The organism is Mycobacterium sp. 1164985.4 (assembly GCF_001668575.1).
In the GTDB taxonomy this organism is placed as follows: Bacteria; Actinomycetota; Actinomycetes; order Mycobacteriales; family Mycobacteriaceae; genus Mycobacterium.
Genome location: NZ_LZMD01000005.1, coordinates 1 through 42,783, shown reverse-complemented (window position 1 = coordinate 42,783; position 42,783 = coordinate 1). Strand labels below are relative to the sequence as shown.

Annotated in this window: 43 protein-coding genes, 4 tRNA genes and 1 pseudogene; 24 read left to right on the top strand and 24 right to left on the bottom strand. The window is 64.4% G+C overall.

What is annotated here, in order from left to right:
- Window positions 1–209 (bottom strand): crossover junction endodeoxyribonuclease RuvC (locus A5650_RS00430; protein WP_197501757.1); only part of this gene is annotated, 209 nt, incomplete at its 3' end.
- Window positions 210–522: 313 nt separating this feature from the next.
- Between A5650_RS00430 and A5650_RS00425 the strand changes: the two genes are divergently transcribed.
- Window positions 523–1,752 (top strand): mechanosensitive ion channel family protein, encoded by a 1,230-nt coding sequence (locus A5650_RS00425; protein WP_067285189.1) that lies wholly within the window; start codon window positions 523–525, stop codon window positions 1,750–1,752.
- Between the two features lie 7 nt (window positions 1,753–1,759).
- Here A5650_RS00425 and A5650_RS00420 read toward each other — a convergent pair whose 3' ends face one another.
- The gene (locus tag A5650_RS00420; protein WP_067285186.1) at window positions 1,760–2,083 is read right to left on the bottom strand and encodes a hypothetical protein; all 324 of its coding nucleotides are present in this window, start codon (window positions 2,081–2,083) and stop codon (window positions 1,760–1,762) included.
- Between the two features lie 43 nt (window positions 2,084–2,126).
- Here A5650_RS00420 and A5650_RS00415 point away from each other — a divergent pair, with 43 nt between their 5' ends.
- Window positions 2,127–2,528, top strand: coding sequence for a YybH family protein (locus tag A5650_RS00415; protein WP_067285184.1), 402 nt, complete (start codon window positions 2,127–2,129; stop codon window positions 2,526–2,528).
- Window positions 2,529–2,537: 9 nt separating this feature from the next.
- Here the strand turns inward: A5650_RS00415 and A5650_RS00410 are convergent, their stop codons facing one another.
- Together A5650_RS00410 and A5650_RS27235 are read right to left on the bottom strand one after the other, a co-directional pair.
- Window positions 2,538–3,296 carry a YebC/PmpR family DNA-binding transcriptional regulator gene (locus A5650_RS00410; RefSeq protein ID WP_067285182.1) on the bottom strand — a complete coding sequence of 253 codons (759 nt, stop codon included), beginning with the start codon at window positions 3,294–3,296 and terminating at the stop codon, window positions 2,538–2,540.
- Window positions 3,297–3,379: 83 nt separating this feature from the next.
- Complete coding sequence (locus A5650_RS27235) at window positions 3,380–3,598, bottom strand: hypothetical protein (RefSeq protein WP_067285179.1); 219 nt, start codon at window positions 3,596–3,598, stop codon at window positions 3,380–3,382.
- A 201-nt stretch (window positions 3,599–3,799) separates the two neighbouring features.
- Between A5650_RS27235 and A5650_RS00400 the strand changes: the two genes are divergently transcribed.
- A complete protein-coding gene (locus tag A5650_RS00400) occupies window positions 3,800–5,011 on the top strand; it encodes an acyl-CoA dehydrogenase family protein (RefSeq protein WP_067285177.1) in 1,212 nt (403 codons plus the stop codon).
- A 68-nt stretch (window positions 5,012–5,079) separates the two neighbouring features.
- On the opposite strand, the gene pdxT is transcribed toward A5650_RS00400, so the two are convergent.
- The 12 genes and pseudogenes from pdxT to A5650_RS00340 form a co-directional block, all read right to left on the bottom strand.
- Window positions 5,080–5,664 carry a pyridoxal 5'-phosphate synthase glutaminase subunit PdxT gene (gene pdxT / locus A5650_RS00395; protein ID WP_067285174.1) on the bottom strand — a complete coding sequence of 195 codons (585 nt, stop codon included), beginning with the start codon at window positions 5,662–5,664 and terminating at the stop codon, window positions 5,080–5,082.
- The gene (gene tesB / locus A5650_RS00390; RefSeq protein ID WP_067285172.1) at window positions 5,661–6,500 is read right to left on the bottom strand and encodes an acyl-CoA thioesterase II; all 840 of its coding nucleotides are present in this window, start codon (window positions 6,498–6,500) and stop codon (window positions 5,661–5,663) included. The genes pdxT and tesB overlap by 4 nt, the downstream gene beginning before the upstream one ends.
- Window positions 6,501–6,509: 9 nt before the next feature.
- The gene (gene pdxS / locus A5650_RS00385; protein WP_059164661.1) at window positions 6,510–7,418 is read right to left on the bottom strand and encodes a pyridoxal 5'-phosphate synthase lyase subunit PdxS; all 909 of its coding nucleotides are present in this window, start codon (window positions 7,416–7,418) and stop codon (window positions 6,510–6,512) included.
- Window positions 7,419–7,484: 66 nt separating this feature from the next.
- Window positions 7,485–8,512: pseudogene (locus A5650_RS00380) on the bottom strand (NUDIX hydrolase).
- Complete coding sequence (locus A5650_RS00375) at window positions 8,512–9,705, bottom strand: glycosyltransferase family 4 protein (RefSeq protein WP_067285170.1); 1,194 nt, start codon at window positions 9,703–9,705, stop codon at window positions 8,512–8,514. Before A5650_RS00375 ends, A5650_RS00380 begins: the two are co-directional and overlap by 1 nt.
- Complete coding sequence (locus A5650_RS00370) at window positions 9,702–10,640, bottom strand: phosphatidylinositol mannoside acyltransferase (RefSeq protein WP_067285168.1); 939 nt, start codon at window positions 10,638–10,640, stop codon at window positions 9,702–9,704. Before A5650_RS00370 ends, A5650_RS00375 begins: the two co-directional genes overlap by 4 nt.
- Window positions 10,637–11,314: a phosphatidylinositol phosphate synthase gene (gene pgsA, locus A5650_RS00365; protein ID WP_067285166.1), complete on the bottom strand. Its 678-nt coding sequence runs from the start codon at window positions 11,312–11,314 to the stop codon at window positions 10,637–10,639. Before pgsA ends, A5650_RS00370 begins: the two co-directional genes overlap by 4 nt.
- Window positions 11,311–11,901: an ATP adenylyltransferase gene (locus A5650_RS00360; protein ID WP_067285164.1), complete on the bottom strand. Its 591-nt coding sequence runs from the start codon at window positions 11,899–11,901 to the stop codon at window positions 11,311–11,313. Before A5650_RS00360 ends, pgsA begins: the two co-directional genes overlap by 4 nt.
- On the bottom strand, window positions 11,898–13,952 hold the full coding sequence (thrS, locus tag A5650_RS00355; RefSeq protein ID WP_067285162.1) for a threonine--tRNA ligase: 2,055 nt from the start codon (window positions 13,950–13,952) through the stop codon (window positions 11,898–11,900). Before thrS ends, A5650_RS00360 begins: the two co-directional genes overlap by 4 nt.
- Window positions 13,953–14,028: 76 nt before the next feature.
- On the bottom strand, window positions 14,029–14,448 hold the full coding sequence (locus A5650_RS00350; protein ID WP_067285160.1) for a TIGR02611 family protein: 420 nt from the start codon (window positions 14,446–14,448) through the stop codon (window positions 14,029–14,031).
- Window positions 14,445–15,062, bottom strand: coding sequence for a PaaI family thioesterase (locus tag A5650_RS00345; RefSeq protein WP_067285157.1), 618 nt, complete (start codon window positions 15,060–15,062; stop codon window positions 14,445–14,447). The genes A5650_RS00350 and A5650_RS00345 overlap by 4 nt, the downstream gene beginning before the upstream one ends.
- A gap of 21 nt (window positions 15,063–15,083) precedes the next feature.
- On the bottom strand, window positions 15,084–15,950 hold the full coding sequence (locus A5650_RS00340) for an aldo/keto reductase (RefSeq protein WP_067285155.1): 867 nt from the start codon (window positions 15,948–15,950) through the stop codon (window positions 15,084–15,086).
- A gap of 37 nt (window positions 15,951–15,987) precedes the next feature.
- On the opposite strand from A5650_RS00340, the gene A5650_RS00335 reads away from it, so the two are divergent.
- Window positions 15,988–16,485, top strand: a complete 498-nt coding sequence (locus A5650_RS00335; protein WP_067285194.1) for a DUF1990 domain-containing protein — start codon at window positions 15,988–15,990, stop codon at window positions 16,483–16,485.
- Window positions 16,486–16,615: 130 nt separating this feature from the next.
- The gene (locus A5650_RS00330) at window positions 16,616–17,311 is read left to right on the top strand and encodes a GAF and ANTAR domain-containing protein (protein WP_197501754.1); all 696 of its coding nucleotides are present in this window, start codon (window positions 16,616–16,618) and stop codon (window positions 17,309–17,311) included.
- Between the two features lie 2 nt (window positions 17,312–17,313).
- On the opposite strand, the gene A5650_RS00325 is transcribed toward A5650_RS00330, so the two are convergent.
- Window positions 17,314–18,180 carry a L,D-transpeptidase gene (locus A5650_RS00325; RefSeq protein WP_067285153.1) on the bottom strand — a complete coding sequence of 289 codons (867 nt, stop codon included), beginning with the start codon at window positions 18,178–18,180 and terminating at the stop codon, window positions 17,314–17,316.
- 219 nt (window positions 18,181–18,399) lie between these two features.
- Window positions 18,400–18,849, bottom strand: coding sequence for a hypothetical protein (locus A5650_RS26210; protein WP_231992423.1), 450 nt, complete (start codon window positions 18,847–18,849; stop codon window positions 18,400–18,402).
- A gap of 417 nt (window positions 18,850–19,266) precedes the next feature.
- On the opposite strand from A5650_RS26210, the gene A5650_RS00320 reads away from it, so the two are divergent.
- Window positions 19,267–19,668, top strand: coding sequence for a phage holin family protein (locus A5650_RS00320; RefSeq protein WP_197501755.1), 402 nt, complete (start codon window positions 19,267–19,269; stop codon window positions 19,666–19,668).
- Window positions 19,665–19,994 (top strand): DUF3618 domain-containing protein, encoded by a 330-nt coding sequence (locus A5650_RS00315; RefSeq protein WP_067285148.1) that lies wholly within the window; start codon window positions 19,665–19,667, stop codon window positions 19,992–19,994. Before A5650_RS00320 ends, A5650_RS00315 begins: the two co-directional genes overlap by 4 nt.
- Here A5650_RS00315 and A5650_RS00310 read toward each other — a convergent pair.
- Both A5650_RS00310 and A5650_RS00305 read right to left on the bottom strand, forming a co-directional pair.
- Window positions 19,991–20,407 (bottom strand): pyridoxamine 5'-phosphate oxidase family protein, encoded by a 417-nt coding sequence (locus A5650_RS00310; protein WP_067285146.1) that lies wholly within the window; start codon window positions 20,405–20,407, stop codon window positions 19,991–19,993. The genes A5650_RS00315 and A5650_RS00310 overlap by 4 nt on opposite strands.
- 84 nt (window positions 20,408–20,491) lie before the next feature.
- A tRNA-Val gene (locus A5650_RS00305) sits at window positions 20,492–20,563 on the bottom strand.
- Window positions 20,564–20,855: 292 nt separating this feature from the next.
- Between A5650_RS00305 and A5650_RS00300 the strand changes: the two genes are divergently transcribed.
- The 14 genes from A5650_RS00300 to A5650_RS00235 all read left to right on the top strand — a co-directional run bounded on the left by A5650_RS00300 (window position 20,856) and on the right by A5650_RS00235 (window position 31,984).
- Window positions 20,856–20,928 (top strand) — tRNA-Gly (locus A5650_RS00300).
- A 27-nt stretch (window positions 20,929–20,955) separates the two neighbouring features.
- Window positions 20,956–21,026 (top strand) — tRNA-Cys (locus A5650_RS00295).
- A 13-nt stretch (window positions 21,027–21,039) separates the two neighbouring features.
- A tRNA-Val gene (locus A5650_RS00290) sits at window positions 21,040–21,114 on the top strand.
- Window positions 21,115–21,422: 308 nt separating this feature from the next.
- The gene (locus A5650_RS00285) at window positions 21,423–21,644 is read left to right on the top strand and encodes an excisionase family DNA-binding protein (protein ID WP_067285144.1); all 222 of its coding nucleotides are present in this window, start codon (window positions 21,423–21,425) and stop codon (window positions 21,642–21,644) included.
- Entirely contained in the window at window positions 21,641–21,766 is a 126-nt protein-coding gene (locus A5650_RS27480) for a hypothetical protein (protein ID WP_286150350.1), read from the top strand. Before A5650_RS00285 ends, A5650_RS27480 begins: the two co-directional genes overlap by 4 nt.
- Window positions 21,767–21,958: 192 nt before the next feature.
- Window positions 21,959–22,174 (top strand): helix-turn-helix transcriptional regulator, encoded by a 216-nt coding sequence (locus tag A5650_RS00280; RefSeq protein ID WP_067285142.1) that lies wholly within the window; start codon window positions 21,959–21,961, stop codon window positions 22,172–22,174.
- Window positions 22,174–22,317 (top strand): hypothetical protein, encoded by a 144-nt coding sequence (locus A5650_RS26635; protein ID WP_156743953.1) that lies wholly within the window; start codon window positions 22,174–22,176, stop codon window positions 22,315–22,317. Before A5650_RS00280 ends, A5650_RS26635 begins: the two co-directional genes overlap by 1 nt.
- The gene (locus A5650_RS00275; protein ID WP_067285139.1) at window positions 22,314–23,876 is read left to right on the top strand and encodes a hypothetical protein; all 1,563 of its coding nucleotides are present in this window, start codon (window positions 22,314–22,316) and stop codon (window positions 23,874–23,876) included. The genes A5650_RS26635 and A5650_RS00275 overlap by 4 nt, the downstream gene beginning before the upstream one ends.
- A 1,072-nt stretch (window positions 23,877–24,948) precedes the next feature.
- On the top strand, window positions 24,949–25,494 hold the full coding sequence (locus A5650_RS26630; RefSeq protein ID WP_156743952.1) for a hypothetical protein: 546 nt from the start codon (window positions 24,949–24,951) through the stop codon (window positions 25,492–25,494).
- A 521-nt stretch (window positions 25,495–26,015) separates the two neighbouring features.
- The gene (locus tag A5650_RS26625) at window positions 26,016–26,711 is read left to right on the top strand and encodes a hypothetical protein (protein ID WP_156743951.1); all 696 of its coding nucleotides are present in this window, start codon (window positions 26,016–26,018) and stop codon (window positions 26,709–26,711) included.
- Window positions 26,712–27,382: 671 nt separating this feature from the next.
- A complete protein-coding gene (locus A5650_RS00250) occupies window positions 27,383–27,781 on the top strand; it encodes a DUF732 domain-containing protein (protein ID WP_067285127.1) in 399 nt (132 codons plus the stop codon).
- An 82-nt stretch (window positions 27,782–27,863) separates the two neighbouring features.
- Complete coding sequence (locus A5650_RS00245) at window positions 27,864–29,699, top strand: serine/threonine-protein kinase (RefSeq protein ID WP_353615177.1); 1,836 nt, start codon at window positions 27,864–27,866, stop codon at window positions 29,697–29,699.
- 354 nt (window positions 29,700–30,053) lie between these two features.
- Window positions 30,054–31,112, top strand: coding sequence for an EcsC family protein (locus tag A5650_RS00240; protein ID WP_231992419.1), 1,059 nt, complete (start codon window positions 30,054–30,056; stop codon window positions 31,110–31,112).
- Between the two features lie 152 nt (window positions 31,113–31,264).
- A complete protein-coding gene (locus A5650_RS00235) occupies window positions 31,265–31,984 on the top strand; it encodes a recombinase family protein (protein ID WP_082950529.1) in 720 nt (239 codons plus the stop codon).
- On the opposite strand, the gene A5650_RS00230 is transcribed toward A5650_RS00235, so the two are convergent.
- Window positions 31,973–32,617 (bottom strand): DUF7255 family protein, encoded by a 645-nt coding sequence (locus A5650_RS00230; protein WP_067285120.1) that lies wholly within the window; start codon window positions 32,615–32,617, stop codon window positions 31,973–31,975. The genes A5650_RS00235 and A5650_RS00230 overlap by 12 nt on opposite strands.
- 121 nt (window positions 32,618–32,738) lie before the next feature.
- On the opposite strand from A5650_RS00230, the gene A5650_RS00225 reads away from it, so the two are divergent.
- From A5650_RS00225 to A5650_RS00215, 3 genes are read left to right on the top strand one after another with little or no spacing between them, the layout of a single operon-like run.
- Window positions 32,739–34,715, top strand: a complete 1,977-nt coding sequence (locus tag A5650_RS00225) for a type I restriction-modification system subunit M (RefSeq protein WP_067285118.1) — start codon at window positions 32,739–32,741, stop codon at window positions 34,713–34,715.
- On the top strand, window positions 34,712–36,025 hold the full coding sequence (locus A5650_RS00220; RefSeq protein WP_067285116.1) for a restriction endonuclease subunit S: 1,314 nt from the start codon (window positions 34,712–34,714) through the stop codon (window positions 36,023–36,025). The genes A5650_RS00225 and A5650_RS00220 overlap by 4 nt, the downstream gene beginning before the upstream one ends.
- A gap of 2 nt (window positions 36,026–36,027) precedes the next feature.
- The gene (locus A5650_RS00215; RefSeq protein WP_067285114.1) at window positions 36,028–39,156 is read left to right on the top strand and encodes a type I restriction endonuclease subunit R; all 3,129 of its coding nucleotides are present in this window, start codon (window positions 36,028–36,030) and stop codon (window positions 39,154–39,156) included.
- Between the two features lie 718 nt (window positions 39,157–39,874).
- On the opposite strand, the gene A5650_RS00210 is transcribed toward A5650_RS00215, so the two are convergent.
- From A5650_RS00210 to A5650_RS00200, 3 genes are all read right to left on the bottom strand, one after another.
- Window positions 39,875–40,300, bottom strand: a complete 426-nt coding sequence (locus A5650_RS00210; protein WP_197501753.1) for an ImmA/IrrE family metallo-endopeptidase — start codon at window positions 40,298–40,300, stop codon at window positions 39,875–39,877.
- Window positions 40,301–40,530: 230 nt separating this feature from the next.
- Complete coding sequence (locus tag A5650_RS00205) at window positions 40,531–41,697, bottom strand: tyrosine-type recombinase/integrase (RefSeq protein ID WP_067285110.1); 1,167 nt, start codon at window positions 41,695–41,697, stop codon at window positions 40,531–40,533.
- Window positions 41,698–42,057: 360 nt separating this feature from the next.
- Window positions 42,058–42,450 (bottom strand): limonene-1,2-epoxide hydrolase family protein, encoded by a 393-nt coding sequence (locus A5650_RS00200; protein ID WP_067285108.1) that lies wholly within the window; start codon window positions 42,448–42,450, stop codon window positions 42,058–42,060.
- Between the last annotated feature and the right edge of the window lie 333 nt (window positions 42,451–42,783).

The following is a 42,783-nucleotide window of genomic DNA, read 5'->3' as shown; positions in this document are numbered from 1 at the left end:
ACCCGCTCGATCGCGATCACATCGGGCTTGTGGGTGTCCATCCAGTATTCGACGACGTCACTGATCACCAGCAGGCGCCGGTGCAGCGGATCGCCCGACGGGGTGCGGACCACGTCAACGTCGAGCGCGATGACCTGGCGACCCGCGCCGCCCTCGATGAGCGACAGTCCGCAGCGCGTCAACCCGGGGTCGACTCCCATCACCCGCACGTCCGGCCCTTCTGTGAACACCTGTTCGAGAGCTTAGCCGCCCGACGGGCCCGAATCCGACAGGACACGCGCGCTCAGATCACGAACTGACCGCCGCACCCGCCCGCGGCGATCCGCACCGCGGAAACGGCCACCACCGCCTGCTGATCTGCCACTCGGTGCCGCCTGTGTCCCGTACCACTGCCACGCGCCAATTGTGCTTGTGGGACGGCAGAATCCGCGTCCGACGCCCCGAAACCGATGTTTCCCTCGGAAGCAACGCGGCTACGCGACAGAGGACCCTGATCCCGATTCGTGGAGTGATCCCATCCCCATGCCGGACGAGACCGAACTGCAGACCGCAACCAATATCGCCGTCACCATCGCGTGGGCGGCCGGGGCCATCGCCGCCGTATACGTGTTCGGGGTGGTCGTGACCTGGTTGATGGCGCGCATCAGTCGCCGCAGCGCACTGCTCAAGGACATCGAGGTGCTCACCCGTAAGCCGGTGCGCATGCTGCTGATGGTCATCGCGGCGACGGTCGCGGTCCGACGGACGTCGGACACGGCGGACTCGTGGCGCGACTGGGTCGACCACTGGCTGCTCATCCTGATGATCGTGTCGATCACCTGGCTGGTCACCGGGCTGGTCCGCGTCGCCGAGAGGCGCATGATCGCGCGCTACGGCGGTGGCGGCGAGGAGATATCGGACGCCGACCGGCTGTGGCGGCGGGTGCGCACGCAGGTCACGGTGCTGCGCAGGCTCGCGATCGCGATCGTCGTCGTCCTCGGCGGCGCCGCGATCCTGATGACGTTCCCGTCGTTCTCCGACATCGGCACCACAGTGTTCGCCTCCGCCGGTGTGTTGTCGGTGGTCGCCGGTCTGGCCGCGCAGACGTCACTGGGCGCGGTCTTCGCCGGTATGCAGATCGCGTTCTCCGGCGCGATCCGCGTCGGCGACATCGTCCAGCTCGAGAACGGGCAGTGGTGGGGCCGGATCGAGGAGATCACGCTGACCTACGTCGTCGTGCGAATCTGGGACGAGCGCCGCCTAGTGCTGCCGTCGACGTACTTCACGACCGAGCCGTTCGAGAACTGGACCCGAAGCGCCACCGAGATCATGGGCGCGGTCGAGTTCGACGTCGACTTCAACGTCCCGTTCAACGACATGCGCGCCGAGCTGGACCGGCTGCTGGCCGAAAGCGAGCTGTGGGACGGCCGCCGCGGCGTGCTGCAGGTGACCGACGCGGTCGGCGGCGTGGTGCGAGTGCGGATCGTCGTCAGTGCTCGCAACGCCGGCGCGCTCTTCGACCTGCAGTGCGCCGTCCGCGAAGGACTGGTCGCCTGGGTGCAGCGCACCGGCGGAGTGGTGCCGATCAAGCGCATCGAACCGGCGGCGCCCGCTCCCGAGGCGCAGACCGATCGCGAGATCGCGGGCGAGACCAAACGCGTCGCTGCGGGGATGTTCTCGGGCAGCCCGGAGGCCGAGGAACGCGCGAAGGCGTTCGATCACACCATCGAGTGCGAGGACGACGAGCTGGTGCGGAGCAACGGCCGGGGCTGAGCGTTCGTCAGGAAGCGGCTGGCTCCTCGACCGGGTACGTGCCGGCCTGCACCGCCGCCGCGATCTCGTAAACGCGTTCGCCGGAGCGGCGCCAACCGCGCACGCGTTCGCGGCCGATCCGCTCGCCGCCGCGTTCGATCACGACGGTCCACGACACGCCCAGCCACTTCAGCAGCAGCCAGACCGGCCACATCACCATGAACGGCAGCATCAGCAGGAAGAAGACCGCGTCGAGGGTCTCGAATCCGGTCTGCCACGGCAGGGTTCGCCACCACCAGCGCCGCACCGTCACCGTCTCCCCCTCCGGATCGGTCACTGTCACCCTGGCCATGCTGCGGTCTCCGCTCTCTCGTGGTCGTCCCGATAATGGGCCAATGACGTTCGTCGGGCCGGCCGAAGACAGACAGCTCATCCGTGAGCGCCTCGAAATCTACAGCGACGCGGTCACCCGCAAGGACCTCGACGCGTACCTGGCGTGCTGGACCGAGGACGGCCGCAGGACGGGCTCGGGCGGCGAGTGTCACGGCAGGAGCGAACTGCGCGACCACTGGCACGGCATCTTCACGGCCATCGAGCAGATGGCGTTCTTCACCCAGATGGCGTCGGTGACCGTGCGCGGCGACCGCGCGGACGCGCGCTCCTACTGTCTGGAGTTCGTGCGCGTGCGCGACCAGCCGGTGCGCCAACTGGTCGGCGAGTATGTCGACGAGCTCGTACGCGTCGACGGGAATTGGCTTTTCGCCTCCCGCCACTACCGTGTGGCGCTGACGATTTAACCTGGCCCTCTAGTCCTCGTTGTCGAGTTCGGCTGCGACCTCGTCGGAGATGTCGATGTTGGTGTAGACGTCCTGGACGTCGTCGAGGTCTTCGAGCGCGTCGACCAATTTCATGATCTTGCGCGCGCCGTCGGCGTCCAGTGGTACCGACACCGACGGCTCGAACCCGGCCTCGGCCGACTCGTAGTCGATGCCGGCGTCCTGCAGCGCGGTGCGCACCGCGACGAGATCGGTTGGCTCGCAAAGAATCTCGAAGGAGTCGCCGAGATCGTTGACGTCCTCGGCGCCGGCCTCGAGCACCGCCATCAACACGTCGTCCTCGGTGAGGCCGTTCTTGTCGAGGGTGATCACGCCCTTGCGTGAGAAGAGGTAGGACACCGAACCGGGGTCGGCCATATTGCCGCCGTTGCGGGTCATCGCGACGCGGACCTCGCCGGCCGCGCGGTTGCGGTTGTCCGTCAGGCATTCGATCAGCACCGCGACACCGTTGGGGCCATAGCCCTCGTAGGTGATGTTCTGATACTCGGCGCCGCCGGCTTCCTCACCGCTGCCGCGCTTGCGGGCCCGCTCGATGTTGTCGTTGGGCACCGACGACTTCTTGGCCTTCTGGATCGCGTCGTACAGCGTCGGGTTGCCCGCCGGGTCGCCGCCGCCGGTCCGCGCGGCGACCTCGATGTTCTTGATCAATTTGGCGAACATCTTGCCGCGGCGGGCGTCGATGACCGCTTTCTTGTGCTTGGTGGTGGCCCACTTGGAATGGCCGCTCATGCAGGTAGTACCTCTCCTTGCGCTTTCGTGCGCCAAGTTCGTGCGCTGAGTCCGCCCGACGAGTCTACGTGGATGTTTGCGCCCTACCGAACCGCGTCGGGCGACGTCAGCGCGATGACGCGGTAGCCGACGGCGGCCGGCCAGCCGATGTGGCCGTGCACGTGCACCTGCACCCACGTCGGCGCGCCGGTCGGGTCGTCGTGAACGTAGCGGCGCCGTCGACGACCGCGCCCGTCTCGCCGGAAGTCGGCGTCCTCACGCCCTTCGGTGCACTCGGCTTTCTGCACAGCGACTTCGGACATAGTGGTTTGCCGCCAAGCCGGGTGGTGCCGATGCACTTGGTTCGGCGCGCGGTCACCAAGAGTGTGGGAGCTTGACCAGCGGGTCGGTGCTGGGTGGGGGTTCGACTTCGACCAACATCACGGCGGAATCCCCGTATTGCCTGCCCTGTTATGTTTGCCACATTGCTTCGCGGCTTCTTACTCAGCAGTAAGATAGTGTCCATGTCCTTCTCGCTTGAGTTGTCGCCTGATCTCATTCACATCCGGGACTGGGTGCACGAGTTCGCGGCCGACGTCGTCCGCCCCGCAGCTGCGGAGTGGGATGAACGTGAAGAAACGCCCTGGCCGATCATTCAGGAGGCCGCGAAGGTCGGTCTGTACTCGATGGAGTTCTTCGCCGAGCAAGCCGCAGAAGCGTCCGGTCTGGGCATGCTCGTCACGTTCGAAGAGATGTTTTGGGGCGACGCGGGTATTGCGCTGTCGATCCTGGGCACCGGCTTGGCCGCGGCGTCGCTGGCCGCCAACGGCACCCCTGAGCAGGCGGGCGAATGGCTGCCGCAGATGTTCGGCACCGTCAACGAACCGAAAGTCGCGTCGTTCTGCTCATCGGAGCCCGGCGCCGGCTCTGACGTCGGCGCCATTCGAACTCGCGCCCACTACGACGAGGTCAGGGACGAATGGGTGCTCAACGGTGTCAAGACCTGGGCCACCAACGGGGGGATCGCCGAGGTGCACATCGTGGTCGCATCGGTGTACCCGGAACTGGGCACGCGCGGACAGGCTACGTTCATCATTCCGCCGAACACTCCCGGGTTCCGACAGGGGCAGAAGTTCCTCAAGCACGGCATCCGCGCCTCGCACACCGCCGAGGTCGTGCTGGAGGACGTGCGGATCCCCGGACGTTTGATTGTCGGCGGCAGGGAAAAATTCGAGGAGCGGGTCGCGCGGATCCGCGAGGGCAAGAAATCCAAGAGTCAAGCCGCGTTGGCGACGTTCGAGCGCACGCGACCCAGCGTGGGCGCCATGGCGGTCGGCGTGGCCCGTGCTGCATATGAGTACGCGCTCGAGTACGCCGGCCAGCGCGAGCAGTTCGGTAAGAAGATTGGCGAATTCCAGGCCATCGCATTCAAGTTGGCCGACATGAAGGCCCGCATCGACGCCGCCAGGATGCTGGTTTGGCGGGCCGGTTGGATGGCGCGCAACGGCAAGCCGTTCGACAACGCTGAGGGGTCGATGGCCAAGCTGGTCGCGAGCGAGACTGCGGTGTACGTCACCGACGAGGCGATTCAAATCCTCGGCGGCAACGGCTACACCCGCGAGTATCCCGTCGAGCGTATGCACCGCGACGCCAAGATCTTCACGATCTTCGAGGGCACCAGCGAGATTCAGCGTCTAGTGATCGGCCGCGCGGTCACCGGCCTCGAAATCCGCTAGCCTTGTCTGCGACTTGTGAGTGAAAACGTTCGCCTAGCGATCGAAATCACTCACAAATCGCTCGGGAACTAGAGCATGTCGACGAACAGTTTGTGGATGCGACGATCGCCGGTCATCTCCGGATGGAAGGCCGTCGCGAGCCGCTTACCCTGGCGCACCGCGACGATATGACCCGCGGCTTGGGCCAGCACCTCGACATCGGGCCCGACGCGTTCGGCCCACGGCGCGCGGATGAACACGGCGTGCACCGGGCCGTCGACGCCGCCGAAAGCCAGGTCGTCTTCGAACGAGTTGACCTGACGACCAAAGGCATTGCGCCGCACCGTCATATCGATCGCCTTCAGCGGTGTCGCCTCGCGTCCGGCCGCGCCGGCATCCAGGATCTCCGAGGCCAGCAGGATCATGCCCGCGCATGAGCCGTATGCCGGCATGCCGTCGGCCAGCCGCGACCGCAGCGGTTCGAGCAGGTCGAGCTCGCGCAGCAGATGGCTCATCGCGGTGGACTCCCCGCCGGGGATCACCAGCGCGTCGACGGCCTCGAGTTCGCGGACCCGCCGCACCGTTGAGGCCTCCGCCCCGGCCTCACGCAACGCAGCCAGGTGCTCGCGCGTATCGCCTTGCAGCGCAAGGACACCGACGTGTGGAGTACTCACGGTTTGTAGTCGCGCTTGAAGCGGGTCAGTCCCTCTTGCATGACCGCCGCCACCATCTCGCCGTACTGGTTGAAGATCTTGCCCTGGCACAGCGACCGGCCACCGGAGGCCGAAGGCGAGGACTGGTCGTAGAGCAGCCACTCGTCCGCGCGGAATGGACGCATGAACCACATCGCGTGGTCGAGGGAGGCGACCTGCAGGTGTTTGCGCTCCTGCGGGTAGTTCACCTGCGCCGAGCCCAACAGGGTCAGGTCGCTCATGTAGGCCAGCGCGCAGATGTGCAGCACGGGGTCGTCGGGCAGGGGGTCGCGGTGCCTGAACCACACCTGCTGCTGAGATGCCTTGCCCGGCAGCTTGTTCAACGTCTCGCGGGGAATGATCCGCACGTCCCACTCGTCGAACTGGCGGAAGCTGGCGTCGTCGAACACCTCGCTGACCGACGCGTAGTTCGGAATCTCATCGGGTGATGCGGCGACGGGCATCGCGTCCTGGTGCTCGATGCCGCTCTGGTCGGTCTGAAACGACGCCGACATCGAGAAGATGGTCTCGCCGTGCTGGATCGCATTCACCCGACGCGTCACGAACGACCCGCCGTCGCGCAGGCGCTCCACGATGTACACCGTCGGCGCCTTGGCGTCGCCGGGTCGAAGGAAGTAGCCGTGCAGCGAGTGCACCTCGAACTTCGGATCGACCGTGCGCACCGCCGAAACCAGTGACTGCCCCGCGACGTGCCCGCCGAAAGTGCGCTGCAGGAAACCGGATTCGGGGCTGAATACGCTGCCCCGATAGATGTTGACCTCGAGCTGCTCCAGGTCGAGGATCTTCTCGATCGCCATCCGGTTCGCTTACCAGCCGCGTTCGGCGAGCCGGTGAGGTGCCGCGACGTCCTCCACGTTGATGCCGACCATCGGCTCACCCAACCCGCGCGACACCTTCGCCAGCACGTCGGGATCGTCGTAGAACGTCGTGGCCTTCACGATCGCCGCGGCACGCGCCGCGGGATCGCCGGATTTGAAGATGCCCGACCCGACGAACACGCCCTCGGCGCCGAGCTGCATCATCATCGCCGCGTCGGCCGGGGTCGCGATGCCGCCGGCGGTGAACAGCGTCACGGGCAGCTTGCCGGCCCTGGCCACCTCGACCACCAGATCGTAGGGCGCCTGCAGTTCCTTGGCGGCGACATAGAGTTCGTCCTCCGACAGTGACGTGAGCCGTCGGATCTCACCGCCGATCTGACGCATGTGGGTGGTGGCGTTGGACACGTCGCCGGTGCCGGCTTCGCCCTTCGAGCGGATCATCGCCGCGCCCTCGGTGATGCGGCGCAGCGCCTCGCCGAGGTTGGTCGCACCGCACACGAACGGCACGGTGAACTTCCACTTGTCGATGTGGTGGGTGTAGTCGGCGGGGGTCAGCACCTCGGACTCGTCGATGTAGTCGACGCCGAGGCTCTGCAGGATCTGCGCCTCCACGAAGTGGCCGATGCGGACCTTGGCCATCACCGGGATCGTGACCGCCGAGATGATGCCCTCGATGAGATCGGGATCACTCATACGAGCGACACCACCCTGGGCGCGGATGTCGGCGGGCACCCGTTCGAGCGCCATGACCGCCACCGCACCGGCGCCCTCGGCGATCCTGGCCTGCTCGGGCGTGACGACGTCCATGATCACGCCGCCCTTGAGCATCTCGGCCATGCCGCGCTTGACCCGGGCTGTTCCGGTTTGGGTCACCGACCCGTTCGGTGCGGTATCCACTGCTATCTCCTCCGAATCGCTACTGATCCAGTCTAAACGCGGCCGCAAATGTGTTGATTCCGCACTTCAGCGGATCGATTGCAACTGCTGATGCGCACCGCCCCCGCGCGCGTCGGCGACCGCATTGGCCTGTTCCAGCAACTCGCCGAGTTGCAGCGGGTAGACGGTTTCGCCATTGGCGACCAGCTCTTGGATCATTGTCTCATCACACCAGCGATAGCCGTGAATCGTGCGTCGCTCGAGGGCCGTGTGACCGCCGACCGACGGTTCGAACCGCGTCGTGCGGTACACGAAAAAGAGCTCTTCGCTGCGGATCTCCGCACCGTCGAACTCGAACACCGCCTGACGCCGCCACAGCGGTCCGACCAGGTCGGCCGCGGCCACATGCAGACCGGTCTCCTCGCCGATCTCCCGCGCCGCGGCGTCCGCCAGCTCCTCCCCCGGTTCCACCGCACCGCCGACGGTGAACCACCATCGCGGCGCGTCGGCCAGTCCGGGGTCCGAGCCGCGGAACAGCAGCACGGCGCCGGCCTCGTCGAGAAGAACCACTCGCGCCGACGTGCGCCAACTCACCTGCGACCGACCTCCGGTACCGTCTCGGGGCGCTCGACGATCTCGAAATACGTTGGCAGGGCAGCGGTTCCGCCGAGCCGCAGCAGTCGCACCACCGGCCGTTCGCGCAGCGCGAGGGTGTCGCGCACGGCGTCGTTGTGAAAGCGGCGGGCCAGCACGACTCGCGCTTCGGCGTCGGACAGTTCGGTGACCAGAGGCGGCGGCAACGTCGCCAGGTCCACCTGGGCCAGCGCGGCCGACAGGTCGTTCTCCGCGCCCTCACGCCCCGGCCGAGGTGACCGTTCGGCGGCGTCGGCCAGCGCGGCCAGCCGGGCGGCGTCCGGACCCTCGCCGTAGGCGTCGACGGCGACCGCACGGGCGACGACCGCGCGGCGGGCCAATGCGCCGTCGAGCGCCTGCCAGGACAGGTCGTATCGCACGTGCAGGCGGTCCAGCCGGTTGGCCGTTTGCACGGCCCATCCGCCGACCGCCAGGATCAGCACCACCAGCACCGCCAGCGTGATCACGACGATCCAGGTGATCACCGAACGCCTCCGGCCGCCTTCCTGGTCCTCGCTGTTCTCGCGGTCCTGGCCCGGCCGCCGCCGTCACCGCCGGAGACCGTGACCGTGGTGCCCGAGCCCGATACGGTCTCGTACACACGCATGATCTGGCGGGCCACCACCGACCAGTCGTAGCGCCGCACCGCGTGGGTCGCCGCCGCGACGTAACGCTCGCGCACCGCTTCGTCGGCGAGCACCTCGATCAGCCCGTCGGCCAGGGCCGGTGCGTCGTCGACGGGGACCAGGCGGCCCGCCGCCCCGTCGTCGAGCACCTGACGGAACGCGTCGAGGTCGCTGGCCACCACCGCGGTGCCGGCCGCCATCGCCTCGACGAGCACGATGCCGAAGCTTTCGCCGCCGGTGTGCGGTGCGCAGTACACGTCGGCGCTGCGCATCGCCGAGGCCTTGTCCGCGTCGTCGACCTGTCCGAGGAAGCGCAGACGTGAGGCGAGTTCGCCGGCGTCGTCGCGCAATTCGTCCTCGTCGCCGCGGCCGACCACGAGGATCTCGACGTCGGGGAACCGCTCGACCAGCTTCGGCAGCGCGCGCAGCAGCACCGCCATGCCCTTGCGGGGTTCGTCGTAGCGCCCCAGGAACAGCACCGATTTCCCCGCTCGGGGGTAGCCGTCGAGCAGCGGCGCCGACGCGAACGCCGCCACGTCGACACCGTTGGGAATCACCACCGCATCGCTGCCCAAGGCCTCCATCTGCCAGCGACGAGCAAGGTCGGACACCGCGATGCGGCCGACGATCTTCTCGTGCATCGGCCGCAGGATCGGCTCGAAAACGGTGAGCGTCAACGACTTCGTGGTCGAGGTGTGAAATGTCGCGACGATCGGCCCCTCGGCGATGTTGAGCGCCAGCATCGACAGGCTGGGGGCGTTGGGCTCGTGCAGATGCAGCACGTCGAAGTCGCCTTCGGCGAGCCAGCGCTTCACCAGCCGGTGCGTCGCGGGTCCGAACCGCAGGCGCGCGACGGATCCGTTGTAGGGAATCGGCACGGCCTTGCCGCCCGAGACGACGTAGTCGGGCAGCTGGGCACCCGGCGACGACGGTGCGAGCACGCTGACGTGGTGGCCCAGACCGTCCATGACGTCGGCCAGCTGCAGCACGTGTGACTGGACCCCACCGGGCACGTCGAACGAGTACGGGCAGACCATGCCGATTCTCACGGGCTGGCCTCCAGCTTCGCGCGCCGCTCGGCCGACAGGTCGGCCAGCCACTGCGGTTGCATCATGTGCCAGTCGGCGGGATGGGCGGCGATGTTGCGGGCGAACCGGTCGGCCAACGCCTGGGTGATGGCGGGGACGTCGCGCGAGGACGTGTCGATCTCGGGATAGACCCGCATGCCCCAACCATCGCCTTCGAACCAGCAGTGCACCGGGAGCAGCGCCGCCCCGGTCTCGATCGCGAGTTTGGCCGAGCCGGCGGGCATGCGTGTGGGTTCGCCGAAGAAATCCACCTCGACTCCGTTGCGGCTCAGGTCGCGCTCAGCCATCAGGCAGACCGGCCGATTGTCACGTAGCCGTTCGGCGAGGACCTCGAAGGGCGGACGGTCACCGCCGGTCAGGGGGACGACCTCGAAGCCGAGGCCCTCTCGGTATTCGACGAAGCGGTTGTACAGCGACTCGGGTTTGAGCCGTTCGGCGACCGTGGTGAACGTGCCGTAGTTCTGCACCAGCCAGACTCCGGCCATGTCCCAGTTGCCGCTGTGCGGCAGGGACAGCACCGCGCCGCGGCCGGCGTCCAGCGCGGCCCAGACTCGGTCGATGTCGTCCACGACCAACTCCCGGCCGAGCACCTCATGGTCCATCGTCGGCAACCGGAATGCCTCTCGCCAGTATCGGGCGTAGGAGGCCAGCGAAGCACGAATAAGGCCGTCGGGCACCTGCTCGGGCGCCACGCCGACGACCCGCGCCAGGTTCTTGCGCAGCTGTTCGGGCCCGCCGCCACGGGCAGCGAAGTGCGCGCCGGCGTCGAAAGTGTTGCGGGCGAAGAACTCCGGCATCGCGCGCACCACCCGCCAGCCGGCGGCATACCCCCAGTCCGCCAACCGGCCACCCAGAGGGTTGGCACTGGCCGTCGGTCCCGAGGGGGTGGTCGTCACGGCTCACCCGCCTCCGGTTTGTCCCCGCCCGCGGCGGTGGAGTCGGGTTTGGCGATGCGGTCCATCGCCCCGGGAGAGGTGCGCACGCTGTGCACGCGCTGCCCGAGGGTCACCAGGCTGGTCACCGCCAGCACCCACATCGCGATGTGCAGCAGCAACACCACTCCGAAGAGGCCGGATAGACCCGCGCCGACCAGCACGATGATCAGCCGTTCCGGGCGCTCGATCAGGCCGCCCTCCGCCGACAGACCGCTGGCTTCGGCGCGGGCTTTGATGTAGGAGATCACCTGCGACGTCACCAGGCAGATCGCCGTCGCGACGACCAGCGAGGTGCTGTGCATTCCGAACGCGGCCCACCACAGCAGCCCGCAGAAGATGGCGCCGTCGCTGATCCGGTCGCAGGTCGCGTCCAGCACCGCGCCGAAACGGGTGCCGCCACCGCGCTGGCGGGCCATCGCCCCATCGAGCATGTCGGCGAGCACGAAGATCCACACCGCGACCGAACCCCACCACAACTGACCGATCGGGTACAGCGTCAACGCGCTCAACACGGACCCGGCGGTGCCCAGAATCGTGATGCTGTCGGGGGTGAAGCCCGCGCGCAGCGCGCCCTTGGCGATCGGCGTGCTGATCTTTTCGTACGCCGCCCGGGTCATCAGGTAGAAGTTGCTCACTGCTGTCTCGCCCACTCTTTGGCCAGCAGTTCACGGGTCTCACGCAGCAACTGGGGCACCGCCTTCGAGCCGCCGATGATCGTGATGAAGTTCGCGTCTCCGCTCCAGCGCGGCACCACGTGCATGTGCAGGTGGTCGGCCAGCGAACCACCCGCCGACTGACCGAGGTTGAGCCCCACGTTGAACCCGTGCGGGTGCGACACCGCTTTGATCACTCGGATCAGCCTCTGCGTGAACGTGATCAGTTCGAGGCTCTCCTCGGGTGTGAGGTCCTCCAGTTCGGACACTCGACGGTAGGGCACCACCATCGAATGCCCGGGGTTATACGGGTACAGGTTGAGCACGATGTAGACCGACTCGCCGCGGGCGACGACGAGACCCTCCTCGTCGGGCATCGTGGGGATGTCGGTGAACGGCTGACGCGACTTAGCCGAACCCGCCGATCCGCCCTTCATCGGCGCCTCGGCGATGTAACTCATGCGGTGCGGGGTCCACAGCCGCTGCAGATGGTCGGGCTCACCGGCACCGCGGTCGACCACCGTGTGCTCGTTGTCGACGCCGCGGTCGGCGTGCTCTTCGGCGCTCACTTGGCTGTGTCCACCTCGAGCAGTTCGGCTGTGGGAGTGGCGTTCTGCCGGCCCGCGATCCATTCGGTGATCGCCGCAACGGCCTTGTCGCGCGGTACTCCGTTGATCTGGGTGCGGTCCCCGAAGCGGAAGCTGACCGCGCCGGCCTCCACGTCGCGGTCCCCCGCCACCAACATGAAGGGCACCTTCTGGTTGGTGTGGTTGACGATCTTCTTCGCCATGCGGTCGTCGCTGGCGTCCACCTCGGCGCGGATGCCCCTCATCTTCAGTTGCGTCGCAAGGCCGTTCAAGTACGGAATGTGGTCGTCGGCGACCGGAATGCCGACCACTTGGACCGGTGCCAGCCACGCCGGGAACGCGCCCGCGTAGTGCTCGGTGAGGATGCCGAAGAACCGCTCGATCGACCCGAACAGCGCGCGGTGGATCATCACGGGCCGTTGGCGCGAGCCGTCGGCGGCGGTGTACTCCAGCTCGAAACGTTCCGGGAAGTTGAAGTCCAGCTGGATGGTCGACATCTGCCAGCTGCGGCCGAGCGCGTCCTTGACCTGCACCGAGATCTTCGGGCCGTAGAAGGCCGCACCGCCGGGGTCAGGCACGAGGTCGAGCCCGGACGCGGCGCCCACCTCGGCCAGCACATTGGTTGCCTCTTCCCACAGCTCGTCGGAACCGACGAACTTGTCGGGATCCTTGGTCGACAGCTCGAGGTAGAAGTCGGTCAGCCCGTAGTCGGCGAGCAGGTCGAGGATGAACCGCAGCAACGAGGTCAGCTCGTCACGCATCTGGTCGCGGGTGCAGTAGATGTGCGAGTCGTCCATCGTCAGCCCGCGCACTCGCGTCAGACCGTGCACGACGCCGGACAGCTCGTAGCGGTACACCGTGCCGAATTCGAAGAGCCGCAACGGAAGTTCGCGATACGAACGCCCACGCGACCGGAAGATCAGGCAGTGCATGGGGCAGTTCATCGGCTTGAGGTAGTAGTCCTGCCCCGGCTTGCGCACCGTGCCGTCGGGGTTGAGCTCGGCGTCGAGGTGCATCGGCGGGAACATGCCGTCGGAATACCAGTCGAGGTGTCCGGAGATCTTGAACAGCTCGGCCTTGGTGATGTGCGGAGTGTTGACGAACTGGTAGCCGGCCTCGATGTGCTTGCGTCGTGAGTAGTCCTCGAGCTCGCGCCGGATGATTCCGCCTTTGGGGTGGAAAACCGCTAGGCCCGAACCGATTTCGTCGGGGAAACTGAACAGGTCGAGCTCGGCGCCGAGCTTGCGATGGTCGCGGCGCTGAGCCTCCTCGATGAACTCGAGGTACTTGTCGAGGGCTTCCTGCGATTCCCACGCCGTGCCGTAGATGCGTTGCAGGCTGGCGTTGTCCTGGCTGCCCCGCCAGTAGGCGGCCGAGCTGCGGGTCAGCTTGAACGCCGGGATGTACTTCGTCGTCGGGATGTGCGGCCCACGGCAGAGGTCGCCCCATTCCCGTTCGCGGGTACGGGGATTGAGGTTGTCGTAGGCGGTCAACTCGTCACCGCCGACCTCCATCACGTCGGGGTCGCCGGACTTGTCATCGACCAGCTCGAGCTTGTAGGGCTCGTTCGCGAGTTCTTCGCGCGCTTGGTCTTTCGACTCGAAGACGCGGCGGGAGAACAGCTGGCCCTCTTTGACGATCTGACGCATGCGCTTTTCCAGCGCGGCGAGATCTTCGGGGGTGAAGGCCCGCTCGACGTCGAAGTCGTAGTAGAAGCCGTCGGTGATCGGCGGACCGATACCGAGCTTGGCCTCCGGGAAGAGGTCCTGCACGGCTTGCGCCAGGACGTGTGCGGTCGAGTGCCGGATGACGCTGCGACCGTCGTCGGTGTCCGCTGCCACGGGCGTCACCTCGACGTCGGCGTCGGGCGCCCAGGACAGGTCGCGGAGCCGTCCCCCGGCGTCGCGCACGACGACGATCGCATCGGGCGCACCCCTGCTCGGGAGGCCCGCCTCGCGCACCGCCTCCCCCGCGGTCGTCCCGGCAGCGACCCGGATCGGGGCTGCTGAGGTGCGGTTGGGGGCGGCGCTCATCGGTGACTCTCCAGTTCATTGTCAACAGACTCGAGGACGCGACCATGCTATCGGTGCCCGTCGGCGACTTGTGCCGTCAGGACCCGATGCCGAGAGGGCTCTGTAGCAGCTTGTGCTCCAGCCCGACGAGATTGGCGGCGAAGCTGACCGCGCCCAGCAGCCACAGCGTCGCGAACACCACCAGTGCGGTGAACACCCCGCCCATGATCTGCACGGCGGCGTGCTGACGGTGAAACCACTCCATCGCCTTGTCGTAGCGCTCCTTGGCGTACGTGAGCAGCCGTCGCGCCCACTCGAACTCCGTGGCCAGGATTCCGAGGCCGACGAAGACGATGGCCCAGCCCGGCCCCGGATACGGGATCGCGACGATGCCCAGGGCCAGGACCGCGGCACCGACGACGCCGACCGCGATCCGGTAGCCGAAGTTGACCGTTCGCCGTTCGCGCACCCGCTCGCGCCACCGTCCGAGGCGTTGTTTGACGTCGGAGGTGTTCACGGCTGGCCAGGTTTCAACTTGACGAACAACGCGTGCGCCTCGGCGAGCACGATCTCGCCGTCGAGCAACCGCCCGGAGACGAAAATCTTGCGGCCCTCGAGGCGGTCGATGCCCGCCTCCACCTCGAACTCCCTCTCGACGTGCGCGATCTTGCGGTAATCGACATGCAGGAACGCGGTGCGCTGAGCCCTGCTGCCGCTCAGCGTGAACGCGGTGAACCCCAGCAGGGCGTCGAAAAGCTGCGCGACGCTGCCGCCGTGCGCCGCGCCGTTGCGGCCGAGGTGGAAGCGACGGAACTGGGCGGTGCCCTCGATGCGCTGGTCCTCGGTGATGCGCACGTCGAGGGGTATCGCCAAGATGTTGCCGCGGCCGGGCAGGTCCATCCGGCGACCGGACGGTGAGGACCACTCGTCGGCGTAGTACGGGGCGAGCAGCTGCGACACCTTCTCGATCTGGTCGGCCGCCTCGCTGATCACGTCGTCTGGGGCGTCGGCGGCGCGGGCGTGGTCCTGCAGCGTTCGGACGGCGTCGATGAAACGTCCGTAGTCGGGTCCGCCGCGATCGGTGGCGACCGGCGGGTTGAAGCCACCGCCGGAGTGCTGCTCAGAGCTCACCCGTCCACCGTATTGCCTCGGTCAGTCTTCGGACGCTCCGGCTTTGCTCAACGTGTCGAACTCGTCGTCGGTCAGCTCGATCTCGGCGGCGGCCACATTCTCCTCCAGGTGGGCCACCTTGGAGGTGCCGGGGATCGGCAGCATCACCGGCGAGCGCCTGAGCAGCCACGCCAATGCCAGTTGCGATCCGGTGGCGTGGTGCTCGGCGGCGATGCGCTGCAGCGGCCCGTTTGGCGCGGCCAACGGCCCGGCGGCCAGCGGGAACCATGGAATGAAGCCGATTCCCTGGGCCTCGCATGCGTCGAGCACCGGCTCGGCCGAGCGGACACTGACGTTGTACATGTTCTGCACCGTCACAATCGGCGCCACCTTTCGCGCGGCCTCGAGTTGTTCGACGGTGACCTCGGATAGGCCGATGTGTCGGATCTTGCCTTCCTGCTGAAGCTTGAGCAGTTCGCCGATCTGGTCCTCGGCGGGGAATTTGGTGTCGATGCGGTGCAGCTGGAACAGGTCGATGGTGTCGACGCCCAGACGCCGCAGGCTCATCTCGCACTCCTGGCGTAGATACGCGGGGTACCCGAGCACCGGCCATTCGTCGGGGCCGGTGCGCACCAGCCCGGCCTTGGTCGCGACGACGATGCCGTCGTAGGGGTGCAGCGCCTCGCGGATCAGTTCTTCGGAGACGAAGGGGCCGTAGGAGTTCGCGGTGTCGATGAAGTTGACCCCGAGTTCGACGGCGCGTCGCAGCACCCGCAGACATTCGTCGCGGTCCTGCGGGGGACCCCAAACACCCTTGCCCGTCAACCGCATCGCGCCGAAGCCGAGGCGGTTGACGGTGAGATCGCCGAGCGTGAACGTGCCGGATGCTTTCGCGACAGGGGTGGTCATGCCCCGACCGTACGCCGACGATGGCAAGGTGGCGCGGGTGAAGCTCAGCGATCTGACGGCGCTCGCGCTGACGTATCCGGAGGTGGGCGCCACCGCGGGCACGCTGCCGCCCGGGTATCACCATGTGCACAAGACAGCCGTCATCGGCCATGGCCGCGACCGCTTCGAGGACGCCGCGGACGCCGGAATGCGGTGGGGCATGCTGCGCGGTGCCGGGGTGCGGGTCGAGGCGACGACGGAGGTCGCGGAGGTCGGGTCGGAGGTTCTGGTGCATCTCGGCCCGATCGCGGCGCCGTGCCGGGTGGTGTACGTCGTCGACGATCACGACGCCCGGGGGTTCGCGTACGGCACCCTGCCCGGCCACGCGGAGTCGGGCGAAGAGTTGTTCCTGGTCCGCCACGATCCGGCTTCGGGCGAGGTGACGGCGGTGGTCACGGCGTTCTCTCGGCATGCGACCTGGTGGAGCCGGCTGGGTTCGCCCGTGACGTCGCTGGTTCAACGGGTGGTGACCGGACGGTATCTGAGGGCGCTGTAGGACGCGGTACTTGCGGTCCGGGTGAAAATGGGCTGACGGTGGTTTTCTTCACCGATAATTACGGCTTGGCCGCGGGACCGGTTGCGGCCGGCGCGTGATTGAGATCGAGCAAGAAGGACTCCGCATGGTAATGGCGAAGGAACCCGAAGAACGCGAGGACGCGCATCTGCGCATCGCGGAGTTGGTGCGCGGGCTCTACAGCCGCCAGAACGCGGACACCGTCATCGCGGAGTTGGCCGAACACGCGGCGGTCGAGATTCCCGGCGCGCAGTACGCCGGCATCACCGTCACGCGCAAGTCGAAAAGCGTCGAGACCCCGGCGGCCACGCATCTGTATCCGATGCTGCTGGACAAGATCCAGCAGCGTCACCAGGAGGGCCCGTGCCTGACCGCGGCGTGGGAGAAGAAGGTGGTCTACGTCGCCGACCTCCAGACCGATGACCGGTTCCCACGGTATCGCCGAGATGCCTTGGCGGAGACTCCCATTCGCTCCATCATGGCGTTCCAGTTGTTCATCGAGGGCGAGACGATGGGCGCGCTCAACGTCTACTCCGAGGAACCCGACGCCTTCGGCGACGAGTCCAGGAGCCTCGGGCTGGTTTTCGCCGCCCACTCGTCGGTGGCCTGGAACGCCGCACGTCGAGACGAGCAGTTCAGGCAGGCACTGGCGAGCCGGGACACCATCGGCCAGGCGAAAGGCATGATGATGGAACGCTACGGCGTCGACGCGGTGCAGGCGTTCGACCTCCTGCGCAAGCTATCTCAGGACTCCAACGTGCCGCTGCTCAAGATCGCTAACGAGATCGTCGGCCAAGCGCAATCCTGACCTCATCGCGAGATCACGCGCGGAACCTCCGGGTTCGCGGGATCGGTCCTCGGCCGCGGCACCTCAATGCTGTTCTCCTGCACGATGACCGGGTCACCGACCTTGACGTTGTCGAAGTACCACTCGGCGTCTTCGGGGCTGAGGCTGATGCACCCGTGGCTGACGTTCTCGTGGCCGAGCGAATTGATCGCCCACGGCGCCGAATGAACGAAGATGCCGCGGTTGGTGAGCCGGACGGCCCACTCCACGTCGAGTAGGTAGCCGTCGTCCGCGGTGACGGGGATGCCGACACTGCTCGAATCCATCATCACGTCGCGTTCCTTGCCCAACACGGGGAAAGTCCCGACGGGTGTCGGATATTCGGGCCTGCCCATCGAGGCCGGGAAGACGCCCGGCTTGCCGAAGAAGGGGCGGTGGTGCGGCGACGGGAGCTCGTGAGGCGGAACGCCGTCGATGGTGACGGTAAAGGTGTGTTCGGCGATGTTGGCGACACCGACCACCGCGGGACCCGTCGCGATGTTGGTCTTGATACCGCCGACAGACAGCGCGATCGTGCTGTGCGCCGGCCAGAACTGGTCAGGAGCCCATTCAACGGTCCTGGCGTCGAGCCATTCGAACCGTCCAGTCATCGCGGGCGTCGAGGTGATGTCGAGCGAACGCTCGGCGACTGCTCTGTCGACCACAGTGTCCTTGAACGTCACCACTACGGGATGCGCGATACCAACTACTTGACCCTCCGCGGGCGCAATGGAGGCGATGGCGCTTCTCACCGTCTGGGTGGCGGCTGCCGAGCCTTCTACGGCCGGCCCGGCCACCACACTTGAAGCGATGACAACGGCGGCAAGAACACACCGAAGTGCAGCACGCAATCTTGGTGCCTCCCTTGGAATTACAACGATGTCAATATCGTAGGTCAGGCCCGAGCGCTTTACGACCAAGAGCGCGTAGGCAATTCGATCAAGTCTCCATCACGGTTCAGCCACAACACATCGAAATGCGGGAATCTCCAGTGAAGCAATGTGTTTGGCCCGACGACGAGTTGCTCCTCGCCGTCGGGCCAAACCGGAGGGACTATCCTCGGTGTGCCATCAGGTCGCAGGCCCGGGCGGAGTCGGCTGACCCGGAACAGGCGCACCTGGCGCAGGCGGGCGAGACGGGTCCCCCTTGCCCTTACCGGCGAGCCCGCCCATCTCCGTGAGCGGAGCGCCGACCACTGCCGGGGCGCCGCCCACGATCGGAGCACCAGCAACCGGCGGTACCAGAGGCGGCGGCACAACGGGCGGCACCACCGGCGGTGGCACCAGAGGCGGCACCAGAGGCGGCGGCACGACGGGCGGCACCAAGGGCGGTGGCACGACGGGTGGCACCAGAGGCGGCGCGATGGGCGGCGGGCCGGGCAGTGCCATCGGCACACCGGCCATGTCGGTCAGCGGAGCACAGACGGGTGCACCCGGTGCGGCGGCGGGCGCCTGCCCGCTCGCCGATCCGACACACTCGTACCCCCCGGCCAGGGCAGTCGGACTCAATGCGATCGCCACCCCAATGGCCGCACCTATTAATCCAGTCCCCACAGCTGCCGCGATGTTGACTCCTTTAAAGGTCGTCATCGACGTTGATCCCTCCACTCACGCTCACACTTTCGTTCAACCGAGGCAGCAGACCTTGCATGCCGTACCGAGGTCGCGTCGTACGACCGCGTTAATATCAGCAGGCAGTTGTCGACGACACGCCACGCCGCACCGCGCCGTTTCCAAATGGTGACCGGTTCGGCATGGTAGAGCGGCTTTTCGAAGTCGCCCGCGGCGTCGACCCTGCCCACCTGGGGTTCTTGGCGCATCACCGTCGCCGCGCAGATAACGATCGGCAGATGTATTCAGAGGTCGCCGAGGGTTTCGGCCCCGCTGACCACGGGCATCACTGTCGCTACAGGCAATCAAGGCAGAGGTTGGTATGTGATGACGGTGGAATCGAGGCCGACTGCAGACGCGTCGATCGGCGAGTTGATGAGCCAATTGTCGACGCAGACGTCGCGGCTGATCCGCGATGAAATGCGATTGGCGCAGAAGGAATTTCAGGAATCGGCCAAACATGCCGGGATCGGCGCGGGATTGTTCAGTGTGGCGGGCTTGTTGGCTTTCTTCGGCGCGGCGACGTTGATCGCTGCGGGCGTGGCGGCGCTGTCCCTGGTGGTGGAGGTGTGGGCGGCGGCGCTAATCGTCGCGGCCGTGTTGTTCGTGATCGCGGGCATTGCGGCGCTGGTGGGACGCAAACAGGCTCAAGAGATCACGCCGGCGGCTCCCAAAACCGTCGAGACGGTGAAAGCAGACATCCAAGAGCTGAAGGACGCACGGTCATGACCGCACCGAACCCACGTCCCGAGCCGGGCCCGGACGCCGGCGTCGACGACATTCAGGCCGATATCGAGCAGACGCGCCACGAACTGGGCGAGACGGTCGAGGCGCTGCAGGCCAAGTTGGATGTGAAGACGCGCGCTAAAGAGAAGGTCGACGAGACCAAGGAGCATGCCAAGGACAAGGCGGCCGAAACGAAGGACCGCGTCGTCGAGAAGGCGGACACGCTTCGGCATACGGCGACCGACAACCCGAAGCAGACGGTTCCGGTCGTGGCAATAGTCGCGATTCTCGCGGTGGTCGGAGTCGTTGTCTGGCGACGCAGGCACTAGCTTTGTTGCGAACCGAACCGGAAGCGGCGGCCGGTGACGCGTCGAGGAAGCACGCGGACGTAGTGGTCCTTTGCGTGTGCCGTCCACGGCTTCAGGTGCGCGCGCTCGGCCTGCTCGAGGTCATCGTCGTCGTTCACCGTGCGGGCGACGCCGCGGACGATCACGCTCCAGCCTTCAGCGGCATTGTGATCGTCGGCCTCGAAGACCACGTCGTGGTTCACCGCGGTGCTGACGAGCTTGGTGCCCTGGGCGGTGCGGAACAGTAGCGTCCGGTTCTGGACGGCGAAGTTCACCGGGAAGATCTCGGGGTGCCCGTCGGCGGTCGTGACGAGTCGCCCGAGGGACACGCTGCCCAGGAGGTTCCAGCATTCGCTCTCGGGAAGAATCTCGCCGGGACGGTCCGCCTCAGACATGACGGTTCCAGGACGGCGGATCGAGCACCAGACGCATGGGGTCGAGTCTAGGGAGACGGCAGAGCGCGCGCGTCGATGAAGGGGTGGTCCCGGCTGGGTTCGAACCAGCGACCTTCCGCGTGTGAGGCGGACGCTCTCCCGCTGAGCTACGAGACCGGAGAGTCGACCGAACGGCCGAACGACGTCGAAGACTAGCACGATCCGGGGTCGCGGCCCGAATGCGTAGTCAGGGATCGGCGTCGACAAATGCATTTCCGGGTGACCGCACCCACTCACCGTGCCGAGGTCGCGTCCAAGTGGGGCGGTGATCCTCCAATCCCATGAGTCGTACCTGCTGTTTTGAGATGTGAACGGGCAGAGACGCACCGGCGAACGTCGGGATTTGTGCAGCTACACTTTGGTGGACTATCGTCGTCCTTCGCGACGGGCGACGAGTCGTTCGTGGCGCGCGGATGTAGCGCAGTTGGTAGCGCATCACCTTGCCAAGGTGAGGGTCGCGGGTTCGAATCCCGTCATCCGCTCGAAGGTGCAGTGGCATCAACCCCAGCGGTGGAGTGGCCGAGTGGTGAGGCAACGGCCTGCAAAGCCGTGCACACGGGTTCGATTCCCGTCTCCACCTCAATGATGGTTCGGCGCGATTAGCTCAGCGGGAGAGCGCTTCCCTGACACGGAAGAGGTCACTGGTTCAATCCCAGTATCGCGCACCATAGGTTCGTGCACGTCAGAGTGCGTATTTAGCCCCACTAAACCAAGGCCATGGGCTAAGTATGGGCAAAGAGGTGAGCAGCGCATCCCGCCCGATCCGCCCCGCTTCAGCACCGCGTGCTGTTCGTCACAGTTTGCTGTGAGGTACCGAATCACGCCGCTGTAAGCTAGGTGTACGCCGCACGGTTCCGGACCGATAGGACCGCGTGGGAGGACCGTTTGAGTCCCGCCGCAGACCTCTTGCGGCACCCAACATGTCTGCGTCCCCCAGGCCGAATCATTCGGAAACGATTCGTGCTGGAGACCCACCATGCCCACCCCCGAGCGCGCCCACCGCGCCGACACCACCGCCCGCCGCCGCTACGTCAGCCTCAATCAGGCTGCCGACTATCTCGGCGTCACCGAACGCACCGTGCGCGCCATGATCGCCGACGGGCGCTTGACCGGCTACCGCATGGGCAAGCGGTTCATCCGCTTGGACCTCGACGAGGTCGACGCCGCCATGGTCCCGTTCGGCGGATCTGTCCAGTGACCGCCGCACCGCTGTCGCAGGCCGACCGTGACCGGCTGGCCGACGTCGGGCTGGCCGATGGCGACGACCGGATCGGGACCGGCGAGCACGCCGAGCACGTCGAGGCCTGCACTCCGTCATGACCTGCGGGGGCCCGGCACGCCGCACGACACGCCGCAAGCCCATAGCGGAGCGGAATAGTCTGCGGCGCAGTCGGTTTCGCCGCGATACCGCTGAATCACAGCTGTGTACTGTGGGCCATGGTCGGCCAGACATGAGCGCCAGACCATCCCCACTCACTCACGCACACCTTGGGATGAGTGGAAGGAACTCCGATGAGTTCGGAATCGCCTCGGGCCGTTGACATCTACGGCGCGGCCAATCGCACCGGTCTGCCGGTGCGGACGCTGCGCTATCGCCGTCAGCACGGTCTCGCGCCGCCGTCCTACCGTCTCGGTAGCCGCGTCATGTATGACCTCGCCGACCTCGATGCGTGGATGGATACTCAAAAGGCCCAGACGCTGCGGGGTGCCGAGGTGGGCGCCTCGTGATGACCGACGAAGCCCACCGTAATCTGCGCGCTTTCAAGCTGGCAGAGCACGTACAGAAGTTTCTCGACGGCGCGCCGCCGCTGCGCGAGAAACAGCGCGAACGCATCGCCGGTCTGCTGCGCGCCGGTGGCGGTGCCCGATGAACGTCACCCCCAACGCGGTGGCCGCCTCAAACGACAGCCGCCCCGGCATCGAGAACGACACCGAGGCGACCAGGTCCACGCCAAGGACTGACGACAACGGTACTCCGGCGGGCAGTCCGAACGCCGACCGATTCGCACCGGTCCCGGTCTGGCTGTTCGGTCGGGTCCCGCTGCGGAGCGTGGGTGTGTATGCGGGTTACCGCGCATTCCGTTACGGCACCGCCGAAACCTGCTCACCCACCGAGACCGAGGTGGCCGAACTGCTCGGCGTGAGCGTCGACACCGTAGCGCGCGCCCGCCGACAGTTGGTCAACGCCAAAGCCCTCACGGTCACCGTCGGTCAGGCGCACGGCGGGCGACTGGTCTACACGTTCCGTAAGCGGCCCGCCGGAACCCGTGACGGATGGGCCAGGGTGCCCGTGGCGCTGCTCGGTCGGGTGCCGCTCGCCGAGGTCGGCATGTACGCGGTGCTGCGCAGCTTCAAGGGTGCCGACGGTTGCCGTCCCAGGGTCGCCACGATCGCCGAGCGCGCCGGGGTCGGCACCACGCGCACCCGGCAGATGCTGCGCGTGCTGGCCGCTGCGGACGCCATCGAGGTGGTGCCGAGGACCAAGCCGGACGGGGTGCGGCGCGCCCCGAATGAATACCTGTTCCACGACGTCGCCGACCAGTCGCAGCAACTCGACGTCTGTGCGCCTCAGCGCCACGAAGCGCAGTCTCTGACCGCAAATCCCGAAGGGCCTTTGCCCGCAGATCCCGAAGGGCTTTCACCGCAAATCCCGAGGGTCTTTGACCGCAAATCCCGTTGCGGAACCAGAACCTCTAACCAGAACCAGGATCTAGACCTGGTTGGTTGGTCCACGCCTGCGGCGCGTTGCCAGCCGCTGGCGCAGGATCGCGGTCAGCTGGCTAAACACCTGGTCTCACCTGGCCACGATTCGGCAGGACCCGGCCCGGGCGTGGCAGCACCTGGAGAACACCGCGCAGCGCTTGGGGACACCGGACCCTGCCACCACGAAACCGCGATCGTTCTAGGGCATTCCGCTGCGGAATCATCCCGCACCGGAATGACCGACGCCGATCGGTCACGTGGGGTCGGGTGGATCTCCAAGCCGCTGCCCGATCCCATCGTCGAGGCTCAATGCGCCGCCCTGGTCGAGCTCCTGGCCGACGGTCAGGTGGCCTCGGGCAGGAATGCCCCCCCACCGGCCACCCTGGGCGCCTGGACCGCCTCGTCGCGCCGGATGCTGGCCCACGACGAACGCGACTACGAGAAGGCCCACCGACTGATTCAGGACGTCTGCGCCGACCGGTACTGGTCTGGCCGCGTCCGCAACATGTTCGACGTGGCCGAGCGGTTCGACGAGATCGCCGCCGAGTTCGCCAGGCGTAAGCCCATGAATGCCGGGGCCGAAAGTGCCAAGCGCCGCCGCGACCGGCAGGTCGACAAGCGCGTTACCGACGCCGTCACCCGTGATACCGATCGCGCTGGCCTGGGCACCTCGCGCCTGTCCGGCCTCTTGAGCGTCACCCCCGCCTCAACCGAATCCGCCGAGTGAAAGAAACACCCACCGCCATGAACCCACCAGGACGATCTCGACGGCCACGACCTGATCGACGACTCACGTTCTGTTCACCTGTTCGCCAGGGCAGCCGGTTGCGCGCCGTGGCGGCAATCGACGCGACCGGCACCGAGCGCCTCATTCTGGCCGACCCGCAGGGAATCAACACCGCCGCCGAGTATCACGCTGGCTGTCCCGCCGGCCCCCATGAGCAGACCGGTCCGCTGCCCGACGAGATCTGGTCGCGCATCTGGGCGCGTCCTGCGCCGCCCGACCTTCTGCGGACGTCGCAACCGCCACGGTCAGCCATGCCGATCGGTCGTCGACCTCCACGGCCAGGCGTCGCTACAACCTCGACGTGGCGTCCACGACCGCTACGGCCACGAGGAGCACCCGAGGATGAGCGAAACGACGAAGTTCTACGTCCTGTTTTCACGCTGGGCACATTCTCGGTCCGAACCATCGACTGCAGCGGAACCTTCTACGCGGTCGCCACGATCTCGGTCCGCTAGGTGGCCTACCCGTGCGAAGTTTGCAACGTAGACCGCTGTCAATTCCGTTCCGAAGACAGCATTGGACGTTCACGGCATGGGGTGCGGCGCGACGGCCAGGTAGAGTGCTCACCGCCTGATGTCCAATTTTCTGCTTCGCGCCAGCGGCACTACTCGCGGGCGAGGCTCCGAACATCGATTCGAGGTTGCGGCGGTCACGCACTAAACCGATGTCGCAGAGATCAGGTTCATGGGTTGTTCGGTGGTCGCGAAACCCGAGGGATTACTACACGGTTCCGCGTAGCGCGCACGCGGTGCCGATTCCGTTGTGCCCCTGACGCCTGGGAATGAGGCTATAGAAAGACAACAATCTGTGACGCTCAAATACGCCCGGCGGCTAGTTAACGGTGTCACTTGCGTGCAACGCGCAGCGTCCTGAGCACTGCGAACACCTCTAGCACACTGCATTTCCAGTGCCGAGTTAACTGTCACTAACCGAATGACTGAGCTTCTACGCTGGGAGGGAAATAACAACCGCACCTCCAATCGTTGAACGTGTGAAACGACGGGAGCGGGGCATGACGACTGCGCGACTTGGAATTGCTTTCGCGCAGAGGCTGTCTGCGATCCTTACAGGCTCTGGCGTCCCGTGGGAGGCTATCCGCCCGATTTCCGACGTCGAGGCGCTCGTGATCACCGACGACTTCAGCAAGACCGAAGACTGGCTGTGGGGTTCGGTTTCACGACCGAGTGGGAGCCGGACGGACTCCGGGTCACTCAACACGCTGCAGAAGACTGCGCCTAGCTTGTCCAACCACCGAGTCAACGATGGGCCTGATCGCGATCGCGTTGACCATGAACGCCAGCGTCGTGCCGAGCTGGCTGCAGAATTGGGCTTCGTCCCGGCCAGCCTCGATGCGGACGCTGTTGAACGTCATCGTCGCCTCAATGCGGCTGCCGATCGTGCACCCTCTATCGAGCGGGTGCACGCCAAGTACGCCCACATTCGCGAATACCAGCGCCGTGAGCGTGCTGAAGCTGCTGGCCGCTTAGTTCTTGAAGACGTCGTCGACCATGCAGATCACCAGGGGACACAAGACGTGATGAAGCGGGAAGAGGCGTAAGGGGCGCGGCGCGCCTAATTCCGCCTAGGCCGTTAATCTACTGCCAGGTCCGAGGGTGGTACGAGTGCGCAGCGGAGACGTTCACCGCGGCAGCCGGGACACAATTGAGGCCAATGTGGTGCCCAGAGCTTCTGCAACGTGCCGCAGCTCGATAACGTCCAGGCGCCGCTCACCTGACTCGTCTTTCTGACAAATGATTGTGGAACCTGCAGCCGCTCCGCCACTTGGACCTGGTCTGCCCACTCTCTCGGCGCATCTGACGTAACAGCACACACAGCTGCTGGTACTCCGCCGAGTAGATGGACTTCTCCACTCGATCAGCGCACCCTGCAGCCCGCCTTATCCCAATTTAGGATATTTGCTGGATAGCGTGCCCTCGGGAAACGACGAATCGGCGACCCAGACATGACCGGGATCGAACGCCTACCTAGCTCCGCTCCCGAGCCGCTGCGATCTGTCTTGACCCGATTCTAGAAGCCGGCTGTCGCGTCCGTGACACTCAAGCCGAGAGAGAGCGTGCCGTGCCGCAGTTCGTATCGGGTGGACGAGTGAAAGTCGTCGCAGCCGATGACGACCATTTCGGCCAGGTCGGCATCGTCGATCCGCGTTATGAAGCCGACGACGAATACGTGTTCGTCAAGTTCGCAGATGAACTCGGAACCCTAGCCTTTCGACACCAAGAGGTCGTTCCCGTCGCAGCAGGGCGAGGGGCGAAATCGACACCGCGGTCGACCGTATCGATCGCGACAACAGCCCCGGCATCGCGGCGACCCAAAACGCCACGGAAGCCGCCGTCTGCTCCTGCGGGTGAGCCCGCCGACGAGAGCGGAGGTACGGCGACCAAACTCCTGGCACACTGGCGGGCCCTAAAAACGCCGAGGCGAATAGCTGTTATTGCCATTCCTGTCGTCATCCTCGTCGGTGTCGCTGTAGCCGTCGGATTCGGATCCCGCGACGAGGGCGCGTATCAGTACGGCAGGTCCGCGCTCAGCAGCGATGCCAGGATGGTGTGGCGGAACAGCCAAACGATTCCTGGGGGCACCGTCCGCTCGATTGAAGACGCCTGCCGCCTCGTAATCGAAACGTCGATGCGCATGGACAACCCGCAAGCGGTCTTGATGCGCAAGATGGACTCTGACGACATGCTCGATGGTTGTACTGACATCCTAGAGACCGAGCGCAGCCTTTCGATGCGAACGCAGCAGCCACACGCCTGACAGCGCTGTGAGCATGCAAGAGGCTGCGGGCGTCGCGAATATGAGCTGACGAAAACCATGCCCCAAACCGCGACCAGGGCCATCGAGACGCCGACGACGATGACCGGCCCAGTTGCCCGCACTTGTAACGATCTTGGAAGTTTGCTGTATACACTTCTCGCGGGGTAGGGATCGAGAATCACGGGGAAACTTAATGAGAGGTTCGCTTGGCGCGGCTGCGGCGTCGTTATTGTGCTGCTCGGCAGTCAGTATGGGATCGCTCGCTTGGGCACAGTCAGCGTCCGCCGATGTCCGATGCACCGACCAAATCGACTATGCAGGTGACTCTAGGTCCAACGCGGAGATCAACAGCATCGGCGTGAGTACCGGGCAGTGCCCGGTGCCGATGTCGCAGCAATACGGTTTGCCCGGGCTGGTGGATGGGGCTGTCGAGGGCGCTGCCTGCTACAACTGGCAGCGCTTCCCGTTCGGCCAGACGTCGAATGGCTCTCAAATGATCTGTGCAGGCCAAAGCGACGGCACCGGTTTATGGGTTCGGGCGATACCGGTGATAGGCACTCGGCAAATCGGAGCCCCATGTCGCATCGAACAGCAGTACGCCGCGCAATCCCCCGACGGCGCGCCTCTGGTATGCGACATCAGCACCGGCTGGGTCCCCAACTGAACCCATCATGAAGACACACTTTCTATGTCTGCCGCAAAGGCGGCAACAACGCAGGATCGCGATCAGCCTGAGAGCGGTGATCGTCGGTGGTATCGCACCGGTCGCCTTCGTGTTCGCGGGCGTTTCCCCGGCAACGGCCACACCAGAGCAGGAGTACAACTTCCTCCAGGCCATCGGCTCTCTAGGCAGTAGCTACACGGGCTGGCCAGCGTTCTTGAGCGGCATGGACCCGGTTGCCGTGGGTCACCAGGTCTGTTCAACGCTAGACGGCGACGGGAACCCGCTTACGCCGGTTCTGCAGGCAGCCGGCTCTGCCGAGTACTCCAGCTACTACGCCAATATTTTTGCTGGATATGCGGTAAACCATCTGTGCCCCGAGCACACTGGTGCAGTCGGTTCGGTGTAGCGGTGCCGCTGAGCATGACGGGGCGGGATGCACCGCAGGTCGGGCTGACCCGTAAGAGCACCACGAGCGCCGGTCGAACGCCATGTCGCCACACCAACCCACGCCGACAGCCTGCACCCAACTCATGCCTTTGAGAATTGGCGAAGCCTTCGCCGGGTACCGAGTCCTGCGGCTGCTTGGCTCTGGCGGCATGGGCGAGGTCTACTTGGTCCAACACCCCCGCTTGCCGCGCCAGGAAGCACTCAAAGTTCTTCGCTCCGATCTATCGAGTGACGAGTCTTTCCGGGAAAGATTCGTCCGCGAAGCGGATCTCGCGGCAGGACTGCGCCATCCCCACATCGTCGGCGTCCACGACCGAGGCGAGCACGATGGTCACCTTTGGATCGCGATGGACTACATCGACGGCACCGACGCCGCACAGCTTCTGGCCCAGAAGTATCCCGCAGGTATGCCGATCGACCTCGCCGTGCGCATAGTCAGTGCGGTCGGTAGCGCTCTGGATTACGCGCACAAGAAAGGCCTCCTGCACCGCGACGTCAAACCCGCCAACATCATCGTCGCCGACCTCGACAGCGACGAACCTGACGTCTATCTCGCGGACTTCGGTATCGCCCGGCAGCTCGACGACGTCAGCGGGATCACCACGACCAACATGACGGTAGGGACGGTCGCCTATTCAGCCCCTGAGCAGCTCATGGGCGAGCCGATGGATGGGCGAGCGGACCAGTATGCGCTCGCTGCCACGACCTTTCATCTACTGGCCGGATCGCAGCCCTTTCCGAACTCCAACCCGGCTGTCGTCATCAGCCGCCACCTCAACGCCCCAGTACCTGCACTCGCTGGCATACGGCCCGAACTTGCCTCGCTCGACCCGATTTTGGCTGCCTCCTTAGCCAAGAACGCCAACGACCGCTTCGTATCCTGCACCGACTTCGCGACCGCGATCACCGAATCCGCTGGCCCGAAAAATTCACAACACGCCGCGCCGACCACGCCTGCCCCAGTAGCCCTTCCGTCTGACGTCACGCCTGCCGCGTCCAAGACTCTTGGCGCTACGACACAGAACAGCCCTGTGGGCTCCCCCACGCGGTGGGTAATCGCGGTCTCGGTTGTCGCACTGCTGCTTGCCGTTGTCGCCGGGGCGCTTTGGCGGCCATGGCAGCAGCAATCCCCGCAATCCGATCACAGCGCGACACCCACGCAGAAGCCATCGACCACGTCGTTGCCGACAGCGGTCACAACCCCGACGTCACCGGCACCTGCTGCCGCGCCGCCGCCATCCCCGACGAGTAGCAGTGCAACTCCGACTGTGGTTCGCACTCCGACCGTGCCCACACCGGGCGATGAGCTGCCCAACATCGACGGAGCCGACTGGGCGGGATACGCCCGCGCGATGGAACAGGAGTTATCGCCGGAAGGCTACGACCTCATGTTCGGGGTCACCTTTACTGACAGCGCGGCCTGGGTGTGCGACTGGGATACGCAGGGTGCTGACCAAGCTGCGGTGGAGGACCGCTTGGTCGATAAGTACCACGGCCTAAGCTACGAGGACGCCAGAGTAATCTACCGCTCGGCGATGGACTGGATTTGTCCAGTAGCGGGCCCTGAACTCACTCCTTCAGGGACGGCGACGTCGTCATCCAATCCCAATGGACCAGGATGCTCATCACAGCGACCGGATAAATGCGGCCCGTGGACGCCCGAACAGGCTGCATTCGCCTGCAGAGCAGTTGCCGGTGGCGCTGATTACGTCACTGACCTCACGCAAATGCTGATGAATCGCTACGGTCTTGACGAGAACAGCGCCTTCTTCCTCGGTAAGGAGGCGTGGTACAGCGTGAGCAGCGGAGGCTACATCAATACGGGGAGCATGGCCGACGGTCCCCACCCACTGTGTAATGACGTCATTCCCAGCTAGTCCACGCGGCCCCACTTCGTATGAATCCAAGCCTTGCAGGACCTGAACTTTGCGGCTCTTGCGAAGTAGTCGCGGGCTCAGTGATCTGAATGGCCTGGGCAGGAAGGAAGGTTCGACAAGCAGACTGTGCCCTTAGTCGCGCGGTTCCAGTCAATGCACCCTTGTCTTCACTGCATTCGTCGGGCAATCCGCAAACAGTCCGATCCTGGACAACGTCGTCGCCGATAGCGGTGGCACTAGGCGCGGTTGGACGTTCGGCACCTCAATTCGCCACTGCGGGGTGCTGACGTCGTCAGAATTCGAAGTAAAGGGGGACGAAGGCCAGTGGGACTATCAGCCTACGAGCAGCAGCAAATGGAAAAGGTCCGTGAACACCGGGAGCGCGAATTAGGTCGGTCCCCACGTCGCTTGGTACCGGAGTCGGTCAGGACCAAGGGGCGCGACTGGTACGGCAAAGCGCTGAAAACCCCTGGTGCAGCCAAGGTCAAGGATGGCGGCGTCGCTGCGCTGAAGGCGACCGCTGAAGGGGCTGGCAAGTTCATGACCCGCACCGGTCAATTGACGACGTCCGAGGCCCGCGTAATTCGCGCATACGCCAGAAAGGGCCACTCGGTCAAGCACCTCGACGACATCCGAGAGCTAGACCTTAGGGCAGTCGACAAGGTCGCCTCCTTTACACGGCTGCACTACGCCTATTCCGTGTCCGCCGCAGTTGAGGGAGCCGCCGCCGGACTGGCCGTAAGCGGTGGCCAAGCGCTCGCCGCAACTGGTGCGGTAGCTGGGGCAGGTGCAGGTTCCGCGCCCGGACTCGGCACCATCGCGGCAGCGATGGGCGTCGACGCCGCGACAATCCTCTCCGCCTGCAGCCGGGTAATCGCTCATGATGCTCTCTACTACGGCTACGACCCGCGTGATCCCGCTGAGGAAGTGTTCATGATGCAAGTCATCGGTCTCGGTCTGGCGGTGACCCCGTCAGCGAAAGCCGTCGCATATCAACAGCTCGCGATCCTGACCCGCAGCCTCGCTACCAACATGGCGTGGCAGCAGCTAAACCAGCAGACCTTCGTCAAGGTTGTACAGAAGTTCGCTACCCAGTTCGGGCAGAAGCTCACCAAGAAAAAGCTCGGACAATTGGTGCCAATCGCGGGCGTTGGGATCGGAGCCGCGCTGAACTGGAAGATGGTCGACGATGTGGCCGATGCCGCCTACTGGGCGTACCGGGAGCGATTTCTATATGACAAGGGCGGCGACCTGCAGCCAATAGTCTTCGACGCCGACGTAGACGTCTCCAGCGACGAGGACGATGCGGAGACCTCGATTGATGTGATCGGCATCCTCGAATCGGAGGGGGTCGTCCTCGATGGCGAGGAAGCCTCCGACGTCATTCATGACGACGTCAACAGAGACGGATAGAACGGCATTGGCCGTCTCCCACACCCCGGAGCCCCGGAGCCACTGCCGACGGGTCGACTCGGTAGCCCTCTTCGATTCTGGAGGCTTCACGAACTACATCGTCGGCGAACAGTAGAACCTTCTCGCGGAGCGAGTCTCGAAATAGACCACATATGAGACGCCGCTGGCCCCGCCGCCTACCGGTCGAGATCATCCAGGTGGCGGTGTCTCGAAAGTTGGTCTCAGAAATATCTGTCTCGAAACTCGCGTTGACCACTCTTGTGAGTCAGAACAATGCCGCGACAACCATTCTCGCGGGCACGCGCGTCGGATACACGCGAGTCTCAACTGTCGCCCAAACTCTCGGTCAGCAGAACGACGCACTCGTCACAGCTGGGGTCACCAGAGTCTTCTCCGACGTAATTTCGGGTGCACGAGATGACCGGCCAGGGTTGGCTGCCCTCTTGGAGTACGTGCGCGACGGCGACACCGTGGTGGTGTGGAAGCTCGACCGACTGGGACGCAACATGCTCCACATCCTGCAGACCGTCCGGGTACTGACCGAGCGAGGTGCCACCTTGGTGTCGGTCTCCGACGGCATCGACTCCTCAACTCCGGCGGGCCGGATGATGATCGGCGTCCTCGGGTCGCTGGCCGAGTACGAACGCGAGCTGATCAAAGAGCGCACCGCACTCAAGCGGGCTGCGTCACGCGCCAACGGCACCAAGTTCGGACGCCCCCGCAAGGTCGACGACGCCGAACATATCGCCACCGCGACGCGGATGAAAGCCGATGGTCACACAGCGAAGGACATCGCGAAGTATCTTGGCGTGAGTCGCGCGACGCTGTACCGGTATCTAGAGCCAACCAAGGCTGCGACCTCAGGTCGCTGACGTCGTGCGACGAGTCACGAGATCGCGTAGCTGCGCAGGATCGACCGGTGCCCCGGCGTTCAGAGCGTCGCCGAGCCGAACGCCGTCAATCTCGTCCCAGACCGAGATCCTGGCGAGGCGCCAGGTACGTGAATCGGAGGCGGCGATATCTTTGAAGGCGTCGTACAGGGCGCGCTGCTTCCATCGCGGAGCGCCTGCCTCCTGCAGCGCACCCGGGTCGCCTGCAGGGCCGAACATCGCTTCGCAAGAAGGTGTCGTCCAACGCTTGCCCCACTTGCCGGCCTGGAGGCAGTGCTCTTCGTAATGTGCGCAGAAGTCGAGATACGCGTCTTGCCAGGGCAGCTCGGCGGGGTCGGCAGCTTTGAGCGTCACGGATCGGTAGCGATTGAAATGCAGTTCCTCGTCTAGCTCCACCACCAGGCCCTCCGCGAAAGATAAGTCCCAGGCGCCAGGACGAAGGGCACGCATCGGCTGCAATCCACCAAGCTCGTCGTATACCGCGAGTACCGCTGTACGGGCGCCATTGGACAAGTCGTCCAATCGGGGAGCTGGGGGTCCGGGGTCGACGGGCCGGAGCCCGGCGCGAATCAGTAGTTGCCGTAGAGCGGCAGCACGGGCACCAGTACGGACCATGTCATCAGTCTGCCTACCAAGTCCGACTCTGCCGACTACGACCGCTATGCCCGCCTTCGCCCGCCCGGACGCGGTAGTTTCGCCCTGTCTCGAAATCGGACCTGGGGAGTGAATCGAGAACATGGCGCAGACCAATGCCAACCTGATCTGGAAGATCGCTGACTTGCTGCGGGGGCCGTATCAGCCCAACCAGTACGGCGACGTGATCCTGCCGTTCACTATCCTGCGGCGCTTGGACTGCATCCTGGAGCCCACCAAGGAGGAGGTCCTTGCCGAGTACGAGAAGGTCGCGGCGACCAAGGTCGACCCGGGCGTGATGCTCAAGTCCAAGTTCAAGCTGCCGTTTTACAACACCTCCCGCTGGACCTTCGCCGCACTCGTCGGCGATCCCGAAGGTGTGGCTGACAACCTCATCGACTACATCGAGCACCTCTCGCCCAACGTGCGCGACGTCTTCGACGGGTTCCGCATGATCGACCTCATAGGTGACCTTGCCAAATCCGATCGCCTGTACCTGATCGTCAAGGAGTTCGCCGCCGTCGACCTGCACCCACGGGTGATCAGCAACCACGACATGGGTTACATCTTCGAAGAACTGATCCGCAAGTTCGCCGAATCCAACAACGCGCAGGCGGGTGACCACTTCACCCCCCGTGAGGTCATCGCGCTCATGGTCAACATCCTGTTCCACACCCAGGACGACGTGCTGACCAAGCCGGGCGTCGTGAGAACGATCTACGACCCCACAGCCGGAACAGGCGGCATGCTCTCTACCGCACACGATCACCTCATCGATATGAACCCGAAGGCCCGCCCCGTTCTGTACGGGCAAGACATCAACCCGCGCTCGTACGCGATGTGCAAGTCCGACATGATCATCAAGGGCCAGGACGTCGACAACATCTACCTCGGCGACACCCTCACCGACGACGGATTCCGCACCAAGCACTTCGATTTTCTGCTTTCTAATCCGCCGTTCGGCGTCGCCTGGAACACCCAGCAGAAGAAGGTCACCGACGAATACGAGCAACGGGGCTTCGCAGGCCGCTTCGGACCCGGCCTACCCCGAGTGTCCGACGGTTCGCTGCTGTTCCTGATGCATCTGATCTCCAAGATGCAGCCGGTCAAGAACGGCGAGGGCGGCAGCCGCTTGGCCATCGTGCTCAACGGCTCACCACTGTTCACCGGCGGGGCTGGATCGGGTGAGTCCAACATTCGGCAGTGGATTATCGAGAACGACATGCTCGACGTGATTATCGCGTTGCCGACCGACATGTTCTATAACACCGGCATCAGCACCTATATCTGGGTGTTGGACAACAACAAACCTACTAAGCGCAAGGGCAAGGTCCAGCTCATCAACGCTGTCGACATGTACGGGAAGATGCGCAAGTCTCTGGGGTCGAAGAGGAAGGAGCTTCGCCCGAAGGACATCGAGCGGATCTGCAGCCTCTACGACAGTTTCCGCAACCAGAACGCCACCGACGAGCACGACGCCCACTCCAAGGTCTTCAAGGGGAAGGAGTTCGGCTATTCCACCATCACCGTCGAACGCCCCCTGCAGCTCCGCTTCACCCCGAGCGAGGAGAAGGTCGAGGAAGTGCTGGCGCATAAGAGCGTCGACAAGCTCAAGGATGGCGAGAAGGCTGCGCTCCGCAACGCCCTCACGACGCTGATCGGGTGGGAGTGGAAAGACCGCGACGAGTTCATCACCGAACTCAAAGACGCACTCCGCAAGGCCGGACTGATGAAGCCAGGTGCTCCTTTAGTCAAGACGATCTGGTCGACCATCGGCGAGCATGACGATGAGGCGATCATCGTTACCGACGCCAAGGGCAACCCCGAACCCAACCCGGCCTTGCGCGACACCGAGAACGTCCCGCTGACCGACGACATCGAGGAGTATTTCGCCCGCGAAGTATTGCCTCACGTGCCGAACGCGTGGATCGACCACGATAAGACCAAAGTCGGGTACGAGGTTCCGTTCACCCGCCGCTTCTACCGCTACATCCCACCGAGGCCTCTCGACGAGATCCAGAAGGACCTCCGCGTGCTCGTGGGGGAAATACAAGCGATGCTCGCCGAGGTTGGGGTATGACCTGGCCCGCGTATCCCGACTATCGCGAAACGGACGTCTACTGGTTGGGCCTGACACCATCATCGTGGTCTATCGAACGGATGTCGTGGCTGTTTAACGACATATCCAGCGGCACGACGCCCGAGAGTGCAAACCTTGATTTCTACGATGGCGACATCAACTGGGTGACAACCGGCGAACTCCGGGAAAAGGGAATCACTCAAACCGAAAAGAGGGTGACACCGGCAGCACTTGCCACCTATAGCGCACTCAAGGTCTATCCGGCAGGCACGCTACTTATTGCGATGTACGGGGCGACCATCGGACGCTTGGGCTGGCTGGATGCACCTGCTTGCACCAACCAAGCCTGCTGCGCTTTCGCCAACCCAAAGCGGGTCAGCAGTCGATTTGCCTACTACTCGCTCAGCGCCGCCCGCGATCACCTCATCGTGCTCGCTTCGGGTGGCGGACAGCCGAACATCAATCAGGACAAGCTGCGGAGTCTCCGTATCGCCGTGCCGAGTCGCCCAGAGCAGGTCGCTATTGTCCGGTTTCTCGACCGGGAGACCGCGAAGATTGATGCACTGATCGCCAAGCAGGAGCGGCTCATCGCCACCCTGCGCGAGGACCGCACCGCCACCATCACCCACGCCGTCACAAAGGGCCTCATCCCCGACGCCGAGATAAGGGAATCCAATCTTGAGGGGCTTGGCAGCATCCCCACTCACTGGGAAACAGCGCCGATCAAGCGTTTGGGCGAAATTCGATATGGCCTCGGTGAGCCACCGGCCTACGTTGAGGTTGGCACTCCTCTTATTCGGGCGACCAATGTCGCATCAGGGTTGATCCGCGAAGACGGAATGGTTTACGTCAATCCCGACCACATACCCTCGCAACGGATTTTCTGGCTGAAAGTAGATGACATTCTCGTTGTGCGCAGTGGCGCGTACACGGGAGATTCGGCAATAGTGGTCGAGAAGTACGAAGGCGCAATCGCAGGCTTCGACATGGTCCTTAGGGTGTCGAAGGCCGTGCCCGCGTTTATCCAATACGCGCTGTTGTCTACATATCTCAAGCAGGGGCAGATTGACATCGCTCGGACACGGGCCGCGCAACCCCATTTGAACGCCGAAGAACTTGGATGCTGCGTGTGCATTCTCCCGCCGCTGGATGAGCAGCAGGAGATCGTGGATTTCCTTGACCGCAAGACCACTCAGATCGATGAGTTAATCGCCAAGGCCCAGCAAGTGATCGCGACGCTGCGGGAGTACCGCTCCACTTTGATCACTGTTGCGGTGACGGGGAAGATAGATGTTCGGGGGGTGGTGTAGCGGTGACGCAGCAGCATCACGAGTCGGCGTTCGAGACGGAGATCTGCCAGTACCTGTCCGATCACGGCTGGCTGTACTCGCCGACCGATGAGGGTTATGACCGTGAGCTGGCCCTGTTCCCCAACGACGTATTCGATTGGCTTGCCGGTACGCAGCCAGAACAGTTGGCGAAGCGGGTCAAGCCGGACCTGACGGGTGAGGCGCTGACGAAGGCGCGGGCTGGGGTGCTGGCCACCCTGGTGAAGCAGTTGGGGGCTGATCCAAAGTCCAACGGCGGCACGTTGTCGGTGCTGCGGCGAGGGTTCAAGGACCTCAACGCCCAGTTCGCGATGTGCCAGTTCCGGCCCAACACGACGCTGAACGAGACCACCAAGAGCCGATATGACGCGGTGCGGCTTCGGGTGATGCGTCAGGTCCGCTATTCGACGCAGAACTCCAACAGCATCGACCTGGTGTTCTTCGTCAACGGCATACCGGTGGCGACAGCAGAGTTGAAGACTGACCTAAGTGTCCAGAACGTCACCGACGCGGTTCTGCAGTACAAGCATCACCGGCTACCCAAAGGGGAACCGCTGCTGCAGTTCGGCTCTCGCGCCGTGGTGCATTTCGCGGTATCGAACTCCGAAGTGCAGATGACCACCAAGCTGGCGGGCAAAGACACCGTCTTTCTGCCGTTTAACCGGGGCAATCACGGCCACGCTGGGAACCCACCGAACCCGCACGGTGGTTCGCCCACGGCCTACCTCTGGCGCGAGATCCTCGACCGGGACACCTGGTTGGACATTCTCGGTCGTTTCCTGCACCTGCAGATTGACGAGAAGATCGACCCCGCCACCAACAGGAAAATCCGCACCCAGCGGATGCTGTTCCCGCGCTACCACCAATGGGATGTCGTTACCCGCCTGGTTGACGACGCCCGCCGGAAGGGGCCGGGTCAGCGCTACCTGATTCAGCACTCCGCCGGGTCGGGTAAGACCAACTCGATTTCGTGGTTGGCGCACCGGCTTTCGGTGCTGCATGACGAGGCCAACACGCCGGTGTTCGACTCGGTCATCGTGATCACCGACCGCAACGTTCTTGATGCCCAGTTGCAGGAGGCGATCCGCCAAATCGACCGCACCCCAGGCGTGGTCGCCCACATCGCCGGACTGGGTGGGGCCAAATCTCAGGAGTTGGCCGAGGCGCTGACCGGTGGGACGAAGATCATCATCGTCACCATCCAGACCTTCCCGTACGCGCTGCAACTGATTCAGGAGCAAGCCGACCTCAAGGGCAAGAGCTTCGCGATCATCGCCGACGAGGCCCACTCCTCGCAAGCAGGCGAAGCCTCCAAACGGCTCAAGGCCGCGCTGTCTGCAAGCGAATTAGAGGATCTGGACGACGGCGGCACCGTCGATGCCGAGGATGTGCTGGCTGCTGAGATGGCCGCCCGCGCCGAATCGAAGAACCTGTCGTTCTTCGCGTTCACCGCCACCCCGAAGGCGAAAACGTTGGAGTTGTTCGGCCACAAGTCGAGCACCAACGCGACCCCGCATCCCTTTCATTTGTACTCGATGCAGCAGGCCATCGAAGAGGGGTTCATCCTCGACGTGCTGCGCAACTACACCCCGTACAAGACCGCGTTCAGGCTCACCCACGACGGGCAGACCTTCCAGACCGAAGACACCGCCGCCTCGGGCACCGTCCAGGTCTCCGGCGAGCCTGCCGGGGAGTTGGTGGACAAGAGCGCGGCCATCAAGTCGGTGATGAACTGGGTCAAGTTGCACCCCACCAACATCAGCCAGAAGGTCGCGATCGTCATCGAGCACTTCCGCGACAACGTCGCCTGGCGTCTCGATGGGAAGGCTAAGGCCATGGTCGTCACGTCGTCGCGTAAGGCGGCGGTGCGCTACAAGCTGGCCTTCGACAAGTACATCGCCGAACATAAGTACACGGACATCGCCGCGCTGGTGGCGTTCTCGGGGGAGGTCACCGACCCTGACTCCGGTCTGGAGAAGGTCACCGAAACCAGCATGAACCCAGGCTTGAAAGGTCGCGATCTGCGCGAAGCGTTCGCCACCGACGAGTACCAGGTGATGTTGGTGGCCAACAAGTTCCAGACCGGGTTCGACCAGCCGCTGCTAGTGGCATTATACGTCGACAAGCGACTCTCGGGGGTAGCGGCGGTCCAAACGTTGTCGCGGCTCAACCGCACCGCTCCGGGCAAGGACCAGACGTTCGTGCTGGATTTCGCCAACAACGCCGACGAGATCGTAGAGGCATTCGAGCCCTACTACGACGCCACCACCCTGGCCGATGTCACTGATCCCAACATCGTGCACCAGACCGTGAACAAGCTGGATGCCGCCGGGATCTACCAAGAGGCTGAGGTCAACGGTCTGGTCGCCGACTACCTCAAGTACGCCCACCAGGCTGGTAAGGGCCACGAGGCGCTGAACAAGTGGCTCAAACCCGCGCAGGACGTGTTCCGCGACCGCGAACGCCAAGCTCGCGACCACGATGACAGCCTGGCGCTGGAAGAGCTGGACCTCTTCCGCAAAGACATCGGCACATTCCTGCGCCAGTACGACTTCCTCTCCCAGATCGTCAATTACGAGGACCCCACCATCGAGAAGCTCTCGATCTACTTGCGATTCCTCGGTCCGACGATCTCCAGCGAGCAACTGCACCACGACATCGACTTGTCCGGCGTCGACTTCGACTACCTCGCACAGCACGCCGGGCACGTCGCCGACGGCAAGCTCTCTGGCGGCGTGATGCTCGAACCGGCCAAAGCTGGAGGCACCGGCACCGCCCGCGATCCCGAACTGGTCGCTCTGGAACAGGTCATCGCCCAAATCAACGACCTGTTCTCCGGTGACCACCCCGACTCCAGCGTCCGTAACGTCGTCACCCACATCAAGGACCGGCTCGAGGAAAGCGAGACCCTGCAACAGCAGGCCGAGCACAACACACTGGCTCAGTTCTCAGCCAGCCCCGACCTGCAGAACGAATTCGTTGCCGCAGTCATCGGAGCGATGGCGTCCTCGGAAGACCTATCCACCCAAATTCTCAACAATCCCGAACTGTCTCAGAAACTCCTCGGAGAGCTGATCCCCGTCGTTTACCAGGGATTGAAGCCGAGCGCATAGGGCACAGGCTAGGTCGACCGTCCGCTAATACGATTTGGTCCGCGTTATATAGCGGCGAGATTTCACCTCTCGGAGCGTCCGCCACGCACGCCATCTCTTGCCGGTTACCGCTCGGGGCGAAGTCGCATGTAGTTCGCGGTTCATCCGTCTCACTGCGATGAAGCGGACTAACGCAGGTAGCTAGGGCTTCTCCTTCACTGGGCTGCCGGTGTGCGGCAACAATTTGGACCTATCGCCAGGGAAAAGGCTTCGAGCGATGACAACTACTATGCCAATAACTTCGACTACTGAGCTCGCTAGCCATACAGTCATTATCTTCGCATCCGGCGCTTCGCGGTTGAACCAGAGATACCAACCGAAGAAGAGATTCGCTGCTACCAGCTGGACACATACGAATCCGATTGACCACTTCGCAACCATTCGCCGCAGGTTTAGATCCTGCTCTTCATTGTCTACTTGTGCGTGCCGTAGGCGCAGTTCGACCGCTCGCAAAGCACTCGCACTGTCTTCTTCCTGCTCGGTGACCACTGGAGGCTTCGAGTCCGGTGAGGAGTCGACCTCACCCTCGGGACCACGCGACCACCGGACTTCCGTAGGGGTCTTTGCTTCCTCGAGCCGCCGGGCGACCCACAGCCTTCTGTTGACGTAAGCCCTATTGGATGCAGCCTTCGGCGATTCATCCGAGGATTCGCCATTCGCCTCCCCGGCGTCGTCATCACTAGACGAGACCAAGGTTCTTCAACCTGTACTCGATCGCCGCCGTCGAAACTCTGAACTTATTGCGTAGGTCGTCGAGTGACATACCCTCCGCCCAATATTTCTTGACTATTGCGGCTGGCATTAGCAACTCAGCTGCGAACTGGTTACACCACACTTCGGAGGGGTCGGTTCCGGACGACGCCAATTCTGAACGTTCGTCGACATAGCCGATGTTCTCCTCGCCTCTATTCTTGAAAAAATGGCCGAGCTCATGGGCTAAAGTAAACCTTTGACGCACATGAGCATCGAGGGCATTGAGGAAAATTTCGACTTGTCCGCCGTTCTCTCGAACAATGAATCCAGCGAGATTGTCGTCTAACACTTCCTGCTTAACGGCGATACCGAGGTTCTGTGCGATCGCGAACGGGTCGACGGGCAACGGCATTCTCGTTCCCTTATTCCAGGCCTCCATGCGAAGTTCGCGAGCAGCGGATCGCGGCGTCAAGGGATCCCCCTAGGTGTCTTCATGTCAGTTGCACTTCAGCGTACGACTGCAGTACGACAACGCAGCGACGTTGACGAGTGCGACCGCGCCGGAGCACGCCGAAGGGTAAAGCCTCGACTTGCGGCTGGCAGTGGGCGCAAACCCGGGCCAAGTCGGAGTATCGAATCGCGTCACCTTGCTAGGGCGAGCTCTGACAACGCCGCCGCGATCTGCCTGTCGCGGCCCTTAGCGGCGTGCTGATATCGCATCGCGGCCTGCGGCGTGGAATGCCCCAAGCGGGCCATCAGCTCGGCCAGTGTGGCACCGGTCTGCGCGGCCAGCACCGCACCAGAGTGCCGCAGGTCGTGGAACCGCAGATCGGACCGACCGGCGGCGTTGCGGGCGGTGTAAAACCGCCGGTACAGCGTAGCCGGGGCCAGGTGCCCGCCGTGCTTGGCCGGGAACAGCAGCGCGTCTCCCCCGGTGCCGACGTGAGTCGCCAAGTGGTCCTCGATGACCGGCACCAAGTGCGGCGGTATGGCGACGTCGCGGATACCGGCGTCACTCTTGGGCGTGGTCACCGCGAATCCGTCACCGGCACGCACCACTGCGCGCTCGACGTGCACGACGCCTTCCCGGACCACGACGTCGTTACCGTCGTCGCCGCGTTCGACGTGCCCGGTCAGCTCGAAGTCTTTGCGCCGCAGCTCGCACAGTTCGCCGAACCGCAGCGCGCACCAGGACGCCAACATCACCATGGCCTGATACGGCGCGGGCATGGCCTTGGTCAAAGCCTCCAGCTCCGCCAACGTCGCGGGCCGAATCTTGTGCACGCGCCGCGACGTCCCCGCGCCACGGATGACGCACGGACTCAACACCGCCTTGCCGTCGGATACGGCTGTGTTCATGACGGCGTTCAACAGCCCGTACGCGTGTGAGCGCGCCGTCGGCGTGGCCTTGCCCATCTTGGTGTGCCACGCCCGCACGTCGTCGGCGGTGATCGAGGCGATCGGCATCGCCCCGAACGTCGGCAACAAGTGCTCGTCGAGCAGCCAGGCGTAATGCTCGCGGGTGCGGACCTTCAACGGCTCGCCCTTCACCCGGCGCTCGTCGAGCCAGCGCTTGGCGTAGGTGCGGAACGTCAACCGCTTGTCGAGGTTGGGTGCGGCCTCCGGCGGCGTCCAGGCCTTGCGGATGATGTCGGCCTGCTGGAGTGCCAGCCACGCCCGGGCATCGCCCTTGGTCAGGAACGTGATCGGGGCCTTGTGGCGGCGTCCGTCGGGGCCGGTGTAGCGGGCACGATAGTGCCCCCCGGCAAGTTGCTCGACAGATCCGAACGTGCCAGCAGTGCGCGTCACTGGGTGATCCTTCCCGCGATACAGAGATGGGCAGAACGTGGGCCGAGGGGTCCCCCGGGCTATCCGTGGGCTATTTCTAGCACACTTCTTTCCGCACACTTCCGCAATCTTCCGATACTGAATCCATTTGCCAGAGTGGCGATTACACGATCGTCGCTGATCACAGCTCCGACTCTAGCAAACTACAAATGGGATTCAATCCCAGTATCGCGCACCACGTTCTAGCTGCTGTTATAGCTCTTTTCCGAGGGTACGGGGGCTAAGTGATATACGCACACCCGGGGGGTGTGCCGGTGCCTACATCTACAGTGCGCCCTTGATCGTCAAATACGTGGACACGGGTAGCGCTGACCCGAATCGTCAGTTCGGTGGTGCAAACGCTGCGGCCATGCGCTCCTCTATCGACCTGAGGTCGTAATAATCCCGCCAGCGTTTGATGTGGTTATTGTCGTCGAGTTCGATCACCCCCACGACTTCCAACTCGAACGACTTATCTTGGATGCCGAAAATGTCTACTCGCTCCGTCATCACGGTGCGACCGTTCGCGACGAGCGTCTTTACCTCGACGCGAAAGTTAGAAAGCATCGCCATCGATTGCATTTCTGTCCTGATGGCGTCGATACCCTCGTGGGTCCCTCGCGGACCATCAATGAAGACGGCGTCGTCACAGTAGTAGCTGGCCAGTTCATCCGCGTCGGACGTTTCCATAGCGGCTAAGTACCTGCGTATGACCGACTCCGCTGACTCGCTCATCGTTGGAAACTCCTCTCGCTAGCGGTAGTCGCAGACTAAGCCTCGCCCCGCGAGCACAAGGACAGTTTCGGGTGACCGGCTGACTGACACGTTTAGGAGGTTCTCCACGTTCTTTGCAACGTAATGCGAACGGGCGGGTAGTTGGCTACGCCCGGCGTGGGTACCTCAACCCCCTATGAACTCTTCCTCTTGTTGTGCCTGATCTACGGCATCATCTGCGGTGCCGTTGTCGGCTCCGGTCGAATCTTGAGCAGTTTGAAGTACCCCAGGTTTTGTTCCTACTCGGTTGCGAGGGCCGGGGTTGGCTGGCTCGCGGGGTGTGAGGTGCCGGTG

Bases quoted from the DNA above. Each gene is read 5' to 3' on its own strand.
- A5650_RS00425 (WP_067285189.1), top strand. From the start codon at position 523: ATGCCGGACGAGACCGAACTGCAGACCGCAACCAATATCGCCGTCACC.
- A5650_RS00420 (WP_067285186.1), bottom strand. From the start codon at position 2,083: ATGGCCAGGGTGACAGTGACCGATCCGGAGGGGGAGACGGTGACGGTG.
- A5650_RS00415 (WP_067285184.1), top strand. From the start codon at position 2,127: ATGACGTTCGTCGGGCCGGCCGAAGACAGACAGCTCATCCGTGAGCGC.
- A5650_RS00410 (WP_067285182.1), bottom strand. From the start codon at position 3,296: ATGAGCGGCCATTCCAAGTGGGCCACCACCAAGCACAAGAAAGCGGTC.
- A5650_RS27235 (WP_067285179.1), bottom strand. From the start codon at position 3,598: ATGTCCGAAGTCGCTGTGCAGAAAGCCGAGTGCACCGAAGGGCGTGAG.
- A5650_RS00400 (WP_067285177.1), top strand. From the start codon at position 3,800: ATGTCCTTCTCGCTTGAGTTGTCGCCTGATCTCATTCACATCCGGGAC.
- tesB (WP_067285172.1), bottom strand. From the start codon at position 6,500: ATGGCGATCGAGAAGATCCTCGACCTGGAGCAGCTCGAGGTCAACATC.
- thrS (WP_067285162.1), bottom strand. From the start codon at position 13,952: ATGAGCGCCGCCCCCAACCGCACCTCAGCAGCCCCGATCCGGGTCGCT.
- A5650_RS00340 (WP_067285155.1), bottom strand. From the start codon at position 15,950: ATGACCACCCCTGTCGCGAAAGCATCCGGCACGTTCACGCTCGGCGAT.
- A5650_RS00330 (WP_197501754.1), top strand. From the start codon at position 16,616: ATGGCGAAGGAACCCGAAGAACGCGAGGACGCGCATCTGCGCATCGCG.
- A5650_RS00320 (WP_197501755.1), top strand. From the start codon at position 19,267: ATGACGGTGGAATCGAGGCCGACTGCAGACGCGTCGATCGGCGAGTTG.
- A5650_RS00315 (WP_067285148.1), top strand. From the start codon at position 19,665: ATGACCGCACCGAACCCACGTCCCGAGCCGGGCCCGGACGCCGGCGTC.
- A5650_RS00310 (WP_067285146.1), bottom strand. From the start codon at position 20,407: ATGTCTGAGGCGGACCGTCCCGGCGAGATTCTTCCCGAGAGCGAATGC.
- A5650_RS00285 (WP_067285144.1), top strand. From the start codon at position 21,423: ATGCCCACCCCCGAGCGCGCCCACCGCGCCGACACCACCGCCCGCCGC.
- A5650_RS00280 (WP_067285142.1), top strand. From the start codon at position 21,959: ATGAGTTCGGAATCGCCTCGGGCCGTTGACATCTACGGCGCGGCCAAT.
- A5650_RS26635 (WP_156743953.1), top strand. From the start codon at position 22,174: ATGACCGACGAAGCCCACCGTAATCTGCGCGCTTTCAAGCTGGCAGAG.
- A5650_RS00275 (WP_067285139.1), top strand. From the start codon at position 22,314: ATGAACGTCACCCCCAACGCGGTGGCCGCCTCAAACGACAGCCGCCCC.
- A5650_RS26630 (WP_156743952.1), top strand. From the start codon at position 24,949: ATGACGACTGCGCGACTTGGAATTGCTTTCGCGCAGAGGCTGTCTGCG.
- A5650_RS00250 (WP_067285127.1), top strand. From the start codon at position 27,383: ATGAAGACACACTTTCTATGTCTGCCGCAAAGGCGGCAACAACGCAGG.
- A5650_RS00245 (WP_353615177.1), top strand. From the start codon at position 27,864: ATGTCGCCACACCAACCCACGCCGACAGCCTGCACCCAACTCATGCCT.
- A5650_RS00240 (WP_231992419.1), top strand. From the start codon at position 30,054: ATGGAAAAGGTCCGTGAACACCGGGAGCGCGAATTAGGTCGGTCCCCA.
- A5650_RS00235 (WP_082950529.1), top strand. From the start codon at position 31,265: ATGAGACGCCGCTGGCCCCGCCGCCTACCGGTCGAGATCATCCAGGTG.
- A5650_RS00230 (WP_067285120.1), bottom strand. From the start codon at position 32,617: ATGGTCCGTACTGGTGCCCGTGCTGCCGCTCTACGGCAACTACTGATT.
- A5650_RS00225 (WP_067285118.1), top strand. From the start codon at position 32,739: ATGGCGCAGACCAATGCCAACCTGATCTGGAAGATCGCTGACTTGCTG.
- A5650_RS00220 (WP_067285116.1), top strand. From the start codon at position 34,712: ATGACCTGGCCCGCGTATCCCGACTATCGCGAAACGGACGTCTACTGG.
- A5650_RS00210 (WP_197501753.1), bottom strand. From the start codon at position 40,300: ATGCCGTTGCCCGTCGACCCGTTCGCGATCGCACAGAACCTCGGTATC.
- A5650_RS00200 (WP_067285108.1), bottom strand. From the start codon at position 42,450: ATGAGCGAGTCAGCGGAGTCGGTCATACGCAGGTACTTAGCCGCTATG.